Annotated in this window: 38 protein-coding genes (2 of these 38 running past the window's edge); 33 read left to right on the forward strand and 5 right to left on the reverse strand. The window is 44.2% G+C overall.

The genetic code is table 11. The features are described from left to right. The 8 genes from DWW52_RS10565 to DWW52_RS10600 form a co-directional block, all read left to right on the forward strand. A protein-coding gene (locus DWW52_RS10565; RefSeq protein ID WP_118715477.1) for a RagB/SusD family nutrient uptake outer membrane protein crosses the window boundary here: on the forward strand, window positions 1–577 show its end. The gene continues 1019 nt to the left of window position 1, outside the view; 577 of the gene's 1596 nt are visible here — the last part of the coding sequence; the start codon falls outside the window, past its left edge; it ends in the stop codon at window positions 575–577. 11 nt (window positions 578–588) lie between these two features. After that, entirely contained in the window at window positions 589–1527 is a 939-nt protein-coding gene (locus DWW52_RS10570) for a hypothetical protein (protein WP_118715478.1), read from the forward strand. Between the two features lie 260 nt (window positions 1528–1787). Further along, complete coding sequence (locus tag DWW52_RS10575) at window positions 1788–4292, forward strand: zinc-dependent metalloprotease (protein ID WP_118715479.1); 2505 nt, start codon at window positions 1788–1790, stop codon at window positions 4290–4292. A 26-nt stretch (window positions 4293–4318) separates the two neighbouring features. Next, window positions 4319–6712, forward strand: coding sequence for a zinc-dependent metalloprotease (locus DWW52_RS10580; protein ID WP_158582562.1), 2394 nt, complete (start codon window positions 4319–4321; stop codon window positions 6710–6712). Window positions 6713–6724: 12 nt separating this feature from the next. Beyond that, window positions 6725–8047, forward strand: coding sequence for a TlpA disulfide reductase family protein (locus DWW52_RS21265; protein WP_118715481.1), 1323 nt, complete (start codon window positions 6725–6727; stop codon window positions 8045–8047). A gap of 3 nt (window positions 8048–8050) precedes the next feature. After that, complete coding sequence (locus DWW52_RS10590; protein ID WP_118715482.1) at window positions 8051–9214, forward strand: thioredoxin fold domain-containing protein; 1164 nt, start codon at window positions 8051–8053, stop codon at window positions 9212–9214. 9 nt (window positions 9215–9223) lie between these two features. Next, window positions 9224–11551: a DPP IV N-terminal domain-containing protein gene (locus tag DWW52_RS10595; protein WP_118715483.1), complete on the forward strand. Its 2328-nt coding sequence runs from the start codon at window positions 9224–9226 to the stop codon at window positions 11549–11551. 7 nt (window positions 11552–11558) lie between these two features. After that, a complete protein-coding gene (locus tag DWW52_RS10600) occupies window positions 11559–12872 on the forward strand; it encodes a thioredoxin-like domain-containing protein (protein WP_118715484.1) in 1314 nt (437 codons plus the stop codon). Window positions 12873–13177: 305 nt separating this feature from the next. On the opposite strand, the gene DWW52_RS10605 is transcribed toward DWW52_RS10600, so the two are convergent. The 5 genes from DWW52_RS10605 to DWW52_RS10625 all read right to left on the reverse strand — a co-directional run bounded on the left by DWW52_RS10605 (window position 13178) and on the right by DWW52_RS10625 (window position 20729). Continuing rightward, window positions 13178–14482 carry a DEAD/DEAH box helicase gene (locus DWW52_RS10605; protein ID WP_118715485.1) on the reverse strand — a complete coding sequence of 435 codons (1305 nt, stop codon included), beginning with the start codon at window positions 14480–14482 and terminating at the stop codon, window positions 13178–13180. Window positions 14483–14623: 141 nt separating this feature from the next. Next, a complete protein-coding gene (locus tag DWW52_RS10610) occupies window positions 14624–15436 on the reverse strand; it encodes a patatin-like phospholipase family protein (RefSeq protein WP_118715486.1) in 813 nt (270 codons plus the stop codon). 331 nt (window positions 15437–15767) lie between these two features. After that, window positions 15768–16772, reverse strand: coding sequence for a type I glyceraldehyde-3-phosphate dehydrogenase (gene gap / locus DWW52_RS10615; protein WP_118715487.1), 1005 nt, complete (start codon window positions 16770–16772; stop codon window positions 15768–15770). Window positions 16773–17456: 684 nt separating this feature from the next. Then, entirely contained in the window at window positions 17457–18794 is a 1338-nt protein-coding gene (gene tilS / locus DWW52_RS10620) for a tRNA lysidine(34) synthetase TilS (RefSeq protein WP_118715488.1), read from the reverse strand. An 84-nt stretch (window positions 18795–18878) separates the two neighbouring features. Further along, the gene (locus DWW52_RS10625; protein WP_118715489.1) at window positions 18879–20729 is read right to left on the reverse strand and encodes a hypothetical protein; all 1851 of its coding nucleotides are present in this window, start codon (window positions 20727–20729) and stop codon (window positions 18879–18881) included. Window positions 20730–20963: 234 nt separating this feature from the next. On the opposite strand from DWW52_RS10625, the gene DWW52_RS10630 reads away from it, so the two are divergent. The 25 genes from DWW52_RS10630 to DWW52_RS10750 form a co-directional block, all read left to right on the forward strand. After that, window positions 20964–21524, forward strand: a complete 561-nt coding sequence (locus DWW52_RS10630; protein WP_148315356.1) for an RNA polymerase sigma-70 factor — start codon at window positions 20964–20966, stop codon at window positions 21522–21524. A gap of 69 nt (window positions 21525–21593) precedes the next feature. Further along, the gene (locus DWW52_RS10635) at window positions 21594–22754 is read left to right on the forward strand and encodes a FecR family protein (protein ID WP_118715491.1); all 1161 of its coding nucleotides are present in this window, start codon (window positions 21594–21596) and stop codon (window positions 22752–22754) included. A gap of 136 nt (window positions 22755–22890) precedes the next feature. Beyond that, the gene (locus DWW52_RS10640; RefSeq protein ID WP_118715665.1) at window positions 22891–26199 is read left to right on the forward strand and encodes a SusC/RagA family TonB-linked outer membrane protein; all 3309 of its coding nucleotides are present in this window, start codon (window positions 22891–22893) and stop codon (window positions 26197–26199) included. A gap of 20 nt (window positions 26200–26219) precedes the next feature. Further along, window positions 26220–27698 carry a RagB/SusD family nutrient uptake outer membrane protein gene (locus DWW52_RS10645; RefSeq protein ID WP_118715492.1) on the forward strand — a complete coding sequence of 493 codons (1479 nt, stop codon included), beginning with the start codon at window positions 26220–26222 and terminating at the stop codon, window positions 27696–27698. 34 nt (window positions 27699–27732) lie between these two features. Further along, entirely contained in the window at window positions 27733–28593 is an 861-nt protein-coding gene (locus tag DWW52_RS10650; RefSeq protein WP_118715493.1) for a DUF4843 domain-containing protein, read from the forward strand. Window positions 28594–28616: 23 nt separating this feature from the next. Next, a complete protein-coding gene (locus DWW52_RS10655; protein WP_118715494.1) occupies window positions 28617–30158 on the forward strand; it encodes a PKD-like family lipoprotein in 1542 nt (513 codons plus the stop codon). Between the two features lie 4 nt (window positions 30159–30162). After that, a complete protein-coding gene (locus DWW52_RS10660; protein WP_118715495.1) occupies window positions 30163–32352 on the forward strand; it encodes a TlpA family protein disulfide reductase in 2190 nt (729 codons plus the stop codon). Window positions 32353–32503: 151 nt separating this feature from the next. Then, a complete protein-coding gene (locus DWW52_RS10665; protein ID WP_118715496.1) occupies window positions 32504–33016 on the forward strand; it encodes a TlpA disulfide reductase family protein in 513 nt (170 codons plus the stop codon). Between the two features lie 638 nt (window positions 33017–33654). After that, window positions 33655–34179: an RNA polymerase sigma factor gene (locus DWW52_RS10670; protein ID WP_158582563.1), complete on the forward strand. Its 525-nt coding sequence runs from the start codon at window positions 33655–33657 to the stop codon at window positions 34177–34179. Window positions 34180–34352: 173 nt separating this feature from the next. Further along, window positions 34353–35519, forward strand: a complete 1167-nt coding sequence (locus DWW52_RS10675) for a FecR family protein (protein WP_148315357.1) — start codon at window positions 34353–34355, stop codon at window positions 35517–35519. Between the two features lie 154 nt (window positions 35520–35673). Next, window positions 35674–39201 carry a SusC/RagA family TonB-linked outer membrane protein gene (locus DWW52_RS10680; RefSeq protein ID WP_233556831.1) on the forward strand — a complete coding sequence of 1176 codons (3528 nt, stop codon included), beginning with the start codon at window positions 35674–35676 and terminating at the stop codon, window positions 39199–39201. 11 nt (window positions 39202–39212) lie between these two features. Next, on the forward strand, window positions 39213–40730 hold the full coding sequence (locus DWW52_RS10685; RefSeq protein WP_158582564.1) for a RagB/SusD family nutrient uptake outer membrane protein: 1518 nt from the start codon (window positions 39213–39215) through the stop codon (window positions 40728–40730). A 29-nt stretch (window positions 40731–40759) separates the two neighbouring features. Further along, window positions 40760–41665, forward strand: a complete 906-nt coding sequence (locus DWW52_RS10690) for a hypothetical protein (protein WP_118715501.1) — start codon at window positions 40760–40762, stop codon at window positions 41663–41665. Between the two features lie 237 nt (window positions 41666–41902). Next, entirely contained in the window at window positions 41903–43606 is a 1704-nt protein-coding gene (locus tag DWW52_RS10695; RefSeq protein WP_118715502.1) for a S8 family serine peptidase, read from the forward strand. Window positions 43607–43612: 6 nt separating this feature from the next. Then, window positions 43613–44743 (forward strand): aspartyl protease family protein, encoded by a 1131-nt coding sequence (locus tag DWW52_RS10700; RefSeq protein ID WP_118715503.1) that lies wholly within the window; start codon window positions 43613–43615, stop codon window positions 44741–44743. Between the two features lie 4 nt (window positions 44744–44747). After that, window positions 44748–45917, forward strand: a complete 1170-nt coding sequence (locus tag DWW52_RS10705; RefSeq protein ID WP_199691983.1) for an aspartyl protease family protein — start codon at window positions 44748–44750, stop codon at window positions 45915–45917. Between the two features lie 29 nt (window positions 45918–45946). Continuing rightward, window positions 45947–47221 (forward strand): co-chaperone YbbN, encoded by a 1275-nt coding sequence (locus tag DWW52_RS10710; protein ID WP_118715504.1) that lies wholly within the window; start codon window positions 45947–45949, stop codon window positions 47219–47221. A gap of 57 nt (window positions 47222–47278) precedes the next feature. Continuing rightward, a complete protein-coding gene (locus DWW52_RS10715) occupies window positions 47279–48370 on the forward strand; it encodes a redoxin domain-containing protein (RefSeq protein ID WP_118715505.1) in 1092 nt (363 codons plus the stop codon). A gap of 6 nt (window positions 48371–48376) precedes the next feature. After that, complete coding sequence (locus DWW52_RS10720; RefSeq protein ID WP_118715506.1) at window positions 48377–49474, forward strand: TlpA disulfide reductase family protein; 1098 nt, start codon at window positions 48377–48379, stop codon at window positions 49472–49474. A 110-nt stretch (window positions 49475–49584) separates the two neighbouring features. After that, window positions 49585–50160: an RNA polymerase sigma factor gene (locus DWW52_RS10725; RefSeq protein ID WP_118715507.1), complete on the forward strand. Its 576-nt coding sequence runs from the start codon at window positions 49585–49587 to the stop codon at window positions 50158–50160. An 89-nt stretch (window positions 50161–50249) separates the two neighbouring features. Further along, a complete protein-coding gene (locus tag DWW52_RS10730) occupies window positions 50250–51419 on the forward strand; it encodes a FecR family protein (protein ID WP_118715508.1) in 1170 nt (389 codons plus the stop codon). Between the two features lie 85 nt (window positions 51420–51504). Beyond that, on the forward strand, window positions 51505–54861 hold the full coding sequence (locus tag DWW52_RS10735) for a SusC/RagA family TonB-linked outer membrane protein (protein ID WP_118715509.1): 3357 nt from the start codon (window positions 51505–51507) through the stop codon (window positions 54859–54861). Between the two features lie 3 nt (window positions 54862–54864). Then, window positions 54865–56322: a RagB/SusD family nutrient uptake outer membrane protein gene (locus tag DWW52_RS10740; RefSeq protein WP_118715510.1), complete on the forward strand. Its 1458-nt coding sequence runs from the start codon at window positions 54865–54867 to the stop codon at window positions 56320–56322. 11 nt (window positions 56323–56333) lie between these two features. Further along, window positions 56334–57065: a DUF4843 domain-containing protein gene (locus tag DWW52_RS10745; RefSeq protein ID WP_118715511.1), complete on the forward strand. Its 732-nt coding sequence runs from the start codon at window positions 56334–56336 to the stop codon at window positions 57063–57065. 24 nt (window positions 57066–57089) lie between these two features. Then, on the forward strand, window positions 57090–57671 hold the 5' end (the start) of the coding sequence (locus tag DWW52_RS10750) for a PKD-like family lipoprotein (RefSeq protein ID WP_118715512.1). 945 nt of this gene lie beyond the right edge of the window; 582 of the gene's 1527 nt are visible here — the first part of the coding sequence; it begins with the start codon at window positions 57090–57092; the stop codon falls past the right edge of the window.

The raw sequence follows: 57671 nt of genomic DNA on the forward strand, positions 1-57671 counted from the left end.
TGATTTGATGGAGTGTTTTGATGCAACGGATTTGAGAAGGACAGCTTTCTTCATTCAACGCGCCTCTCCGGCCGAGGGATATCGTTGCGTGAAAACGCGTTTCGATATTGATGAAGTTTCGGACATCATGGCTATCCGTTTACCGGAGGTTTATTTGAACAAGGCCGAGGCTCAGGCTTTAGCCGGTATGGACGATCAGGCCCGTATCACGATACAGGAACTTAGAGCTAAACGTTTCCGTGCTGCCGATTTGAATCCGGTAACGGAAAGCGGTGAAGCTTTGGTCAATTTTATTCGTGACGAGCGTCGTCGGGAACTCTGCTACGAGGGGCATCGTTGGTTTGATCTGCGGCGTTATGCGGTTAACAGTGTTTATCCTTTCACGAAAAGTATCGAACACGTTTCACTTGAGGTTGTTAATAATACCCAAATAACGGTGCGTGGAAAATACGTGCTAAAGCCCTACCCGGAGGATATTGCTGCATACATGTTGCCCATTCCTTCCAGTGCGATCGACTTCAATAATGGAATGTTGGTCAACGAGGTCCGGAATAATAGAGAAATAATTAACGAGTAAAACGAAATATGATGAAAAATATACTGCTATATATAATGGCATTTTCTAGCCTCTTGGTAGCTTGTGACTCGGAAAGTGATTTGAAGCCTTCCGGGGCAGAGCGGAATTGGTTGGTGGTTGAGGATAGTGACGTTCCGGTTGATCATGAGCGTTATTTGATCTTTAAAGAGACGGGTATTCCTATTTATTATAATGACACGATTGGTAGTGAGGAGCGTTATTCCTTGTCTGCCAGAGAGTGGTATACTTATTACGAGAAATTGCAAGTGTTCTATAACCCCGGTGGAGCGACTCCTTCCTGGACGACTTCTAATTATCAAGTAGTGGCTAATCCGGAGGATGTTTTGCCCGTGCTTGAATTCCTGAAAGCAGAAGTGTTGAATGCTATTCCGAAGGATATGTATATTGCTAGTATCTTGTTGGTTGATACTTTGAACAGTACATCTGGGACACTTGCTCATAAAGGTTTTAATACGGTTGTACTTAGTGAGGTAAAAGACTTTGCGGCAATGACCGATGGCGAAAAAAAGGTTTATCGGGGAGCCGCATTAAGATGTTTGGTAGCCGGTTCGTTGGTTGCCACGGAAGGGGATTGGTTGGAGGAGAATTTTTACGAGTTATCGTATGCCACGAATCCAAACAATATTGATTATATCTACTCCACGGCCTCTAGGTCGACGATGGTTTATCGGGCTGCTCAAGGGTATCCGCTAGAAGAGCAGAGGCTTGCGACCTTAGGTTTTATCGGGACGAAGACGAAGCCTACCGGTACGGATGAAAGAATGTGGTATGTTCCGGAAAAACAGCAGGATGTGAGTCAGTTTTGCGAGGCTATTTTTGCCTATACCGAAGCGGAATTCATTGCCCTACATGGGAATGCTCCGGTGGTTATGGAAAAATTTTATGTCTTGAGAGATAAGATAAAAGAATACGGTTTCACGTTCGAGTAATATTCTGAATAAAAGGTTTGCGAGATAGGTAAGAAGGATGTCTAACAAACTATTTAAGAACTACCACCCCTAACCCCTCCTTACACGGGAGGGGAAGCTACTTGGTAATCAACTTTCCCCCTGTGTAAGGGGGAACCGGAGGGGGTAGTGATTTTGTAGGAAAGGGACTTGTTAAACACCTTCCTTACCCCTCTCATGCGCCTTGACGAAAAATATCTGTTGTCAATATTTGTTTGTAAATCAATGTAATATGTAAAAGTATGAAATCAAGTATGAAGTTTTGGGTATTGTTATTGTGTGGGCTGTTTGTCTTCCAGTTGGCAGATGGTACGGAGCGTAAAAAAAAGAGTAACAAGAAAAAAGAACAGGCGAAAGTCGTGGTTGATAGTTCTAAAATCGCTCCTAAGGGGATACCTTCGGTAGCTGATTTTATTAAACCTTCGGCAGGCAAGCACGTCGGGATGTTCAATATCTACGAACAGGATGATCGGTATTTCATGGAAGTGCCGGATAAGTTTCTGGGACGGGATATTCTGGTATTCATCTCTTTGGTGAAAGGTTCTGCACAAGAAGCCAGAAGTCGGAATGATATGTATGGATTCGGGGGAGATGCCCTAAGTAATAAAGTGATTCGTTTCGAGAAAGGACCTAAGAATAAATTGTTTCTGCAAGAACCGATTTTTACAACCGGGATGCCGGATGCCACTTCGGAAATGCGTGGGGCTGTGGAGGCAGCCAGTATGATGCCGTTGGCAGCAGGTTTTGACGTGAAAGCTAAGACCGATAGCTCGGTGTTAGTCGATATCACTGATATGTATAAATCTGATCATGCTTATTTTTCCTTGAAAGGGGCGGCTGAAATGTTAAATTTGGGTGCATACCAGGCTGACAAGTCTTACCCGACTGAAATAAGCACGTTCGAGAACAACGTGATTTTCCGTTCCGTGCGGAGTTATGCTCAGGGAAAAGCCCCGAAGAATAACCCGAAAGCGAAATTGAATCCCACGACGTGGGAGGTGGCAGCTTCTTGGTATTTATTGCCGGAGGAACCCATGCGTCCCCGTTACTATGACGATCGGGTGGGATACTTTGCTTACGGTTTGACAGATTACACGAAGAATCCCACGAAAGCGGAAAGAGTGTATATCGTGAGTCGTTGGCGTTTGGAGCCGAAACCGGAAGACATGGAGAAGTTCAAAAAAGGGGAACTGGTAGAACCGGCAAAACCGATCGTGTTCTACGTGGATCGGAATACCCCGGCGTATTTGCAACCTTACGTGATGGCTGCCGTGGAGAGTTGGCAACCCGCTTTCGAGCAGGTGGGATTTAAAAATGCAATCCAGGCTAAACTGGTGCCTACCCCGGAAGAAGATCCTGATTTTTCGATAGAGGACGCTCGTTATTCCGTGATTTCTTACAAGGCTTCACCGATGCCGAATGCTTACGGCCCTCATGTGGCAGACCCTCGTTCGGGAGAGATCATTTGTTCACACGTGGGATTGTTCCACAGCGTGTTGAGCTTGGTACAATCTTGGTACTTCACCCAGACGGCCGCTGTTAATCCGATTGCTCGTAAATTCCCGTATGATAATGAATTGACCGGAAAATTGATCAAATATATCGTGGCACACGAGGTTGGACATACCTTGGGGTTACGTCACAACTTCGCGAGTAGCTGGACTTGTTCGTTAGCTGATATTCGTAATCGCGACTTTGTAAAGAAATATGGACACACTCCTTCTATCATGGATTACGCGCGTTTCAATTATGCCGCTCAACCGGAAGACAACATTGACCCGGAGGATTTGATCCCGCGTATCGGGGAGTACGACGAATTCGCTATCGAGTGGGGGTATCGTTATTTTGGAGACACGAAGACTATTGATGAAGAACAAAAATATTTGAGAGAGTGGGTGACTGCTCAACGGAAAGCAAATCCGAGAGTGTTCTTCGGTACGGAAACCGACAAATGGGATCCTCGTTTCCAATCAGAAGATTTGAGTGATGATGCTATTGCTGCCAACGAGTTGGGGATGCGCAACTTGAAGATGATCATGGAGAACCTTGAATCGTGGACGGCAGAGGTGGATGATGAGAATTACGCCTTGATGAAAGAGTTGTACAACGCTGTACTCGGGCAATATTTACGTTACGTGATGCATGCGATGAAATATGTGGGTGGACGTTATTCCGATGCTGCCTTGCGTTCCGAGGGGATGAGCAAATTTACTCCCGTGGAAAAAGAGAAACAACAAGCTGCGATGGCGTTCTTGAAGAAATATTTCTTCCAGGAAGTGCCTTGGTTGTATAATTGTCGGGTATCTCAACTTGTAAGTGATAATATTGATGTTTACATTTCCAGAGTAACGAGTAAATTGATGCCGATGGTCATGACCGAGATTACGAATATGTTGAAAGACGAGGAGTATAATGGCAACAAGGCATATACGGTTCAGAATCTCATGGATGATTTGTATGACGGTATTTGGAAATGTATGAATACCAAGAATAAATTATCGGCTCACGAGCGGATGGTGCAGAATGCTTACTTGTTTGTCGCTTCGGTTATCGTGGAGGATGGACCTATAGATGTGGCTCCGGAAATGACAGATATGTACGCTGTTCAGTTGGAGAAAATTGGTACTCAAGCAAAGAAAAGGGCTGCCGTGACGACCGATTCGATAACCAAAACTCATTTATCGGGTATTGCTCGTAAGATCGAGGAGATTTTGAGTGGGGAGAACTACGCTAAAGTGGTGAAATAGTATCGTGAAAGTTAAGTATGAAAATCATGAATAGATATAATTATATTATAATACTTCTGGTGGTTTGTATGCCTTTCTTTTCCTTGGCGCAGGAGAAGGAAAAGCCGGGAGCGAGAAAAAAAGCCCCGATGACCTACGAGGCGTTTTTCAAGAAGGAGATGAAGAAGGTGGAAGGTACTTTTCCTGTGTATCAGGATGTGAAGAAATGCTACTTGGAGATACCTGCCGCCTCTATCGGGAAAGATTTGTTGGTGAGTGGTGTAATCACGAAAGGAGAGTATAAAGGCAATGTTTCTTCCGTGACCAGCGTGTTGGTGTTCAACGTGGGACAAAACAATCAATTGGAAGTGAAACAACAGATTTGTTCCGATCGGGCGAGTGGTGATATGGCGGGAGCCGTGGAGGCAGCGGCATTGAAGCCCGTGCTGTTCTCTTATCCGATCGTGGCTTACGGGAAGGACAAGCAGGGATACATTATTGATATTACGTCAGACGTGAATGCCACGGGTAAGTTATTCGCTTTCTCGAATCAAAATCAGATAAATGCTCCTGCGGCAGACCGTTCTTTTTTGGATAGCGTGCAGGTGATCAACAATGGAGTGAAATTCATGTCATTACATGCCCAGTCTGCTTTTATTCCGGGAATGTTAGGAAGACCTGGAATAGATAAACATAGCGTGGCTTGGATTGAATGGAGCGTGCAACAATTGCCGGAACGTACGATAGCAGAACGTCATGTGGATTCCCGGATCGGGTATGATGTGATTTCTTATAATGATTACGATGAAAATCCTAACGGGGTGAAAAAGCAAACTATCATTAAACGTTGGAATTTGCAAATCAAACCCGAGGATGTTGAAAAATACAAACGGGGCGAACTGGTAGAGCCGGTCAATCCGATCCGTGTGTATTTTGACGGAACGTTCAGTGCTACCTTGCGGGAATCTGCTTCCCGGGGTGTAGAGGAGTGGAATCGTTGCTTCGAGCAAGCCGGTTTCAAAAACGTGTTGCAGGTACAGGTCGGGGAACCGGAAGTGGGTATCGCCTATCATCAGATCGTGTATTCCTATATTCTAGGTGCTTCGCGACAAACGGTTATCTGTGACACGAGAACCGGGGAAATTTTAAGTGCAAGCGTTTGTTTGTCCAATCAGGAGTGGAATGACAATTCGGATGCCTATACTATGCAATTGGGTGGTTACGAACCGAAAGTATTTACCGATTCGTTGCCCACTCTGTATGCTGAATATTATCGTTATCGCACGTCCAATACGTTGGGACAGGTATTAGGATTGTTTTCTAACCTAACCGGAAGTATGGCTTTCACGACGAAACAATTGCGGGATGCCGCTTGGGTGCGGGAGAACGGGATTTCCTCCTCCGTGACGGATGGATGTATCTTTAACTTCGTGGCACAACCCGGTGACGGGATGAGTTTGCGTGATCTTACCTCAAAGGCTTCCGTGTATGACCGTTGGGCTATCGAGTGGGGGTATCGTCAGTTTCCCGGAATGGACGCTGCTGCCGAGAAAGCGGCATTGCGGGCTATCGCCGAAAGAGCAAAAGGTAATCCGGCATTGTATTACGCGCCGATGAAGAGTTTCGGTTATCGGGTGAATCCTAATGATCTAGGACAAGATAAATTGCAAGCCGCCTTGTTGGGACTTGAAAATCTGAAACGTATTTCATCCCAGATAGAAAAGATTGCCGATCAACAGGACCGGGAAGATAATTGGGTGCGTTATGCCGAATTGGTAAGTGCATTCAGAAGTCAGTATATTGATTACGTGAAGGTGGCATTGGATTACATTGAGAATAATTGGTATGAACCGGTTATCGCCGGATATAACGAAGAGCGCGTAAACTATTTGCCTAAAGCTCAAAAGAAAGAGATGGATCAATTCATTTCCAAGTATATATTCGGAGAGGCTCCGGCTTGGTTGGAGAATCCGGACGTGGAGCATGTACATGGGGCTACAGTTTCATTAGGAATGAATCAGTTGTACATGTATACGGCAAAGAACTTATTGGAGTTTACCCGTTTGATGCGTCTTATGGAGGCTCAGGAAAAAGTGGGTGATAAGGCTTATACCTTGGAAGACTTGTTTGCTTTGATTGATCGTGGTGTATTCTTGAATTACAGTACATCAAAGCCCGTGGGAATTTCTCGTGCCCGGTTACAACACAATATTGTCAAAGAGTTTTTGACGGCTTGTTTGAAATTGAACGTGACCGGAAGAATGGATCAACTTTGTTTCTATTTACAGGATCGTGCCGAGATGATGACGAAAAAGTTTGACGAGTTGGCACGCACGCATGCGGATGCGAAGACTCGTCAGTATTACAAGGGGTTGGCCGTGACGATGAAAGTGAAATGGAATATCGTGGAGAATGCAGCTAAGACGGCGATAAAAAAATAATGTATTGTCATTATGAGAATATTGAAATTCATATTATGGATATATTGCTTTTCTCTCGCACTGTACGGGTGCGAGAGAAAGCAAACCTCCACGCTTTCTTTCAATATCCAAGATTACGATGGGACGACTCCCAAGGTGATTTTGGGCTATTTGAATCAAGCCGTGACGATTGATTCCCTGACGGGAAAAGGGAAGATCGAGTTCAGTCTTTCACAGCCCTCTTTTGCAACTATTCAGATTCGGAAATACGATAAGAGGTTGATATACCTCGAACCGGGCAATGATTTATCCGTGAGCTATAGTTTGAAAGAGGGAGAGAAAAAGGTATCTTTTACGGGAGACCTTGCCACGCAGAACGAGTTCTTGCAGCGGAATGACGTGTATGTCTTTCCCCGGTTCAATCCGGCAGAAAAAGATTTAGGTCGGATTGTAGGGAATATGGATTCTTTGATGCAAATCAATCGGCAGAAGTTGGAGGAATTTTCTTTTCCGAAGGCATTCAGTACGCTGGAAAATAAGCGTTTAACGGCAAATGCCTTGTTGCAATTGACCCGGATGCCTACTATTGATCAGGCTTTGTACTTGCAGACAATGAAGGAGCGATTCGTGCAGGATTCTACTTACATGACGATTCCCGTTTACTTGGAGTTTTTGGATCAGTACGTTATTCGGCGTTTGCCGCAACTGACGGGTGATTCGTCTCTTGATGAACCGGATCGGAAAGTTGCCGTGATCCTTGATAATGTGACAGATGCCAGCGTTCGGTCTTACCTGATAGATTTGGTCTTGTTCTCGACATCGGAGCTGGGAGACCCTAAGTACAAGGAACTCTATCTGCAGCATGTCAAAACCCCGGAACGTTTGGCCGCGTTTGCCGAGGCTTGTAAGAAAAGCGAGCGAATTATGCCGGGGAATCCCTGTCCGGATTTTACCTTTCGGGATATTAACGACCGGGCTGTGTCACTGGCTGATTTGAAGGGGAAATACGTGTATATGGATATTTGGGCGACTTGGTGCGGTCCTTGCAAGTGGGAAATGAAGTTTTTGCCGGAATTGGAAGAACGGTTGGCGGGTAAAGATATCACTTTTGTTAGTCTATCAATAGACCAGAATAAGGATATCAAAAAATGGAAACAGATGGTTGCAGATATGCAATTAAAAGGCGTGCAGTTGCATTTGGGTGAAAACTGGACGTGGTTGAAGAACTTCATGCCCGCATCCTTGTCCGTGCCTCGGTTTATCCTGTTGGATCGGGAAGGAAAGATCGTGACGGCGAATATGACTCGTCCGTCCGATAAAGAAACTTTGAAGAAACTTGAATCTTTATTACAATAAAAAATGATGAATAGAATTATACTGGGGTTGGTATTTTTACTTTCTTGCTCGGGAGCCGTGAAGGCTCAGGAACAAAATTCAGAGGGGATGCGTTTCTTCGAGGGGACCTTTGAAGAAGCCCTCCAACTGGCAAAGAAAGAGAATAAGCTAATCTTTATGGATTGTTACGGTCCGTGGTGCGGTCCGTGTGCCCAGATGGTACGGTTGATCTTTCCCTTGAAAGAGGTGGGAGATTTCTACAATGAGCATTTCATTAACATGAAACGAGACATGGAAAAGGGGGAGGGAAAAACTTTGTGTAAACGTTACAATGTGGTTTCTTATCCCACGTGGTTATTTATAAACGACAAGGGATATGTCGTGCTGTCAAGCAGTGGGTTCAAGAAAGTCGAAGAGTTTCTCGCCATGGGAAAAGAGGCCCTGAACAGTTCACGGGTAGGGGATGAAGAACGTTTCCTGGGTGGGGAACGGGAAGAGACTTTTGTGAAAAAATACCTGAATGATCTATTGAAAATGCGTCAGGCAGATAAAATGGAACAGGGCTTGGAAAAACTTGCGGAAGAACAAGGGGGAAAAATCCTGGATGATGCTGACTACTGGAAAGTATACGTCGTATCCGGAAGTAACTTAGATTCCCCGTTAGCCATGTATTTGGTGGAAGAACGGGAACGTCTGTACAAATTGTACGGGGAAGAAGATGTGAACCAGAAAATCCGGAACCTGTACGCCAGCATACCGCGTGTATTTTCCTTGTGTGACGCTGGAGCAAAAGACTCGAAAGTGTTGAATAAAGAGAAATTCGAGGCTCACGTGCAGTTGATGAAATCGAGGAAAGTACCGGATTACAAGGGGCTGAAGAATGAAATTCTTTTCATCGTGGAACTTTGGAATAAAGAGTACGATAAGGCTTACGCCTTAGGCGAGAAAAACTTGAAAAAAGCCGGAGCCCGCCAATTGTGTAACTGGGCGGCTCTTGGTGAACGCCTGATGCGGGATGAAGTTGCGCGGAAGCAACTTATCCCTTGGATCGACCGGGCGTTGAAGTTGAATGATGAGGCGGAATTCAAGAAAGAGTGTCAGGAAATCCGCCACGATTTGGAAACATCTAGTCATCCTTCATTCAAGAGTAAAAGAAAGAGCATCCCGGTGAGGGGGTATCAATATTAAAAAACTTCTATGAAAAAGGTATTGTTGGGGATCATACTATTCATGTTTGTCGTGTCGCTTTTCGGACAACAGAAAGCGAACTACAGGTTGGCGGATAAATTTTTTATTACCAAGATGGGGAACATCGTGCCCTCTCGTGACGTGAAACCCGGTTTCTTGAAGGATAGCGATAAATTCTGGTATACCTACAAGACGTGCGAGGGGAAAAATTACTATTTCGTGGACCCGAAAAGTGGTAAACGGCAAATGTTGTTTGATCCGGTAAGGTTGGCCGAACAGCTTGGTGAAATCACAAACAAGGCTTACAATAGTAAAGATATAAATATCGTTCCCTCGTTTACAGAAGAGGGAAAAAACTTCCGTTTTCAACTGGAAGGAAAGACAATAGAGTACAGCCTGGCAAGCGGTAAATGCCGTGTTGTTCCGAAAGAAGAGTTAGAAAAAAATGCTTTGCCAAAAAAGACAGGTAACGGGATTTCTTCTGTCTATTCGTTGTCTCCAGACAAGTCTTTGATCGTGTACACCAAGGATCATAATCTTTGGTTGAAGAAAAGTGAAGAGCCGGATTCATTGTCCGTGCAGTTAACCTCTGACGGCTGCCGGGACTTCTCGTACTCCGATGATGACGAGGGGGAAAATGCGAGGGTATTCACGACCAAGGCTCGCTGGATCAAAGGGCAAAATCGTTTGTACGTGTTGCGTGTGGATAAACGGGAGGTCGGAACACTTCCGGTGGTGGAAACACTTTCTGGTCGTCCGCGGTTGTTGAAAAGCTCGTTCGGTTCATCCAAATACATGATGCCGGGGGATAAAGCCGTGTTACATTTCGAATTGTCATTCATTGACGCGGAGAGTCGTGTTGTCACGAAAGTGAATTTGGACAAATGGCGCGATCAGAAGGTGCAACTACTTCACGTGTCGGCCGACAACCATTATCTCTACATTCAACGTACCAAACGTACCTGTGACGAGCTGGACCTCTGTAAGGTGGATACTTATACCGGAGAGGTAACCGTGATTCTGCATGAGACGTGTAAGCCTTATATCAACGACCGGATGCAAGCCATCATGTTCCTGAATGACGATCAGGAATTCCTGTGGTGGTCGGAACGCACGGGATGGGGGCATTATTATCTCTATTCCTCGGATGGGACCTTCCGGCGTGCCGTGACTTCCGGGGCTTGGACAGCGGGAGAGATCATGCGGATCGACTCTGTTAAACGGGAACTCTACGTGCTGGGATACGGCCGGGAAGAGAATCGTCATCCTTACTATGCTCACCTGTACAAGGCGAGTCTCGACAAGGTAGGAACGGTAAAACTTCTGACTCCCGAGGATGCTAACCACAAGGTAACAATGTCTCCTTCCGGGAAATATTTCATTGACACCTACTCCCGTGTCGACTTGGCTCCTCATTCTATACTCCGCGATAAAAACGGGAAACTGGTTTGCGAGTTGGCCGAGGCCGATTTGACCGCTCTTTACGCCACGGGATGGAAAATGCCAGAACGTTTCATGGTGAAGGCGGCCGATGGGGTGACCGATTTGTACGGGGTGATGTGGAAACCTTTTGATTTCGATTCTACTCGTCATTATCCGATCATATCCTACGTGTACCCGGGGCCTCAGCAAGATGCTTTGCCTGTTGATTTCACCATCACGGGGAATGATAATTGTGCCCTTGCGCAAGTAGGTTTCATCGTGGTCACCATCGGTCACCGGGGAGGAACACCTATCCGGGGACATTATTACAGCACCTTCGGTTTTGGAAACCTGCGCGATTACCCACTTGCCGATAACAAGTTTGCCTTGGAACAACTGGCCGATCGTCACCCCTTCGTGGATATCAGCCGGGTAGGCATCTTCGGGCATTCCGGGGGAGCCTTTATGTCAGTAGCGGCATTATGTACCTATCCTGACTTTTACAAGGCGGCCGTGGCCACTTCCGGTAATCACGACAATAATATTTACAATCAGGCTTGGGGAGAGACTTTTCACGGCGTTCGTGAGGAGGTTAAAGGCAAGGACACCGTGTTCACGGTGAAGATACCCACGAACATGGAGTTGGCCAAAAACCTGAAAGGACACCTGTTGATTGTTACCGGGGAAGTGGACAACAATGTTCATCCGGCCCATACCTATCGCATGGTGGATGCCCTGCTGAAAGCTGGTAAGCATTTCGAAATGTATGTCCTGCCGGGGCAACAACACATGTACAAGGGAGCCGCCGACGTGTTTATGCGTCGCAAATTGTGGTTTCATTTTGCCAAACACCTTTTGGGGGATTACTCGGCCGAGAGTTTTTCCGATATGGAAGAGTTTAATCAATTGAAATAGAAATAATATGATCAATAAATTAGTTTTTCTGTTTGTGTTTTCGATGATACTGGCGGGATGTCAATCCCGCCGGACCATCGTGTCGTTAACTTCCCCGGACATGCAAATCTCCGGGGCCGGGTTAAGAATAGGAGATCGGTTCATTGAGATACCGGGTGACAGTACGAATACAGTACGTTTTGAACTGGACGATGTCCCGACGGGGTACGCTGTGCTTCAGTTCGGGAATAGCCAGAAAATGATTTTCGTGGAGCGTGGGAAGGATTTGACGGTTTGTTTCAAGCGGACCGTGCAGCCTAATGCTTCTCGTTATAATTTTGAAGGGGAAGGAGCCCCGGAAAACCGTTACATGGATCGACAATCGCGATTGTCGATGATATTCATGAAAGCCAATTCGGGCGAGAACGAGATTATTCAACAATTGAATGATTCGGTTTGCCAGCGAGTGACGGCCTTGAACTCTCTTGATTTATCACCCGAGTTCAAACGTTTGGAAAGTGAGCGGCAACGTTACAACGTTTTGCGTTCCTTCTCCCGTTACAAGGGATGGGGTGACGGGCTTTATCCTTTTCTCAAAGAGCAATTGAAGGAGAATCCCGAACTTCTCATAACGGAGGATTATCAAGCGTTCTTGCTGGATGCCCTTTATGCGATCGGGGGTGAGACGGGCGATTGTACTCCTGGGGGGTATGCCGGGAGACAGTTGGATTACCTTGTGCAACATTTACGGGATACAGCCGTGGTTGATTTCGTCCTTCATTCCGTGTTATCGAAATACATGGAGAAAAGGGGGACAGAATCAATAGACGGGTTCATGGAAATATTTCGTTCGAGAGTCCATTCCTCACGGGTAAGGCAAGCTATCGAGGATTTGTATGCCCAATGGAACCGTGTGGCCAAGGGGCAACCGTTACCGGAATTTACGTTTCTTGACGTGAATGATAAGGAAGTAGCTCTTTCCTCGTTCAAGGGGAAGTATGTTTATATTGATTGTTGGGCTACTTGGTGCGGTCCTTGCAAACAGCAAATACCCGCCTTGCAACAGTTGGAACACAAGTACAAGGGGAAAGATATCGTTTTTGTCAGCGTGTCAAGAGATAGCAACCGGGACAAGTGGAAAGATATGGTTCGGGGGCAAAAACTCGGTGGGGTGCAGTTGATTGAAAAACTTCCCACTTGTTCCGAATTCTCCGATTGGTTTATGATCAATGCCATTCCCCGTTTTATTATTTTAGATAAAGCCGGAAACGTGTATGACATGAACGCCCCTCGTCCCTCTGATCCCGCCACGGTGGAGGTGTTGGATGGATTGTTGATGTAAATTATAGATGGAGTAACAGAGAGCATTAGTATACCTGTAAAGAACACTTTATCTTGTAATTACTTTTGTGAAAAGCGCAATCCGGAAGTCATGTAAAAGTGTACTTCCGGTGAGCTGCTTTATACTCTCACTGGTGATTCGCCTATGTCACGATTGGAAATTAAGTTAAAATCAAGGGTGAATTGACTATGCGGACAATGGATGCATAATTGATGCATAATCGAAGCCTAATTAACTTATAGGTGAAACACCAGAGAGATGTCATGGAAACTCTACTGTATTTCTAGTGGAGGTGAAGGGCTGGATTATCGGGCCAGCTCGATCTTCGTCCGCATGTTTTTGATCTTTTCGTGGCGGATGAGGGATAGCAATTTTCTCAAATTGCCTCTTTGCACGGCCACGAAGGCATGGTAATCCTTGACCTCGATCCGGCCGATCTCTTCTTTTTTCAGGTTGCCTTTCTGGCAGAGGAAACCGACGATGTCCATTTTGTTGACTTTGTCTTTTTTCCCTTTTCCGATGTATAAGGTGGTCCAGTAAGGTTCGGCCGGAAAATCGTGCTTTCCGGTGAGCGGGAAGGTTTCGGGGGCTTCCGGCAAGAATGCGGGGAGGGGTTCTTCTTCACCGAGTAGGAGAAAGGCGGTTCCGGAGGCGTTCATCCGGGCGGTTCGGCCGTTGCGATGGATAAAAGATTCTTCCGTGTCGGGGATGTGGTAGTGGATGATATATTTTATTTCCGGGATATCCAGCCCGCGGGAAGCGAGGTCGGTGGATATAAAGATATAAGTACTCCCGTTGCGGAATTTGCAGAGAGCCCGTTCCCGCTCGTCTTGTTCCATGCCACCGTGGAAATACTCGTTGCTCACGCCTTTATCCCACAGGTAGTTGCTGACTTCCTCGGATCGTTCCCGGTACTTACAGAAGATAAGTGTGGGTCCCTCGTCCAGTTCACAGAGTAACTTGTACAACGTGTCGAGCTTGTTGTTTCCCCGTGCGTACACGCTTTTGACCGTCAATTTGATCGGGGTCGCGTTTTCAAGGAAATCCAGCACTCGGGGGGATTGAAGTCCCGTGAATTCGGGTATTTCCACTGCCGACGTGGCGGATATTAACGTGCGTTTCCGCAGGTGGGGCAGGTGAGTGAAGATGTCTTCCATGTCCTCCTGAAATCCGAATTCAAGTGATTTGTCGAATTCATCCAGTATGATGGTCGAGATCGAGTTGGTGGCGATCGTATCATGCACGATGTGATCCAGAATACGCCCCGGTGTCCCGACAACGAGCGTGGGCGTGTGAGCCAAACTTCTGTTTTCCACGTTGATGTCGTGACCTCCGTAGCAGCACACGATTTTAAAACCGCTTTTTAGGGAACGGAAAACCTGTTCTATCTGCATGGCTAGTTCCCGTGAAGGGGTCAGGATCAAGGCCTGCACGTTCGATTCGTTTGTATCTAGGCTTTCCAGCAACGGCAGGAGAAAAGCGAGCGTTTTACCCGATCCCGTGGGGGAAAGTAAAACAATGTTATTTGTTGTGCGGTGTGCTTCAAGCGATGCCTGTTGCATTTCATTTAGCGAGGTGATTCCGAGTGCTGATAGATTGAATGGTTCCATGAACAGGTAAACTTATTAATTTTAGATTTTAGATTTTAAATTTTAGATTCCGACCACACCATGAATCGCCTGCGGCGAGTTACAAGTTACAGGTTACATTTGCCTTCGACAAGTTACAAGTTAAAATCGCCCCCCGCGAGTCTATCCCTTTTCATTTTCAACTTTCAATTGATTGAGCTTCTTTAGTATTTTTGGTCGGGAGAACACGACCATGGCTTGTCGGTAGCCCTCGTCCACGATTTTGTCGATGTTGTTCAGGTCGAACATACTGTATCGACTGATATGTTTCGGGACGATGACGATGTCACACAAGCGGGTGTCGATGTTCATGTTTGACAAGATACCCATGTGGAACGAGCGTTCGGCCAGGTGTACCATGCTCCGGATGTGGTTACTGGGTTCCAGCGGGTCGATATGCACGCCGATGACAACGTCGCAGAGGTCTCGGATCGGGCGTACCGGGAGGTTCATGAATACCCCGCCGTCCGAGTACTGGTGGTGGTTGATGGTCACGGGTACGAACACGATCGGTATGGCGCAAGAGGCCAGCACGCGGGGAACGACTTCTCCCGTGTTGAAATGCGTGGGTATCCCCAGGTTCATGTTGGTGGCGGTGACAACCAGCGGGATCTGCAAGTCCTCGAATGTTTTGACCCGGATGAAATCGGATAGTTTTTTCTCCAGTCCGGTCATGTGCATGATCCCGGTTTTGGATACTAACGGACGGGCGAAATCGAGGACCTTTTTACCTTTAAAGAAGTCTATACCTTCTTCAGCCGAGTGACCCGATGCGAAGATAACCCCCGCTATGGCCCCGGCACTGGTTCCCGATATGATGTCCGGTTTGATTCCCAGTTCCTGCATTGCTTTGTACACGCCAAGATGAGCGAATCCCCTGGCTCCCCCTCCACTTAATGCCAAACCTAGTTTGAATGGCCGTTGATTATCTTCCATGCGTAAAAAGAGTTTATAAAGTTTATAAGGTTTATAAAGTTCATAAGGTTCATGGACCCTACGGGTGTTTTGTTGACAGTCGCAGGGCGACTGGTTTGAATTTGCGGGATTTGGTGACGGTTAATGTCTTGTTGTCCCGAAGTGTTGTTACGTTTATAAAGTTCATAAAGTTTATAAAGTCACGGATATCCTTCGAGTGATGTTAATCGGCAGCCCAAGCAGCCGTGAACAAAGCGCCCCGCAGGGGTCAATAAACCTTATAAACTTTATAAACCTTATGGACTTTATGAACTATATAAACAAAAGGGGACCTTTTCAGTCCCCCTTTCGTTTATTTCACGGTTGCCATGTGGGCGATCAATTCGAGAACTTTGTTGGAATAACCCCACTCGTTATCATACCATGATACAAGTTTAACAAAGTTAGAGTTTAACGCGATACCGGCTTTAGCGTCGAAGATTGAAGTACGAGCGTCTCCCAAGAAGTCGGAAGATACTACTTCTTCTTCGGTATAACCGAGGATTCCTTTCAATTCGTTTTCTGAAGCCTCTTTCATGGCAGCTTTGATTTCATCATAGGTAGCTGCTTTTTCCAGACGGCAAGTCAAGTCAACCACGGAAACATCCAACGTCGGAACGCGGAATGACATACCGGTTAATTTACCGTTTAATTCCGGGATTACTTTACCAACGGCTTTTGCTGCTCCGGTAGATGACGGGATGATGTTACCTGCTGCAGCACGTCCACCTCTCCAGTCTTTCATGGAAGGACCGTCAACTGTTTTTTGGGTAGCAGTCGTGGCGTGTACGGTGGTCATCAAACCTTCAACAATCCCGAATTTATCGTGAAGTACTTTAGCCAGCGGGGCCAAGCAGTTCGTGGTACAAGATGCGTTAGACACAATTGCTTGCCCGGCGTAACTCTTGTTGTTCACACCCATAACAAACATCGGGGTATCGTCTTTTGACGGGGCGGACATAACCACTCTTTTTGCCCCGGCTTTCAAGTGAGCTTCTGCTTTTTCTTTGGTTAAGAAAAGTCCCGTAGATTCTACCACGTATTCTGCCCCAACTTCATTCCATTTCAAGTCTTCCGGGTTTCTTTCTGCTGTAACACGGATAGCATGTCCGTTTACAACGAGTTTTCCATCTTTAGCCTCAACGGTTCCGTTGAAACGACCATGCATGGTGTCATATTTCAACATGTATACCATGTAATCGACATCGATAAGGTCATTAATTCCAACGATCTCGATATCGTTTCTTGTCATTGCTGCACGAAAAACTAAACGGCCGATACGTCCGAATCCGTTGATACCAACTTTAATCTTTGACATTTTTTTTCTTATTATTTGGTTAATAATGATGTTAACTCTCTCGTTTAATGTCGTAAACTCTCACAAAAGTATGGATAAAAAAATGAAAAACAAAGAAGTTTTAGATTAGTTATACGCGAACGTTTTTTTTCTTAAAAAAGCTTGCGCAAACGTTTTAAATTTCATACCTTTACCCCCGCAATTAAAGGAAATGTTTTTTGCTTTTATAAGTGTAGTAAATTTATTGTTAGTGTGTTAAAAAGAGGCCATTCGCCTCTTTTTTAGTTTTTGACTTCTTTCGAAGAATCATGGGGTAATCCGGAAAGTGGATGCCTGACCTGATTCCCTCTTGGAACTCTTGGAGTGTTTATTATTGTAGGTAATTGTAAAAAATGATGAATTGTATAATTTTGTTATAATTGTCTCGTGATTTTTTATTAAGCTATAGTGTTGATACTTAGTATTTCTTTGGCGTTTCGACGTGTTCTTGTCGGTGTCTCGTCTGTAAGTTAACGATAAGTTGCCGATAAGTTACCGATAAGTTGCCGATAGGTACCGTATATTTATCCCTGATGTCGTGTTGGGGTGTTGTGAAGATATAGGAGAGATACCCTTGAGGCTACTCTTCGACCTTATTCCCTTCCCCTCCTTTCGGGTGGAAAGGAAATAAAGTCGATTTGCCCTTTCATTTTCAATTTTCAATTTTCAACTTTCAATTGTTTTTGATTGTTTCACCACCAGAATCCTTTTCGTGGTCGGGGATATCTTGTAACGGTCGTCGATGCGATGGCCGACAACCCAGATGATGTCTTTGCCTGATTGCAGGAGAAGGCAGTCTTTTTTCTGTTTGGCACTGAATTTTAAATCGGTGAAGAAGTCACTCAACTTTTTCTTGCTGCGTTTCATGCCTAGCGGGCAGAACCAGTCGCCCGTGGACCAGTGGCGCAACACGAGGGGATAGGTGAGTTTGGCAACGTCGAAACAGCCCGTGGAGGGATCTTGCGGTACCTCGAACGAGTCGTCGATGTCGTGTTCTTCCAGTGTGAAGGTATATTCATCCATGCGGTACTCGCCATTGTCGGCCAGCAGCGTGCGCTCGTCTTCTTTTTCGAGGATGTTGAACAGTCGCCAGTAGACCCGTCCTTTCGTGAGCAAGTATTCACCGGCCTCGAATTGCTTGCCCGGTATGGCATCACAACTGTTCAGGATGTCGTCGATCTGGGTAGAATTGAACCCGTACGGCCGTAATATCTCGAACAGGAGCGTGTAGGGTGCGGGGGTGTTGACCGTTTTCTGTATGTCGATGAGTATTTCCCCGTTTTCCTCGCTTATAACGGAGGCTTTCAGTTGTTCGATGCCGTAGCGGTAGATTTGTTCCACCTCTTTCATCGTGTCGCAGTTTTCCTGCACGGTGTTGAGGAACGAGGGATTGATCTCCTTGCAGACGGGGATGATCGTGTGGCGTATTTTGTTGCGCACGTAGTCGAGCGAGTTGTTGGTCGAGTCGGTGCGGTAGCCGAGTTGGTTTTTCTCGATGTAAGCGATGATCTCGTCCCGGGAGCGGGAGAGAAGCGGGCGCAGGATTTTATCTTTGACGGGACGGATTCCGGTGAGTCCCTTGATTCCCGTGCCGCGGCATATATTAATAAAGATGGTTTCCGCGAGGTCGTCAGCATGATGTCCCACGACGATATAGTCCATTTTCTTTTTCAGGCGCATCTCCTCGAACCAGTTGTAACGCAGTTCGCGGGCGGCCATCTCGATGCTGATACCTTTTTTACGGGCGTATTCCTGGGTGTCGAAACGTTTAACGCTCATGGGAATCCCGTAGGTCTCGCAGAAGCGTTTGACGAATTGTTCGTCCATGTTCGATTCCTTGCCCCGGAGATTAAAGTTGCAGTGCAGGGCATATATTTTCAGGTTTAGATACTTGAACGCGTGGAGCAGGGTGATTGAATCGGCTCCCCCGCTGACGGCAATGATAAATCCCGCGTTCGCGTCTATCTCGTGTTCCTTCAGGAACTGTTTTATCGTGTCCAACATAACCTCTTACTTTAATGAATAGCCTAAAGTAGCGATTTTTCTTGAAAAAAGGGCGAGAACGAGGATAAAAATGATGATTTATTTTTACCAGAAGCGTTGCTTGCCATCGCTTATTGTGAAAATACGTTCCTCGTTACCCGTGGTGTGATTGCGTAACCAGTAGATGGCGTTCGAGGGAACGTTTTCAAATTCAATCTCGTAGCTGTCGGCAATCTTGCAGCCCAAGGATTGCCAGCCGTCGAGGTTGAAGTAGAATAGTTCGTATTCGTTGCCGGGGTAGATGCCGTTCGCGTCGTTACGGGGTAGATACATGATGCTCGACACGCTGACGGGATGCCCGAAGTCGACGATCAGTCGACGGTCAATTCGCCCGTAACTGAGCGGGTTGTTGTCAAAGAGAGCGTCAAGGCGGGCTCCCCTGCCCGTGGGGTCGATAATTTTTCCGGTGATGTTACGTCCCCGGCAATCCCTGATTTGCCATTCCGCCAGTTCCACCGCTTTCGTGTGTTCGAAAAGCCAGTAGCGGTAAGTGCGGGTTGTGTCAACGGGGATAACCGTGGGATACATGTTAGGATTGTGCTCCACTCGGTGAAGGCGTACGGTGTCTCGAAAGGTCGGATCGTTAGCCGCGCGGAATGATGCTCCGACGAGAGCATTGCCATGATATACCTTATTATGGTGTAAGGGATATTTACGGGTAATTTTCAAGGTTTGCAAGCGGGTCGTGTCAGGAAGTAGCGGGAGAATATTCCCGTTTGCTTGCAGGATGAACGGGTAGGAGTAATACCGGGGATTCTCCCCTTTAAAGTAGAGGGGAAAATAGACGATGCCGGGGCCCATTTTGCGGAAATGGGCTTTTCCCCGTTTCACCCGGCTCCAGTCCACGGGCCGTAAATTTTTCCCGTTGAACACGGCGAGGTAGACGTGGCGCGTGTTTTCGGAGTGGGACGGGGAGGCAGGGGTAACGGTGACATCCCGTGTCCGCAGGTATTTGTCAGTGACATCCCGGTTGTACGGGGAGGTGAAGAAAGGCGGGATGTATTCATTCGTTTCCGGCATGGGAATTTCGTTTGCCGAGTAGGTGCGCCGGAAGACTTTCGGGGCGTTTTTCATTTCCAGTTGCCCGCCGAGGATGTCGTTGTTTTTCGGGTCGATGACGAGCGCCCACTCGTGGAACCCGTTCATGTCGGCCCAGGCGGGCACGTGGTCGATGACGGCTGGGATGCCTGCCGAGCGGTAGGCCAATAGTTGTAGTTGGCTGGAGAACACGCATTCGGAGGCGTTATAGGGTATTTCGGCTACCTGACGGCTGTCGTCGTCCATACCGAGAGCGTAACCGTGGATCATTTGCCCCATGTTGTACACGGAATGTTTCCGATCGTCGAAGTACGCGATGGCTTCCTGCAGGTGTTCTTTTTGTCGTGGAGGAAGCGAGTCTCTCCAGTAATCGAGCGGCTCGTTCCCGATGCGGTAGGGAAGAAGGTATTCGAGGAAGTCGTCGAACGTGAGTTCTTCGAGCCAGGGATAGGTGGTCCATTGCCGGAATGCCTCGTCGATATTGTGTATCAGGTACTCGGCCGTGATGTGTTCCACGTCCGGTTCCGGGCGCAGTTGCCTGAGGATACGGGGATCGCGGAGGGGCTGCATGAGAATGACTTTTCCGAGCAGGAAGGAATTGGTCGCGCTGTCGACCTTGTGCCGGAGGCCCCGTAGGTAGGGGCCGTTGAGGGTGTGGTGTCCCGGCATGTTTTCGATGAGGAACATGGCGGCCTCGCGTTTGAGGCTGTCCCGCGGGTCGAGGGAGTAATGATCCACTACTTTCCGGAGTTCCGCCCGGTTATCTCCCGCGGCTTGAAAAGCGTGTTCGAGGCGTTCGGAAGATTGCCGACAGGAACAACAAACGATGAGGATGAATGAATATATTATTATGCGCACGATCTACGGGTGTTTACGGGTTACGTTTTTTTAGTTAAGTAAAAAATGTAATGCAAAGGTAGTTAATTTATTTAAAAACTTCAACCGGTGATTTTTAGAAAAATAAGTTGAAAAGCAAGGGAAAAAGGGCGTAAAAAGAGCCGGAAATGAATAGATGGGTTTTGTTTATTAAAAATAAAATGTTATTTTTGAGATTCCGTAAATGGATGTTCCGTGAGTTTAATTTTTTAGCACTTGACAATATCTGAAGATACTTTGATAAAGAAATTTCGTGCGGGAAACAGCATGATTTTTAAGGAGATTTTCGATCGTTATTATCTCCCCGTGAAGTCGTATGCTTTCCGGTACGTGGAAGATGACGAGGTTATCGAGGATTTCGTGCAAGATGCGTTTCTCCAAGTTTGGGAGAGACGGGAACATTTCTTTTTTGTCGCTGCTATCAAGAGTTTCCTGTACACGAGCGTGCGAAACGCTTGTCTGGATCATTTGAGGCACCAGAAGGTGCGACGGCAGCATGAACCGGAACTGGTATTGTGGCTCTCGGAAGAAGGTGACGAGGAGTTCTTGCTGGAAGATGAGGTTCACGCGATGGTGTACGAGGCTATCAAAGATTTGTCGGAACAATCGAGGCGGGTGGTCATCATGACGATGGACGGGGCCTCGAATCCCGAGATTGCCGAACAACTGGGAGTTTCTGTCAACACGGTAAAGACGATAAAATTGCGGGCTTACCGGGTGTTGAGGGAACGGTTGAAAGGTCTGCAGTGGTTGTTATTACTTCTTTTCGGCGTTTAAGAAAATTTTTTTAGTAAGGGATGTCACCCTGTGAGGGGGTGTCTACGTTTTAGGGAAAATTTTATAGGAATGAAGAAGATTGATCCTAAGGTAGAGCTATTGATTTATCGCTTTTTGCGGGGAGAACTCTCTGGCGAAGAGCGGGAGGAACTGGACTGTTGGTTACAGGATGGGGAGCATCGGGTGTGGTTCGAGAATATCTGTAACAAGGAGAATATTCTGCAGAAATCTTTTCACTTTGATCGATTGAATAAAGGACGGGAGGAGAGTTGGAGACGATTGGAGAAGAGCACCGGGTTATGGCGGCGCAGGGTGATGCGGCGTTGGATGGTGGCGGCAGCTTCTTTGATGATTCCCTTGCTGGTGGGCGTGTTGTATCACGACATGTTGTGGAATAATGACCCGTTGATGCTGGTGAAAAAGACGGAGATTGTTCCGGGTGTGTCTACCGCAACATTATATCTTCCGGACGGGAAGGTGGTGGACCTGGGTAAAGATAGTGTCTGTTCGTTGAAGTTGGCGAGCGGGGGAACGTTTCAGAACGAGCGGGGTACCCTGACTTACCGGGAGGATAGCACGAAAAAGAGCGCGTTACGATACAGTGAACTTCGGATTCCCCGGGGGGGAGAGTATAAAGTGATCTTGCCGGACGGGACAATCGTGTGGCTGAATGCCGAATCGTCGCTTCGTTTCCCGAACGAGTTCTCTGGTAAAACGAGAAAGGTGTATGCGAGGGGGGAGTTGTATTTCGACGTGACGCGCAACGAGGCTCAGCCTTTCGAGGTGGAGGTCGAGGATGATTACACGATCGAGGTGTTGGGAACGGAGTTTAATGTACGGGCTTATCAGGATTCTCCTTGTGCCACGACTTTGGTGAAAGGAAGCGTGCGGGTGAAAGGGAAGGATCAGGAGGTTTTGCTGAAACCCGGGCAACAAGCCGTGGAAACGGGCGACGGGAAGAGAATCGAGGTGAAGGATGTTGACGTGGGGCCGTGTATAGCGTGGCATAACGGGTTGTTCTATTTCGACCAAACCCCTTTGGAGGATATCATGGAGGAGTTGGCACGCTGGTATGACGTGCAGGTGTTTTTCGAGAACGAGAGCGTGAAGAACGAGTGTTTTTCTTTAGAGATGAAACGCTTTGATGATTTTAACCGGGTGTTGAGTTTGATCGAACACACGGGAATGGTAAAAATAACAGTAAATGAGCATGTAGTAACCGTGAGATAAAAAAAACGGGAGATCTGGAACATCTCCCGTTAAATAAGGTGCCCGTGAGCACATTGTGAAATTTTAATGATACAAAGTTATGAAAAAATTCAGAACGAATGGGTTTTTTAGGCGAACCCATGAGAAATTTTTATTGATGACTAAGTTGACAATGCTGTTTTTGTTAACGACATTTGCCTCGGTTTCGGCCACAGCGCTGGGACAACAGACGACGATTAAACTGGATAATGTCGATCTGAAAGTTGCTTTTAACGAAATTAAACAGAAAATGGGCTACACTTTCGTGTTTAATGATCAGGTGGTGAAACAGGCGGGTAAGATTTCGGTAAACGTTACGTCGGCCGACGTGCGACAAATACTGACTAAATGTCTGGAAGGTACGGCTCTCGGTTTTTATATCGAGGATAAGATCGTGGTGATCGTGGCGAAAGCGGAACAAGCGGCCAGGGATTCGATCAAAAAGCCCGTGACGGTGAAAGGGAAAGTGGTGGATGAGAATAAACAGCCTTTACCGGGTGTGACGGTTTTATTGAAGGGAACCCGGATGGGAGTAACAACAGGTCTTGAGGGTGATTTTTCGCTGGTGGTAGCCGATACGGCACAGGCCGAGTTCGTGTTTTCATTTATCGGCATGGAGTCCCGGACCGTGGCTTACAAGAATATCCCGAAGGGGGAATGGGTGGTCGTGATGAAAGAGGAGGTGATGAAGGTGGATGAGGTGGTCGTGACCGGTATTTATTCCCGTAAGAAGGAGAGTTTCACGGGATCATCGACAACTTACACGGCCAAGGAGTTAAAAACGATCGGTAACGCGAACGTGTTACAGAGTTTAAAGACCATGGACCCTTCTTTTTCTATCCAGGAGAATAATCAGTTCGGATCGGACCCGAACCGTTTGCCGGATATTAACGTGCGGGGAAAGACGAGCGTGATCGGTTTGACGCAGGAATACGAGACGGATCCGAATCAACCTTTGTTTATTCTTGACGGTTTCGAGACGACACTGGCAACGATCAGTGATTTGAGTATGGACCGGGTGGAGAGTATCACGGTGTTGAAAGATGCTGCCGCGACAGCAATTTACGGTTCTAAGGCGGCTAATGGTGTAGTTGTGGTTGAAACGAAAGCCCCGGCCGCGGGAACTTTACGGTTGAATTATAGCGGGAATCTGAATTTTTCGTTCGCCGATTTGTCGGATTATAACCTGATGAATTCGTCCGAGAAGCTGGAATTCGAGCGGTTGGCAGGGTATTACGGTACGCTGGATGCAAACGGGGAGATCGTGGAAGAGGGAAAGCAACAATTGTATTACCAACGTCTGGCAGAAGTGAAGAGAGGCGTGGATACTTACTGGATGAGCGAGCCGTTGCGTTTCTCCACGTCACACAGTCATAATATTTTTGCCGAGGGTGGTGATGACCGGATGCGTTACGGCTTGGGTTTTAGTTATAATAAAACGCAGGGAGTGATGAAGGGGTCGGATCGTGACGTGCTGAATGGTAACGTGCGTTTGATTTATCGTTATAAATCGTTGGCTTTCACGAATTACTTGAATTTGGATTACACGATGTCTTCTCGTGAGAAGGTCGCTTTTTCGGAGTTTTCGAGGGCGAATCCTTACCACCGGAAATTGAATGAATACGGGACTCCCGACCAGGTGATGGAAACGTACACGGATATGGATGTGAATTCGTCTTCTTACACGAAAACGGTGAACGTGTACAATCCCTTGTACGATATGATGTTGAATAGTTCTGATGATAGCCGTTCTTTCGGTTTTAGGAATAATTTCGAGATCGACTGGCGGGTATTGAACGAGTTGAGAGTGAAGGGACGTTTCAGTATCACGAAGACATCGACTCGGAGCGAGGTGTTTAAATCCCCGAAGGCTTCGGAGTTTGTCGGGGCCGAGTCCACGGTGAAGGGTACGTACACGGAAACAAACGGGGAGGGATTGGATTATGATGCCGACTTTAACGTGACTTACGGAAAGTTGTTCAACGAGAAGCACATGGTGAACGCGGTTGGTGGGGTTCGTTTGGCAACGAATCAGTCAAAGTCTAGTGCTTTCGTGTCAAGAGGTTTTATTGATGACCGCTATTCGAATCCTTCCTTTTCCACGGGTTACCCGGAAGGGGGTAAACCGAGTTATTCCAACACGGAAAAACGTTCGGCCAGTTATTATTTGAATGCCGGTTACGCGTATGATAACCGCTATTTGTTGGACGCTAATTTTCGTTCGGACGGTTCTTCCGTATTCGGATTGTCGCAAAAGTTCTCGACTACCTGGGCTATCGGTTTAGGGTGGAACGTGCATAACGAGGCTTTTTTCGAGAGCGTGGATTGGCTGGATTTCTTGAAATTGCGTTTTTCTATAGGTAACCCGGGAAACCAGAATTTCGATGCTTATATCTCGATGAACGTGTACGGGTACACGACGAGTTATCCGAACCCGTTTGGGTTGAGCGCGGTGATTTCCAGTTGGGGAAATAATAATCTGGAATGGCAGAAGACGATCGACAAGAATTTCGGTATTGATATGGAGTTTCTGAATCGACGTTTGAAATTGACGGTGGATTATTTTATCAAGAATACCGACCCGTTGCTTGTGTTCGTGCAATTGCCGACATCCACGGGAACGAGTACGGCTCCGATGAACTTGGGTAAACAGATGTCCAAGGGTGTCACGGCAGTGTTGAATTTCACGGTGTTGCAAAGAGAAGGGGTGAATTGGAGTTTTAACGCGAATGCGCGTCATATTACTTACGAGTACAAGAATATCGGTACGGCGTTGGACAAATATAATCAGGATAACCGGAGTTCTAATCTGGTGCGTTATTACGATGGTGGCAGTCCGTCCGATTTATGGGCTGTTCGCTCTGCCGGAATTGATCCGGGAACGGGACGGGAGATTTTTATCAAGAAAGACGGAACGCAGACTTTCGTGCATGACTACGCGGATGAGGTGGTTGTCGGGAACTCGGACCCGAAGGTAGAAGGGGTGATCGGAACGTCGTTTTATTATAAAGGTTTTTCGGCTTCCGTGAATTTGCGCTATCGTTTGGGAGGACAGATTTTCTTGTCAACGCTTTATGACAAGGTAGAGAATATCTCGGAAAATGCCTTGAAGTACAATCAGGATAAGCGTGCCTTGTACGACCGGTGGCAGAAACCGGGAGACGTGAGCAAGTTTAAGGCCATTTCGCTGAACGAGTCCACGCCGATGTCGTCCCGTTTCGTGGCGGACGAGAACACGTTGAGCGGGGAATCTATTTCCCTCGGGTACGAGACGCAGGCAAGGTGGTTGCAGTATATAGGAGCTTCGTCCATGACGATACGGGGGTACATGAACGATATATTCCGGATTTCCACGGTGAAGAACGAACGGGGATTGGATTATCCTTTTGCCCGCTCGGTGGCTTTTTCTCTTAGCGTGAGATTTTAATGACTTAAAGTAGATAGATTATGAATACAATAAATAAGATAAAATCGGTGTTCGTTACCGGACTGGTGATGTTGCTGGTGTCGTGTAACTCGTGGTTGGACGTGGACCCGGAGGACAGAATCATGGAGAACTCTCTGTTCAAGGATAAAGAAGGGTTTATGACCGCGCTGAACGGGGTGTACTCGGATATGAACAAGAGTTCTTTATACGGGCGTAATTTGACGGTGGGGATGATCGACGTGATGGCCCAGTATTATAATTGTAATATTTCCGAGCATTCTTTCCTGACGTACATGGAGTATTCTTATGACGGAAGTGTTTATAAGGGACAATTTGACGCGATCTGGTCGGGGATGTACACGTTGATAGCCAATTGTAATGCTATTATCGAGCATTGCGGGGAGCAGAATCCGGTATTGCCGGACGTGTATTTCAAGATGGTCAAGGGGGAAGCAATCGGGTTGCGGGCGATGATGCATCTGGATTTGTTGCGTATGTTCGGGCCGATCTGGTCGGAAACGGGGAAAGAGACGGTTTGTATTCCTTATATGACGCGTTCGGATCGGACGGTACAACCCCTGCTGAAGGCCGATAGCGTGATGATTTATATTATCCGGGATTTGGAAACGGCTTCCAGCTTGTTGTCAACGGTTGATCCGGTGATCACGGAAGGGGCGAAGAATTATGATGCCGAGATGGGGTCCAATGATATGAATTATCGTCAATACCGGATGAATTATTTTGCGGTGAATGCTTTGCTGGCGAGAGCTTATTTGTGGAGCGGTAACAAGCAGAAAGCCGGGGAGTATGCCCGGACGGTGATTGAGAAAGTGAATAACGAGGCGAATCCCCTGTTCCCGCTGGTGAATGCCGACTACATGGCTGCGAATGCCGACCGGGTATTTTCGCCGGAAGTGTTATTCTCGCTTTATAATACCTCTCGTTCGGATGCCGTTTACAAGGCTTTGTTTATCCCGACGTTGGCGACCACGAGATTGCTGACCATGGCGGGTGATCTGTCAACGGGACGCGTGGCTAACACGTATGATGATAAAAACGATTATCGCTACCGGATGTGGGAACAAACCGTGCAAAATAACCAGACGGTGACGTATTTTACCAAGTTTATCGACGAAACGGTGACCGGGGCGGAGGCTTATCGCTACATGATGCCTTTGATTCGTGTGAGCGAATTGTACCTGATCGCCGCGGAGTGCGAGACCGAGGTACAGGGTGCGTTGGAGAAGTATTTCAACCCGCTTCGTTTCAGCCGGAATTGCGTGAACCAGAACGCAACCTCGGAGGAAGAGTTAAAGACGTTGATCCGGGCGGAGTACGTGCGGGAGTTTATCGGGGAGGGACAGTTGTTCTTCTATTACAAGCGTAACGGGTTGCAGCATATCCCGGATGGCGGAACCGAGAATAGCGTGAAGAATATCAGTTTGGATAGCTATGTATTTCCTTTGCCCGATAGCGAGACGAGTCAACGGGCGGAGTAACGGATGATAGGTCTTACTTTAATAAAATATAGATATGAAAAGAATATTATATATGTTGGCTTTCGTATGGATGGGTATCGGTATGATAAGCTGCGAGAAGGATCTGATGGATTATGAGGGGGAAGAAGGCGTGTATTTTTACGTGCAATGGGGTGCCGCTTGGGGAGATACTACCGTGTGGGCGAACCAGTCGTATACGCCGGTTGAATTCGTGAATGTTGCCGGGAACACGCATGAGGTGAAAGTGCGGATCATGGCAACCGGAAGGGTGAAGGATTACGATCGTACTTTCCGCCTGACAGTTGACAAGGACACGACTACTGCTGTCGAAGGGCTTAATTACGAGACTTTCCCGGAAGAACAGGTGTTGAAGGCCGGAACGACTTACACGGACGTGACGATTGAAGTGAAAAGGAATGAAAATATACAGGAAGAGGAGCGAGTGTTGGGATTGAGGTTGTTGCCCACGAGTGATTTGTCTATTGCTATCCCGGAATGGAAGAAGATTTCGGGCATGTGGTCGAGCGAGGGGCAACAGGTGTTTGATGCTTCCGTGCATAAAATCATCATGAGTGATTTTATCGTGAAACCGAAACAGTGGATCGGGGGTGTCTATGACCAGCCGGGAGATACGGAAAGCGGCCGTTGGGGCGTGTTCACGGTGAAAAAGTACCGGTTGATCTGTGACCAGTTTAATCTGACGTACGAGGATTTCCAATCGGAAGCAACCATGCCGGGTGCTAAACAGGCCGTGATTCAGGAACACATGGCGAAGTACTTGCAGGAGCTGTATGATAACAAAACCCCGGTGTTGGAGGATGACGGGCGGTTGATGTGGTTTATGGGAGTTTCTTGGACTTCCGTGGTGGGTGTGCCTTGGGTACCGGAACAATAGTTGAACGTATAAATCTGTATATTATGAAACGAAATATAATATTGTTTGTAGTTATCGCGTTGACTTGTGGGATCGTGGCCTGTTATGATGACAAGGGATCATACGATTACCACGAGGTGAACGAGGTCGAAGTGGATGAACTGGGAGACGGTTACAGCATGATCTTCAAGAAAGATACCTTGAAGATAACCCCCAAGTTGAATTTTTCAATGGATAGTTTGAATCCGGATCGTTACGAGTACGAGTGGAAAGCGGTTCCCGGATTGTCAAACGAGAATCCGGGGGGGATTATCGGTACCTCTCGGAACTTGAATTATTTTATAGAGCTTTATCCCGGATCGTATTCGATTTATTTGAAGGTGCGGGATAAACAGACCGGATTGCTGTGGATGAACTACACTTCCCTCACCGTGCGGACGGAAGTGTCGAGAGGATTCCTGTTGGTGGGCGAGGATGAAGAGGGATACGTGGATGTTGATATGATTTCTATGCCCGGGGATACGATCGTGTTGAAGAGCTTGTTGGCCAACAACGGGTTGCCGCCGATGAAGGGGGCGAGGGGAATATTGTACACGGGAGCTTATACTGCTAGCATGGACCCGTACGTGAAGTTGTGGGTGATGAGTGAGGAACGTTCTTATTACGTGAACACGACCACTTTTGAAGGTGATCCGTTGAACACGTTCGAGCGGATGGTGTACAGTTCATTCGATATGCCGGAAGAGATGAATCCGGTGCATTTTGTAGCGAAATCAAGAGCCGGGGCGATGTCTACTAACCGGATGGTGGTTTGTGATAACGGTTACGTGTTCATGGCCTCTCTTTATAGCGGGGATTTTTACGCGAACCCGATGAACCGGGCTTCCAAAACGCAGGATGTTTTGTTCAAAGCCTACCCCTATATCTTCTCGGCTCCGGGATACGTGTACGGGGCGGTGCTTTACGATACGGATGATAACCGTTTCTTGCGGTTCGGGACGTTTGATACCTATTCTCGTGAATTGTCGGATGCCGCGGGTGATGTGTTCCCGTGGATACAGCCCGAAGGACGCATGTTGTGGTATGCCGAGAACACGATGGACACGGAAGGCGGTAGTTCTAACGGAAACTCGTTTGCCTTGATGAAAGACACGGAGACGGGACAGTTCCACATTTATAAGTTCTATGCTTATAGTAGTGCATTGAAAAGAGGGTATTACGAGATCAAATCATCATTGGCTACCGATTTAGCCCGTGCGGAATTGTTCGCATTCTCTTCGAAACGTACGTTGTTCATGTATGCCGTGGGTAGTAAACTGTATGCTTACGACTATAACAAGGGATACGAGAAATTGTATTCAATGGATATGGGGGACGAGATTACCATGTTGAAGTTTGATCTTCAGGCGGATGGAACGTATAATGATTTATACGTGGCCACCTACAACAGTGCCACGGGTGGAACTTTGCAGAAATACACGCTGGGAACCGACCAGAATACGTTCGAGTTGAAGCCGGACGAGAGATGTTGCTGGACGGGGTTGGTGAAAGTGAAGGATATGGATTGGAGAAATAGCACGAAGTAATTTTATGAAGAAACAGATAATTGTATTATGGATGATAGCGGTTATATTGCCGCTATCATCTTTTGCCCAAGGGGTTGATTTTAGGGATTTGACGATGCAGGAAGCGTTGGATGCAGCCGCGAAAGAGAAGAAACTGGTATTCGTTGATTTCTACACGACGTGGTGCGGGCCTTGCAAGAAGATGTCGGCGGAGGTTTTCACGCGGGCACAGGTCGGGGAGTTTTTTAACAAGGCGTTCGTGAACCTGAAACTGGATGCGGAGAAGGGCGAGGGGAAAATTGCGGCTCGGAAATATAACGTCAGCGCTTACCCGACTTTCGTGGTGCTGAACCCGGAAGGGACGGAAGTGTATCGTACCGTGGGAGCGATGGAGGCAGATGCGTTTGTCGAGAAAGTGCGTAAAGGTATTGATCCGAAGTGGTCTCCCGATGGATTAACCCGCCGATACGGGAAGGGAGAACGGACTCCCGAGCTGGTGAACGATTATGCCATGTTGATGATGGAGCAGAAGAAATACGAGGAGGGTGAACGGGTGATAACCGAGTATTTCGGGAAGTTGTCGGACAAGAGAAGAGTGAAGCCGGAGAATTTCTTCTTGTATTCTCGCTACGCCTTGAACGCCGCGGATCCGAAGGCGGATTATATGTTCGCTAATAAAGAGCGTTTCGTGAAATTGAATGGGCGGGAGAATGTAGAGAAGTTGTTGTATAACTGGTTGAGACAGCAAGTGATGCCTTTTATCTCGGTTCGGATGATTTCGGACACGTTGGTTAACGAAAAGAAGTGGCAACAATTGAAAGAGAAGATACAACGTGCGGACTTGGCAAACGGGGAAAATTTGATGAATCTGGAAGAGATTGCCGAGGTGCGGTTGAAAGGGAATCTGAAAGAGTACTTGGAAGTTTGTCGGGAGAAGTTCCCGCGACTGGAATCCCGGGATCGGTTTTCTATACTTATTGACTTCGGGGCTTTGAAGGATCAAGATGGGGAGGTGCGACAAATCGCGGTGGATTTGTTGAAGGCGAACTTGGATGTGGTAGACGGGTTGAGCCAGCGGGTGTTGTACATGACGATGCTGGATCTGGAAGGGAAGAAGGAATTCCGTTTGCGTGCCGCAATTGACGGGGTGGAAAAAGGGAAAGTGATGATGTCTTATTATTTTAAAGGAAAATTCGTGCAAGAGGAGTACGAGTTTGACAATCATATGCTGGATATCAGTATTGCCGGGAAAGATACTTTATCCGCGGGAATAAGATTCCTGTGCGATGAATTGGCTACCCCAACGGCCCGGGGGAATAATCAATATCCTCATTTCAGTATTATGATCGTGCCGGGAGAATTTGCCGTGTTGAAATTAAATCTGGAAAAAGGAAAGGTTCCCGTGGTAAAATGGGATAGAGGAGGCCCTGTTTCTCACGATTTTATTCGCTTGAATTATGATTTATTGACCCCGGAAGAGAAGGCTTATAACCAGTTGATGGTTGATAACGTGATTCAAGGGGGAGATATCCGGGATTATCCTGCTGAATTCCAGGCATCGTGGGAAGCGAACAAGCGTAAGATTATGGAATTCGTGCGGAATAACACGAATAGTTATGTTTCTGCCGTGGAGTTGGCCGAGCATTATATCTGGTTTGACGAGAATGAAACGGAGAACATTTATAACCGTTTCCCGTCAAGTGTTCAGAATACCCCGTACGGGCAATTGCTGAAACGACGTTTGGATAATGGTCGGGAGTTCAGAACGGGAAAACCGGCAAAACACTTTGTCAAGAAGGATATGAACGGGAAGACGGTGTCCCTCGACGGGTTGAAAGGGAAATACGTGTTGCTGGATTTTTGGGGGAGCTGGTGCGGCCCTTGTCGGGAATCACATCCTCACTTGAAAGAATTGTACAAGAAATATAAGAACCGGGTGGCTTTTATTAACGTGGCCCAGGAGAACGTGCGAGATATCGCGGAAGCCCGGAAATTGTGGAAGACTGCCGTGAAGGAGGACGGGATGACTTGGACCCAGATTCTTAATAACGAGGGACGGGAGGAGTGTGATATGATTCGTTTGTTTGGAATCTCTTCTTTCCCGACCAAGGTGTTGATTGATCCGGATGGCGTTGTGGTTGCCCGGATGATCGGGGCGATGGTGGATGCCGGGGAGGTGTTGGAAAAAGCGTTATCATCCCAGTCTGTTAATTGACGGGAGACGCGGGTTTATTGGGACTCTCACGGGTTGAAAATTGACCGATAGTAGGCTGTTTGGTATCATGCCAAACAGCCTTTTTGGTTGGTAAGTGCATGATTATTAAAAAAATCATTATCTTTGTCTTAAACCAATTAAAGAAAAGGGTATGAAAAGGGTATTATTACTTGCAGTTTATTTGTTGGCTTTGGGGTGTTTGACAGAGGGGAAGGCACAGGCAAAAGAGACGTTGGTGAAGGTCGGGGATGATGTTCCCGAATTCGTGGTAGAGATGTTCGACGGGAAGAAAATCGATATTAAAGATTTGAAGGGAAAAGTTGTTTTAATTAATTTCTGGGCGACGTGGTGTCCCCCGTGTCAGGAGGAATTGAAACGGGTTCAGAAGGAAATTATCGACCATTTCAAGGGGAAAGATTTTGTATTTCTAGCTGTATCCCGGGAGGAAACACGGGAACAGGTGGCGAAGTTCCGGGAACGAAACGGTTACACATTCCCGATGGGACTAGATCCGGATCGTAAGATTTATTCGAAGTTTGCCACGGCAACTATCCCAAGAAACTTTGTCATTGACAAGAAAGGAAAGATTGTCGCTATCGAGATCGGCTACACGAAGGAGTCCTTTGCCGAACTGATCCAGAAGATCGAGAAATTGCTGAAATAAGGTTTCCATAGACTGATTTCAAGTTATAAAGATTGCCCCGACATAATGACATCACTACAAAGTGTTGTTGTTGTGTCGAGGCCGTGTTTTTACTTGAGGGAAACGAGTGAGCGGGGATCGGGGTGTTGGGGTTTTACAGGCTGGATCGGTATTATATTTGGATAGTCGTGTTGTTGTGTAAGTGTTTTCTAAATAAAGTGTAAAGCTTGCTCCTCTTCGATATCTTTTCGTTATACTATCGTTAAACTGTTGTTATATAGAACGAAGATATATCGAAAGTATATCCTAGAGATAAGGGAGAGATGTAAGCCCAAAAGAAACGATGGAATGAAGCAGGTACGAGGGTGTTTTTCGGGGAGTAGATGATTATCCGAGAGTCTGCTATAAAATAATTAGAATTCTTTTGGGTACGGTTTCATCTTTTGTTCGTGAAATGTAATATCTTTGCCTTTAGTATTAATAAAGGATCGTTTATTGATATTGTTATTGATAGAAGATGCAATTAATGTATGTTTTTGGTGTGTAGTTAATTAGTTTTTTTACAAAAATAGAGATTCGTGTAATTATTGTTATTTTGTAGAGGTTAATAAACGATCATTTTTTTGTTATCGAGGATGATACAGGTGAAGAAGATAAATATGCGACGAAGAGAGGTGTTTGATAGCCATTTCCGGCTTTATTATCAGGCACTTTGTTATTTTGCATATCATTATCTGAAGGAGCAGGAAGAAGCGGAGGATATCGTGCAGGAGATTTTCATGAAATTGTTGGATGGAGCCGAATGTTTTGATAACGAGGAGCATCTGAAACACTATCTTTATAAGGCTGTACGTAATAGTTGTTTGAATCATATAAAATTAACGGGAATTCATTCCGATATATTAGAAGGTATCCAAAAGAATACTTCTGAAGATGAAAATAATTTCTTCGAGAACGTGGTACGTGCGGAAATATATCAGGAGATCATGCAGGCTATTCAGGAATTACCAACCGAGTGCGGACGCGTTTTTAAGTTAGCTTACGTGGACGGTTTTAGTAATGACGAGATTGCTACCCAGTTATCTATTAGCGTGAACACGGTAAAAGCCCAGAAAAATAAGGCAAAGATTCAATTGCGGGAGAAATTGAAGGGATTGTATCCGATTCTATTTTTATTTCTTTAGCTTTTTCAAAGTTCCAGTTTTAAATTCTTTTTTCTTTTTCTAATGTTTATATCGGTCAGAAAGATTGGTATAATGGATGTTAGGTGAGGTCTGAGAATAAGAATAAAAAAAGTCGAGTTTCGCGTAATCCTTTTTTCGGAGTTATTTGTTTTAAGGGAAATTTGACGAAAGAGATGAAGAATCCATTTAAGTTTGCAAGAGAATTATTACGGTATACCCGAGGAGAACTTTCCAAGGAGGAGGAAGTGGGGATTGAGGGTGTGTTGTCTGAAATGAAGGGAATGAGGGAGTTGTCCGAGGAGTTAAAGGATCGAGAGCGTATCGAGAAGGAGATACGTTTGATTGAAAAATTTGATACCGAAGAGGCGTTAAGCAAAATAAGAGAAAAGCGAAAAGGGAGAAAGTTATCTTTTATTCCTTGGGTTGCGGCAGCATCCGTTATTTTGATTGGCGGGGTTTCCGTGTTCCTGTTACAGGAACAAAAGAAAGAGGCGGGGAATTTACCTGTTGCAGAAAGAGTAGAGCCGGGTAAGGCGACGGTCACTTTGGAGATGGCTTCCGGACTTAAGTATCGTTTGGATACCTTGTCAGCGGTTGTTCGTAATAATCGTGCGAATGTAGATTTCAATAACGGGGATGGTGTGTTGAAAATTCAAGAGCAGGATGCTGATGCGAAAAAGCAGGTGACGGAGCAGGATTACAATACGATTACGGTTCCGTACGGGGGAACTTACTCTATCGAATTGTGTGATGGCACAAAGGTATATTTGAATTCGGGTACGGTTTTAGAATTTCCTTCCCGTTTTAGTGGGTCTCAACGTGAGGTTAAATTGAAGGGAGAGGCTTATTTCGAAGTCGCAAGAGATGAACGTAAACCCTTTATAGTAAATGTCAACGAGATGTCGGTGAAGGTGTTGGGCACATCTTTCAACGTGAAGTCTTATGTTGACGAACCCGGCGTGTACACGACTCTGGTAAATGGTAGTGTGGCAATTGTTCGTGATGGGCAACCGGAGAAAGTGATCAAACCGGGCGAACAGGCATACTATAACAAGGGGGTCGGAACGTTGAGCGTGACAGAGGTGGATGTTGCTGAATTCACGGCTTGGAAGGACGGGATGTTTTATTTCAAGGACATCACGTTGGAAGAGATATTGCGGATTGTGTCCCGTTGGTATGATCTGGACGTGTTCTACATGAATCAGGGAGCCAGGAGCGTGGTATATAGCGGGAAATTACCCATGTATTCTTCGGTAGAGGATGTTTTACGCAAGTTTGAGCTTTCGGGGGAAGTCCGGTTCGAGCTAAAGGGAAGAACGTTGACTGTTTTAGATAAATAAAAAAACGGGATTGGGCAATCCCGTTTTACTTACACGCTCGTTGGGCAACGAGCAAAATAAATGTTTAATTTAATTGTGTTACAAATCTATGAAAAAAAATTGGGATTTGTTGCTAATCTTTTGGCGACATAGGAAAACTAAATTCTTTTTGCGCATGAAAATCTTGATGGTTTTATTGTTAGTGGGAGGAATGCATCTTTCTGCTACGACATTTTCTCAGACGAGAGTATCTTTGAAAATGACAGACGTGACAGTTCAGGAGGTTTTTTCGAGTTTGGAGAAAATGACGAATTATACTTTTCTCTACAAGTTGGATTTAGTGGGAAAATGTGGGAAGGTGAACGTGGATGTTACGAACGAGGATTTCAGCCAATTGTTGAAGGCGTTGTTGAATCCGTTAGGTTTGTCTTTTACGATAGATGATCAAGTAGTGATTGTCACGAGGGCGAAGATCGGGGACGAGAAGAAGGAGATCACGATCAAGGGACGTGTTTTCATGAAAGACAGTACAGGGGTTCCCGGGGCAACGGTCATATTAAAAGGGACTTCTACCGGGGTGATCACGAATATGGCAGGAGAATTTGTTATCACGGTTCCGTATGTAGAGTCTCCCGTGTTAGTATTTTCTTTCTTGGGTATGAAAACCCGGGAGGTTAAATATGTTGGACAGAAACAGATGTTGGTGTTGATGGAGGAGGATACGAAGACGATGGACGAGGTTGTCGTGACTGGGTATCAGCGCATCCGGAAGTCGGATATGGTGGGTTCAACGAATACCGTCAAGCGAGAAGATTTGTTTTTTGACGGAACTAATTCCATTGAACAGATGTTGCAGGGAAAATTACCGGGTATGTTGGTGATGAATACTAGTGGCTTGGTCGGAAAACGGCAGAAAGTGCGTGTTCGGGGTACGTCAACTTTGTTGGGTAATCAAGAGCCAGTTTGGGTGATTGACGGAATTATTCAAGAGGACCCGCTTCCTTTTAAAAGTCGGGAATTGGATAGTTTTGGAAATATATCGTCGGATAATTTTGATACGGTGAAGGATTTCGTCGGGAATGCGATTGCTTGGTTGAATCCGAATGATATCGAGGATATTACCGTGTTGAAAGATGCTTCAGCCACGGTAATGTATGGTGTGAAAGCCGCTAACGGGGTGATTATTATTAAGACGAAACAGGGGGAAGCCGGAAGAATGTCGGTTAGTTATAGTGGCAATATGTCTATAACTCCTCGTTTGACCTACGAGAAAATGAATTTGATGAATTCAAAAGAGCGCGTAGATGTTTCTCGCGAGATTTATGAACGAGGGTTGACATCGAATCAGCGTCCGTTGGAAAAGATCGGTTATGAAGGTGTTTTGGGGCGTTATCTGGCGAAAGAGATTTCATACGATATGTTTAACGAGGAGGTGAAAAAGTTGGAAACCCAGAATACGGATTGGTTCAAGTTGTTGTTCCGTAATAGCGTAAGTATGAATCATAGTTTGAGTTTATCGGGCGGAACGGATAAAATCAGTTATTATGGTTCGGTAAATGCTACTATCAACAAAGGAACTTCGATTGGTAACGAGAGTACAACATACAGTGCTTCGGTTGGGTTGAATGCGAAGGCCGGGAAAAAAGTTGACCTGAGTTTAAGGCTCAGCGGTTCCACTTCTGAAACAAAGGGGTATTATCAGGTTGATCCTTATGGTTACGCGTCAACAGTGAGTCGCGTGATCCCTTGTTTCTCGGAGGATGGAGAAAAGTTTTTCTATAAGGATACGGACGGGTATATGTACAATATTTTGAACGAAATTTCCACGACCGGTAATAAAAATACAAGTCGTACGATGGGTGTTTCAGCCAGTTTGCGTTGGGATATTTTGGAAGGTTTGCAATTCGAGAGTACGTTTGGGGCAAACACCTCCAATGTCGTGGGTGAGTCGTTTGCGGATGAACAGAGTCGATATATCACGGGAATTAGAGGGTATGAATTCGGCACGCAACGTCCGACGGACGAATTGTATCAACGTTCTAAATTACCCCATGGTGGAGAATTGAACACGACGGAGGATCGTAATTTTAATTACACGTGGAGAAATTCTTTATCCTATAATTATGTTCTTGCCGAAAAGCATCGTTTTAGCTTGATGATCGGTCAAGAGTGTCGTAGTAATAAATATGACGGGACGTCTTCTACGATCTACGGTTATTTCCCGGAACGGGGAAAATCCGTGTCCTTGCCCCCGACCATAATAAAGGATCAGATGGGAAAAAGCGATCGTAACGATTTGTTTGACCGATATTCTACTAACGTGATTGACCGGAAAGCTAATTACGTGGGTTTTTATGGTAGTTTTACTTACGGGTTTAACGAGAGGTACGTGTTGACGGCTAGTGTGCGTTCAGATGCATCGAACCGGTTTGGACAGGATACTCGTAATCGATTCTTGCCGGTATGGTCTTTTGGTGCTCGTTGGAATGTACATTATGAACCGTGGATGCAAAATCAACAAGTGATCAGCGATTTGAATTTCAGGGTTAGTTATGGTTGGCAGGGGAATGTAGCAGAGAATTACGGGCCCGATCTTATTGCCCGGATCGGTAAGGGAGAAGAGACAATAGATCAATCGCGGACGGGAGAGTACATGATGTTTATAAGGTCGCTGCCTTATGGAAATTTGCGGTGGGAAAAGACGAAGACGATTAATCTGGGGACGGATTTCGGGTTGTTTCAGAACAAAATCACTTGGACTATCGAGTATTATAACAAGAGAACTGAGGATATGATTATCGAGAAAAGTGTTCCTTATGCTTTTGGGGTTACTTCCATGCCCGTGAACGGGGGAAATATGACAAATCACGGGATCGAGATCTCGGTGGGTTTTACTCCTGTGCGCACGAATAATTTTACGTGGAATGTATCTATGAATACGTCTAAGAATTTCAATAAGATCGAGTCGACCCTGAATGAAAATGAAAACTGGCGGGCTGCTGCCGGTGGGAATTTGAATAAAAAAGGGTATGCCGTATCGTCTTTCTGGGCATTTGATTTCGTGGGTTTGAACCCGGAAACCGGTTCCGCCGAATTTAATATACCTTCCTTGGAAGAGAATCCGGATGGTTTGATGGATGCCACGACTTTTATGAAATACATGGGAAAGTTGGAACCGGATTTTTCAGGTGGTGTATCAATGTCATTCCGTTACAAGAGTTTGTCTTTGTCAACTTCGTTTAACTTACAGGTAGGAGGGAAAAAGTTTTTGTACGAGATGTTTGACGAATCAATCGTGACATCAACCCCGAGTGCTTATGTCAATTTGCCCCAGGAGTTAAACAAGAGATGGAGAAAGCCGGGAGATGAGAAGTTTACGAATATTCCGTCGTTGCCATCAACCAGCTCGACATATTATATACTTCCCAACAAAGCTCCGGAGTACGCACCTCGTTTGTATAATTACTCGGATGCGAGAGTGGTGAACGCTTCATTTTTGCGTTGCAATTCTTTGTCGTTGAGTTACACGCTTCCGGAGAAATGGGTGAGAAGGATGTATTTGAAAAACTTGTCGCTAAGTGCTTCTTTGAGCAATCCGTTCATGATTGTCAGCAAAGATTTGAATGGGATGGATCCGGAAGTCGCTACTGGAGCTCAACCGATTTCTCACACGTATTCATTTGGTATTAATATTAGTTTATAATGATAGGCGATATGAAAAGATTTTTCAGTTATTTAGTTATTAGTGCTTTGGTCATCGGGATGATGGGATGTGGCGATTTTTTGGAGGAATCCAGTCTGGATGAAGTGCGTCCGAGTACGGTGACCGAGTTGGAGCAATTGTTGTTAGGTGAGGGGTATTTGAGGAGGGAGCAAGTATTCTTTTATATAGAGTTATTGACAGATAACGTGCAGAATTCTTTTAGTCCTAATGTAAATCACGTGACGTTGTTACAGCAAGGAGCTCCTGCATTCACGTGGGATCCTAATATGTTTGATAGGATGGATGAGTTGCATGTTACTGGGATAGATACTTGGGAAAAATTGTATTCCAAGATAAAAGGGTGTAACGTGGTGCTTGATATGCTGGATAAAGTTTCCGGTTCCGAAGGGAGTAAGTTGAACCAGAAGGGACAAGCTTTGGCGTTGAGGGCTTTTTATTATTTCGTGTTGGTGAATACTTTCGCGGAACCGTATAATAAGGAGGGATTGGATTTGAATACCGCTTTGGGGGTTCCTTTGATTTTGGAATCTGCGGTGAAGGATGAATTTCCTCCACGTGCGAGTATCGCAAAGGTGTACGGGCAGATTGAATCTGATTTGTTAGAGGCTGCAGAGTTGTTGGATAAATACGGGAAAGATAATGTATTGTACAAGGTAACTCCTTTGTTCGTGTCTACCTTGTTGTCGCGGATGTATCTTTACATGGAGAACTGGGAGAAAGCAGCCGAGTATGCTTCGAAAGTGATTGAAAGGAATCCGCAGTTGCGTAAATTGTCCGATTATGTAAAAATAGAGATAGACGAATGGTTCGGGGATGAAATAATTACGTATGATAAAGAGAATGGAGGCGTGTATAATTTTGATAGTCCGGAACTTATTTTCGGGTATGGAATTTACAAGAATGACGAGATTTTTTTCCAATTTCCTGATATAAGTACTTATCCCGGTTCCGTGCCTGTTTTTGCCGTGTCAGAGAAGTTTATATCACAACATGATAACAATGATTTGAGATCGCATTTTTATTATCAAGAGTATTGGAAGATGATGTTTCCACCGGTGAGGGGTATTTTGCGAGGAAATAAATCATTTTCGGATAATTCATCCAATCCGTCTCAAGGGATGCGGGTGGCGGAGGCTTATTTGAATCGTGCGGAGGCAAATATCCATTTATTTATGAAGAATGGGAAGGATGAAAATCGCGTAAGTGCTTTGAAAGATTTGAATTATTTACGGGCACATCGTTTTAAACAACCTTACCATGATGTCAGTATAGCAGACGGGCAAGAGTTATTGGACTTTTGTTTGGAGGAGCGTCGTAAGGAATTGGCTTTTGAGGAACATCGGTGGTTTGATTTGCGTCGCTGCGGAATGCCGGAGTTAGTACATGAAATCACATTCACGCAAGGACAGGTGCAAGAAGTCCGGTTGGAGAAAGGGAGTAATCGTTATGTATTGCCGATTCCTAAAAAAGTGTTGGATAAAAATCCAGCGTTGATACAAAATCCGTGAAGTGTTAATGAATTAAATGAAAAAGAATTATGAAAGAGATATTGTGGTTATTTTTTGGGTGCGTGTTATTGGTCAGCTGTTATGATGAGGGGGAATTGAAGCCGTCGGAAGCACCCGAGTTGATTTATGGAAAGTATACTTTACCCCAGGGGACTCATGATTATGATGATGATATTGTAGCGTTTTATAAACAATATAGTTCGTTGATTTTGTATAAGTTTACGTCTAAAGATTTTGGCTGGTTTCCCACGGGCAATTTTGCATGGGATGCAGCAGTGGATACTATTGAACGTACGGGTGGTGTTCCGAAATATGATGCGCAGGTAGCAGATGAGTTATACGTGGGGGAACAGTTGCAATTATTGCGAGATAAATTATTTGATTATTTACCGGATACGTTAATGCATTTGTTGCCACAAAAATTGCTATTATGCAGTGTCTTGGATGCAGTCCCTGTTGGTTTGGGATATAATCCAAAGCCGGAGCAGCGTCAAGCTTTGAATGTGTATTCTGGTTTTTATCACCTAGCGATAAATTGGGGAAACGCTAAGATTCTGACAATGACACCTGAAGAACGTAACCGTTTTAAGATAGATGTGTGCGTGGCTTATATGAAGGCCGTGGTTGGTTCTTTGGAACAACCCGAAGAATTTTTTATGGTGTCTCGTTATACAGAAGAAATTGATAAGGATCAGATTTATGCAAACGGGTTATTGGATTACGAACATAGATTGAAACTGGATGAGGATTGGCTTGATTATTTGAAATTGGCAATAGAAAATTCGAAAGAAAGCTTGGAAGCGGAAGGTGGAATGTTACATGCTTCGGTGGATGTGAATGGTAAAATCCGAGAAAAATACACGATCATGGTGGATTTTTTGAAATCAAAGTATGGGTTTGATATTCAAGCAATAGGAGATGACATTGAATCGTGATGTGAAATGAGGGTGTCTGACAAGTCAATTTACATGGAACTACCACCCTTTCCCCTCCTTACACGGGAGGGGGAGCCGGAGGGGGTAGTTGTTTTGTAGGAAAATGACTTGTTAGACACATCCATAAATTAAGATTACGTGAGAACCACATGCTGTTGAGTGTGGGGTGTTATGGATGAAATGTATCGAAAAAGACATTTTAAGAGTATCGTATGTATTAAAATAAAACTGTAAAGGATGAAAAAGTATTTTTTGTTATTAATGGCAAGTGCGTGTATTCGTGTTGCAGATGCACAAGCAGTAAAACAGAACGAGCAGGAACAAAAAAAACAGTCGGATTTGGATTGGTATAATTGTTCTTTTGATAAAGATGGGGTGTATGGTGCTGAAGTCAATAAGGCGTATGATTTTTTGAAAGGGAAAAAGATAAAAAAAAGACCGGTTGTCGCATTGATCGGGTCGGGAATGGACGTGGAGCATGAAGATCTTAAGCATGCAATCTGGGTTAATTCGAAAGAGAAAGTAGACGGAAAGGATAATGATAAGAACGGGTTGGTTGATGATATAAACGGTTGGAATTTTTTAGGAGGCAAGGATGGGCAGGTGATGGAATCTATAACACGAGAAGGAGACCGGGAGTTTTTGCGCTTAAAAGATAAATACGCTGACTATATATTTGACGGGAAGAATTATTGTAAAATTATAGACGGTAAATTGACCAAGGTGGCCGATCCTGAAAATATAGAGGAGTATAATTATTTTCGTAACAAGATTGTGTCCGAGTCTCCTATGGCCGGAGCTTACGGGGGATGGATGCTTTCCTGTGTGGTCAAGGAGTATGCTCGAAAGTTCGATCAGATGATGAAAGAACGTTTTCCCGGTAAAGAATTGACGGCAGAAGAGTATGGCATTTGTTATGACCCGAAGGCTCCTCGTGATTCTTTGGCTGAGGTTACGTATATGTTGTGCGCTTATGGCTTTACTGTTTATCAAACATCTAGTTGGGATGTAGTTTATAAGAATATCGAAAATGGAGCCCAGATCGCACAGGCCAAAGCAGAGTATGAAGCTAAGGAGAAGCGATTTGGTTTCGATGGCCGGAAAGATATAATCGGGGATGATTATTTGGATATTAATGATAATAAATACGGGAATAACGTGTTATTGACTCCTGATGCAGCTAACGGGACCATGGCAGCGGGTATTATTGCAGCCAAACGGGAGAATGGTTTAGGGGGAAATGGTATTATGGATCAGGCGGAAATCATGACGTTACGCGTTAGTGCTAGCGATGGAGAGCCGTATTTGAAAGATATCGCATTAGCAATTCGTTATGCGGTGGACCATAATGCGGATATTATCGTGTTACCCGTGCAGAATTCTCTTTATCCGGAAGATCAGAAGAAGTGGGTTAGTGAGGCTTTGGAATATGCGGAAAGTAAAGGGGTGCTTGCTATCGCTTCTGCTTGGGAAGGATCTCAGGATTTAGCGGTAGAAACTTATTTCCCGAATCGTTGGATGACGGGGAAAAAGGAGTTGACGAATCTGATGATCGTGTCTTCTTCCGATAAAGAGGGAAATCCTTCAATGGAGTCAAATTACGGGGCAAAAGAAGTTGATCTGTATGCACCGGGAATAAATATTTACTCCACGTACACGGGGGATGCTTACCAGACGGGTACGGGGTTAGTTTTGGCCGCATCGACAACAGCGGGGGTGGCTGCTCTGGTAAAAGCGTATTATCCTCATTTGACGGGAACGCAGATCCGGAATATTCTGTTGGAAACGGTTACATCAAGAAAAGACGCTGAGGTCGAAAAAGGGATTATCGTGGATGATAAACCCACTCAGGATTTATTCTTGTTCGGTGATTTATGTCTTTCCGGTGGTATCATTAACGCCTATCAAGCTGTTGTTGCGGCGGATAAAATCGCAAAATAATTGCTTATGAGGGTGATTTTTTGGATATTATTGAGTTTGCTTGTTGTGCCGGTTTCGGCACAACAAGCTATGAGCGTGATCCCTTATCGTTTGGTAGGGGGTAAGATGATCGTGACCATGAGCGTGAACGGTCAGGAACGTTCGTTTATTTTTGACACGGGCGGTCAGGTAGCGTTGACGGAGGAACTTTGTGATGAATTGGGAATTCCGGTAACGGATTCCGTGAAAACCACGGATGCGAATGGTAAAGAGGTGAATTTGCCCCGGGTAACCATATCTAGTTTGTTGACCCCGGACGGGATGATTAATTTTGCGGGTGTTACGGCGATGAAACTGGCTTCTTCTACTTCTTTTGAGTGTTTTGGTGCGGACGGATTCATCGGAAGCAATTTGTTTAAAAACATGATTGTTGAGATTGACGGTAAAACAAAAACAATATTAATTTCAACGGCAGAAAAGGCTCCCACGATTTCTCTACGTAAAATGATCCCGTTTTCCCAGAAAGGATATATGCCTATCATCACGTTGCAAGCGGGAACGGGTAATAATTTGGATGTGTTGTTTGATACGGGAAGTCCCCGTTTCCTGTCTTTAAAAAGTTCTGATTATGAGAATTTGCAAGAGAGAGGAGCTTGTCGAACCATAAGTGAAGGATTCGGGGGAGGTTCTATTAGTGTTGGGGGAATGGTTGAGTCTGATTTATCTCGTCGGGTTAATTTCCCCGTAATTTCTCTCGGGGCTACAAAATTTAGAAATGTGACCACTGAAACTTCTACTCCTCCTTACACGTTATTGGGGGTGAAGTTGTTAGAATATGGAAAGGTGACGATTGATTATTCTCGTAGGCATCTGTATTTTGAACCTTACGAGCAAGAGTTCGATTTAGCAAGTAAACATTATAACGTGAATTTGCGGGTTAAGGATGGTGATTTAGTCGTGAGTACCGTGTGGTCGAGCATGAAGGGGATGGTTGAAGTGGGGGATAAAGTTGTGCAAATTAATGGAAAGTCCGTGAAAAAGTATGATTTTTGCGAGAGTATTATCATGGGGATTCCGGAGTTGAAAGCCAAGAAGAAGACAAAATTGACAATTCTTACGAAACAGGGGAAGAAAGTGATTATTTATCAAAAAGAATAGTGATATGTCCAGAGTGAAATACGGGGTGTTTTTTCGTGTCTTTTTCGTTTTTTCGTTAATGTCTAGTTCTGTTCAAGGTCAGTCGGTAAAGCGAGTATGTGACACGATTCATTACGAGTTTATCCAAAATAAGATTATTATTCCAGTGACAGTGAATGGAGTGACGGTGAAGTATATCGTGGATACGGGAGGACAGACGGGTACGGATTGGGAGAATGCGCAAAAGATGGGAGCTGTGGGGACGGGGGCTTCTACTTCGATATCTGATTTGAACGATAAGAGGCAAAGGTACCAGATTGCCGAGGTGAGAGATGTGTGGTTGAGTCCGAATTACCAGTTAAACAAGATGAAGACAATGGTCCTTCCGGTTATAGAAAGTTTTCGAAGTTTGGGGGTGGTCGGAATTCTAGGAGGTGAAGTATTTGCCCAGTCTGTTGTTACTTTTGATGCGAGAGAGAAAATCATGGTGATTAATTATCCTTATCGCCCGGACCGTTTGAAGGTAACGGATGGAATGGAGATGTTCGGGAATGATTCACATCACCCAGTTGTGAATATGGATTTTGGTGGAGTTGAAAAAAAAGTGGTGTTTGATACGGGAGCGGATGGATTTCTTTTAATGAATTCGTCTAGTTTTGAAGATATAGAAACTAGTGGGAAAGGGAAGAAAGTGGCACGGGCTTTTGGTATTAATGGGATTGGGTTGGAAGGGGTGAGCCATCCGGTGGAGATTGATAAGGTTAATGTGGAAGAGATGATTATTGCAGGGAAGAAGTTCTCGAATGTTGAAAGTTTGATTTCTGACCGGGGGGCGTTGATTGTGGGGATTGATTTGTTGAAGTATGGTAAGGTCGTTATTGATTATATGCGGAATAGATTTTACTTTTTCCCTTTTGATGTGGGTGTCACGGATATGAGAGGAATGTCTAAGATTTGGAACGTGGGTATATTACCGATTAATGAACGTTTTGAAATCACCACGGTATGGGATAGTATGAAAGATGTAGTATCTTTTGGTGATCAAGTTATTGATATTAACGGTACCGATATAACGGGATTCCCTATGAGTCAACCGGAGATTGATCGTGTGATGAATGCGATCGAAGGTGATGTGGCATATATTGTAATATTGAAAGACGGGAAAAAGAAGAAGGTGGAGATCAGGAGAGAATGAGATAATTTTAGATTTTAAATTTTAGATTTATGGTTAAGAAACTGATAGTGATTTTGAGTTTGTGTCTGTTGGGAATGATAACATGGGCTCAATCGAAGAATACTTCTACCGAGGTGAAGGATTACCGGGAGGTAGATGGGAAGATTATTGTTGAAATGGTTGTGAATGGTGTTTTTGCCGATTTCGTACTGGATTTGGCGGGAGATCATGCGATTTTGCCGGAGTACGTGGAGAAACTTAAAGTAGACCCGAACGTGAAAGGAAGTTTTCGTCATAATTCTCCTCTATATAAAAGGGTTTCCGTGACGGGATCCGTGAAAATCGGAAATATATCTTTCGGAAATAGCGTGTTCGGTAATGATGTCTCTGCATTTGTATTGAAAGATGAGCCCTATTTGAGAAAGTTGGGTGTTGCCGGAGTGGTCGGAGGGGCTTTGTTTAAGAATGTGGTATTAACGATTGATTCGAAACGAAAGAAAATAACTATGACGACTCCGTATCGTCCTTCTTATATGAAATTGGATTATCGGGTTAACGTTTCTTTAATTCCAGCAACGGGTGTGACATGTCCGGTAGAGTTGAATGGGGAGGTTTATTCTTTATTGTTCGATACGTGGAGTGACGGGCTTGTTATTATGAATGAGACTGATTTCGCAAAATTGAGCGGGAACACCGGAGGTGACGTGAAAACGAGTACGGGATACGCGGCAACGACAACCGCAACAAAAAGTAAAATCGTGGAGAAAGGTCATTTTGTAAAGAGCGATTTAGGGAATGTCGTGGTTGCCAAGAGTGAGTCGTTGCCTCACTCCGTGCTGGGGAATGGGATTTTGAAACAGGGGTTGGTTTCAATTGACTATGGGAAACAAAAATTGTATTTCCAACCTTTTGATTTAACAGAAGTGAAAGATGAGGTTGAGGGAACAGAAAATATTAAAATTGAGCCGGGTAAATTGAACCCGATTACCCGAGAATATTTTTTGGAACACGTGTATGACTATCGGAAGAGTAAGGAGTTCGTGTTTAAAGGGGATAAGCCCGTGGTGATTGATTTTTGGGCTAGTTGGTGCGGACCTTGTATGCGATTGATTCCCGAATTGGAGGCTATGGCAGAAAGGTATAAGGATGACGTGATATTTTTGAAGGTAAATGCCGATAAGGAGAAAGAGTTGTGTAGTATGTTTAATATCGTTGGTTTGCCCACGTTGTTTTTTATTCCAGTCGGAGGCCAGCCGATTATAGAAATGGGAGCAACTCCGGAAAAATATTTGGAAATTATAGAGACACAATTGCTAAAGAAATAATATTCTTGGAAGAAAACTAAATGGAGAAGAATAAAAAGTAATTAAAATGTTTATAGAATGAGGGGATTAATTGTTTTTTTCATAATCTGTTGCGTGGGATGTACACGACAAAATTCACGTTATCAGTTTAGTATAAAAGGAAATATCGAGGGCGTGAAATATGGAAAGGTTTGCTTGATGACTCCGGGTGATTCTTCGGAAGTGTTGTTCTCGACGGATTTGGATGGTGGTAAATTTGAATTGAAAGGAGAATTGGATGAGCCGAGACATTTTATTTTGAGCGTGAATCGGAAGAAAATATATTTCTTGATGGATGGTCGAAATATGGAAATTTCTTGTCCATATTCATCTTTAAGCGATCAGTATGTGAAAGGTTCTCCCGCGAATGATTTGGCGTTGGAATATGATAAGCTTGTACAAGAGGGATATTACAAAGGATTGAATATTCTGGTCAATGAATACAAGGCTTTGTTGGATGCGGGAGAACAGAAAATGGCAGACGAAAAGATGACGCAAGCGTTGAAGATGGAGGATAAATATTTCGAATTGACTCGTGATTTCGTCAGACTGCATCCGGATAATATCTTTTCTGCTTATATTTCAAATATTGTAAAAGGAGAAAGTTACGAGAAAGGAAAAGAATTATATAGTATGCTTACGCCCAAAATGCAAACTTCTTATTATGGACGTTCGTTGAAGCAGAATACCGATGCTTTGGCAATCTCTGCTTTGGGGGGACCGTGTCCTGATTTCACGGCGACGGATGAGTCGGGTAATAAAATTTCGTTGAATTCTCAAAAAGGGGGTATAATGGTACTTGACTTTTGGGCTTCTTGGTGTGGACCTTGTCGGCAGGAGATGAAGAATCTGAGAGGACAATACGCAGAGTTTAAAGATCAAGGGGTTCGATTTATGAGTATTTCGTTGGATGATTCCGTGGATAAATGGAAAAAAGCTTGTGAAGAAGAGCAGATTCCTTGGATTAGCGTGCGGGATGATAATGGATGGTCGAAGTCTGAAATTCGAAAGTTGTTTGGTATTCAGGCGATTCCTTTTATCGTGTTGTTGGATAAAGACGGGAATATCGTGGCAAAGAATATTCGTCGGAATAGTTTGCATGAGAAGATTTTAGAACTGTTACAAAAATAGGAAGTTATGAAGGTGATAAATATTATTTGGGTTTGTGTCGTGATTTGTTCCGGTTGGATAACTCCTTGTCTCGCACAGCAACCGAATGAAAAGGATAAGGTTATATTTGGACGGGTTGCATCTGTGTATGAGGCAATTCCTCTAGATTTGAATGTGGATGAGTTGCTTCAAAAAGTGAATGAGGCTGACAGGCAAGTGAATCTGGCGATCGATTCTCTCTCTACAAGGGAAGCAAAGGAGAAGGCTAGATTGCTGCGTTTCAGTGGATTATTGAGGAGTTTGGGAAGGTATGTAACAGAGACAGGAGATCAAATGTTAAAAAGTGAATTGGCAGAACGAATCAACGGGTTGGATTTGGATTCTCCAAATCTGGATTTGTTGAGTGACGTGGAGATCATGAATTTGTTGAATGGTTATTTCCGGGTATTTATGTCAGAAGTTTCAGAATTAGAGAGGGGAACTTATGTCTTATACAATATCAAGAGCGAGAAGGTGCGTAATCTTTACGTGCTTCCCATGTTAATTTGGGAATTAAAACAAAAAGGATACACTACGGATATTCAAAACTTATTGGATGATATTGAACTTTGTTCCAAAACGGAGGCCACGATACAGAAAGCAAAAGAGTTGAAAGCGGAATATTACCCGGTTCGAGTGGGGGAAATGGCCCCGGATTTTGAGATGGAAAACGAGTACGGGAATATGGTGAAATTGTCGGATTTTCGAGGTAAAGTCGTGTTTATTGACGTGTGGGCAACCTGGTGTGGTGGATGTGTTGAAGGATTACCTGATTTTATGGCTTTGAGGGATCAGTATAAGGATCGGAAAGATGTTGTGTTTTTAACGATTTCAGATGACGGAATTGAGGGGAAGGCCCATTGGCAGAATTTCCTGAAAGAGAAAAAGTATACAGGAAAAATACCTCATTTGCTTATAAACAATAATAAAGATCGGTTTGAAGAAGATTATTGTATAACCGGGATACCTCGTTATATCTTGATTGATAAGGAGGGAAAAATCGTGAACGCTTGGCACGTGAGTACGAGGCACGAGATGTTCCCTTGGTTTTTTGGCGTGGAACTGGATAATTTGAATAAAAATTAATTTCGTAATATTCGTGTGTTGATCCCGGTTCGGTTTTAGCTGGACTGGGATTTTTATTTACGAATTAATTCGTTATTTTTGTTCTCGTTATATGACTATCGTGTGTCGTTATGAAAAGAGAAAACGGTGATTTAGAGGCGTTTGTAGGTGATCTGCAAAAGGGCGACGAGAAAGCTTTTCGAATATTATTTGATGAGTTCTATGTTGCTCTATGTCTTTTTGCAGTGCGGTTTATGGAGGATCGAGAGGCAGCTGCTGACATCGTGCAGGAGGCTTTTTTAAAATACTGGGATCGGCATGCTGATTTTGATAATTACTACAAGATAAAATCTTTTCTTTACGTGGTGGTGCGTCATGCTTGTTTGAATCTGCTTCGTACGAAACAGGTAAAGCTGGAAATAACCGAAGATATAGCTATGGATTCGGATGAGTTTTTTCAGGATCAGGTGATGGAAGAGGAGGCGTATCGTGTGTTTTACAGGGCGATAGAGCATTTGCCGCCTCAAATGCGTAGTGTGATTAAGTATGTTTTGGAGGGATTGAAAAATGCGGAAGTGGCGCAGAAAATGGGGGTGTCGGAAAATGCAGTGCACGCATACAAGAAAGAAGCGTATAAACGATTGAAGGATACGATGAAAGAACATTATTATTTGTTTGAAATTATTCTCTTTTTGTTGTTTGATTAGTTAATATATGTTAAATATCAAAAGACGACATACCATAAATTGGATGTCTTGTGTTGTAATGGTAACGTGGATAAAAACATTCAACACAAATGGATAAAACTTATTTTGATATCGCTGTTTTAGTTGGAAAATACTTGGCGGATAACCTGACAGAAGAGGAACGTTCCCTCTTGGAAGAATGGATAGCTTTGTCGGAGAGAAACAGGAGGTGGTTTCAGCGGGTGACAGATGAAAAATACAGAACCTGGAAAGGGAGTAATGTCCGGTTGGTGGATGTTGAAAGAGGATGGCAGGATTTGCAATCGAAACGTTCGAAAAAGGCGGGTAAACGTTTATGGGTTCGTTGGTGTCGGTATGCTGCTATACTCGTGTTACCTTTACTTGTAGGGATTATCATTTACCGGTATACGGAGGAACCTCAGGTCGAGGAAACAACAACGATTACGTCTGGAACGAGTAAAGCTAGGTTGATTCTGGCTAACGGGACCTCGATATCTTTGGAACAGCAGCAGAAACGGGTAGTAGAAGAAGAGAACGGGACAAGGATAGATCTTCAACAACAACAGGTTGTTTATGAAAATGCTATTAGTGATGAATACGAGGAATTGGTTTACAATGAGTTGGTGATCCCTCGTGGCGGAGAATATTCTTTAACGTTGTCAGATGGAACCGTGGTATATATGAATGCGGATTCCAAACTTCGATTTCCAGTCAAATTTGATAGGAATTTGCGGATGGTGGAATTAGAAGGAGAGGCTTATTTTAAAGTACAACGTAACGAGAAGGTCCCGTTTATCGTGAAAACTTCCCAGATCTCCGTGCAGGTGTTGGGAACGGAGTTTAATGTTTCTGCTTACGCGGAGGATTTGGTTATTCAAACGACGTTGGTAAGTGGAGCTGTAAAAGTTTTTTCGGAAGATGAAAAAGAAAGTGTGATATTACGACCGGGAGAGCAAGCCGAATTTAGTAGAATCACGCACGAGATACAGCTTGAGACTGTTGATGTATCCTATGTCACGGCATGGAAAGATGGACGACTCCGTTTTCAGGAAAAGCCATTATTCGAGATCATGAAAAATGTGGCCCGTTGGTATGACGTGGAAATTATATATGAAGACGAGGAGGTGAAATATTATCCGTTTGGGTGTAATTTCAATCGTATGGCGACGATCGAGTCTTTATTACAAATATTTGAGGCAACCGGGACTATCGAAACTCGTGTTCAAGGGAGAAAAATATGGATAAAGGAACGGAAATAAAAACGGAAGATGCTGGAAACATCCTCCGTTTGTAAAGTACTTTGCAAGGAGTACATTAATTTTTATAATTAAACATTTCAAAGTTATGAAAAAAAATCGTTGGTTCCCTCATCTATGGGGAATAAAAATGAAGAACGTGTTGCTGTTTTGTCAGGCGACCCTCTTGTTGTGCTTTTTTAGTCCTGGATCGATGATGGCACAAAATCAGAAAAGTGTCATTCATTTGTCCATGAAGAATGCGACCTTAAAAGAGGTCATTTGGGAAATTGAGAAGCAATCTGGATTTGTGTTCGCATATAATGCGGATGATTTGCTTAAAGCGGGGAAGGTTAACGTGGAAATCGATGGAAAAACCGTGCGGGAAGCGTTGGATATCTGTTTGAAGAATATCGGTTTATCTTATGTTGTGCAAGACAACATTATTGTGATAAAACAGAAAGAAAAAGAGTTTCCCGAAATGAAAAAGATTACGGTACGGGGGAAAGTGGTAGATAAGGAAGGAATACCTTTACCGGGAGTGACCATTCTTTTGAAAGGAACAACTTTAGGAGTTGTCACTGATATTGATGGAAAATATTCGCTTACCCTTCCAGAAGTTGATATGCCCGTGCTTGTTTTCTCTTTTGTCGGGATGAAGGGGCAGGAGGTTAAATATACGGGTAAGAATGAGATAAACGTGGTTATGGAAGAGGATGTGAAGGCTATGGAAGAGGTTGTGGTTACAGGTATCTTTCGTAAAGCCAAGGAAAGTTTTACAGGGGCGGCGACAATGGTTACGGATAAAGAATTAGCTATGGCTGGAAACCGAAGTATCGTATCCACGCTTCGGAATTTGGATCCTAGTTTTAATTTGAGTGAGAGTCTTAATTTTGGTTCTGATCCTAATCATTTACCAACGATCACGGTTCGGGGCATGAGTAGTTTATCTTCAGAGATTCGAAGTGTGACCGAGGAGAGTACGAATTTGCGTGAGGCGAATCAACCTTTATTTATTTTGGACGGTTTTGAGATTTCGTTGGAACGTTTTGTGGATATAGATGAGAGTACGGTTGCTTCTATAACTATATTGAAGGATGCGAGTGCCACGGCGATATACGGTAGTCGTGGATCTAACGGGGTAGTCGTGATTACTTCTAAAGTTCCGGAATTGGGAAAGTTACGTCTTTCGTACACGTTGAATTTGAACATGGAAACACCGGATTTATCTTCTTATAATTTGATGAATGCTTATGAGAAGTTGGAGTTTGAGAAAGCTTCTGGTTTGTATACGGCTGCTAATGTTGCGGATCAACCGGCATTTAATGAGATTTATAATCGCAGAAAGATGTATGCCGAGCGGGGTGTGAACACATATTGGCTAAAATACCCGGTTCGTACGGGAATTACGGCTAATCACAGTGTCGGGCTTTCTGGGGGAGATCAAAGTTTCCGTTATTCAGCCCGTGTTTCTTATCGTTTGAATAAGGGCGTTATGAAAGGGTCCGAGCGTGGGGCGTTTAATGCTAGCTTATTGTTTTCTTATAATTTCAAGAAATTTTCTTTTAAGAATGATATGCTAATATCGACAACGAAAGGGACAAATTCTCCTTACGGAGGGTATTCTCAGTACGGGAACCTAAATCCTTATTTAAGACCGTATGATGATGATGGGAATATCGTGAAAATATTGGAAACGAGCAATTTTTTAAATGGAGGTTCCATTCCCAATCCTCTTTATGATGCATTATTGGCACAGAAAGACGAGAGTAAGAATTTTTCGATAATAGATAATTTATCAATCGAGTATTCTCCGATTCCAGGTTTGAGAATTGCGGGGCGTTTTAACGTAACTTCTATCCATAGACGTGGGGATAAATATTTGCCTGCCGATCATACTTCTTTTGATAATTATACAGAAGATCGGTATGGTGAAAAGGGATCGTATTCGTATTCTCCCGGAGAATCAATTAAATATGAAGGCGATATAACTCTTCATTATAATAAAGAATTTGGTAGACATATGTTGAGTGCGGGACTGTCTTATAGTATCTCGTCATCCAAAGAGGAAAGTTATGCCATAAAAGCGGTTGGTTTGACAGCTCCGAATGCTGATTATTTGGGAATGGCTAACCAATATGCCTCGGGAAGGCCTTCCAGTAGTGATTCAAAAAATCGTCGTGTAGGAGGGATCGGAATGATAAATTATACTTATGATCATAGATTTTTTGTTGATGGTTCAATTAAGATAGAAGGATCTTCACAGTTTGGAGCTGATCGGCGAATGGCTCCCTTCTGGTCCGTGGGGGCGGGATGGAACGTGAATAACGAAAAATTTTTGAAAGATCAGCAGATTTTGTCCACATTCCGGTTAAGATTGTCATACGGAAGTACTGGTAGTCAGGGTTTTAATTCTTATCAAGCTGTTACAACCTACAAGAGTGTTGATGGTAAAGGATATAATGGTTCGTATGGAGTTTTGTTAATGGGACTGGGAAATCCTGATTTAGGTTGGCAGAAGACAAACCAGTTGAATGGAGGATTTGAACTAGGATTTTTGGAAAATCGTTTCCGTCTGAATTTTGATGCTTATAGTAAAATCACAAATGATTTATTGACAGATATTTATTTACCGACGGCAAGTGGTTTTGAAAGTTATAAGGCAAACGTTGGAAAGGTGAGTAATATGGGGTATGAGGTAACCTTGAATTGTGCTATTTTTAAGAGTATCGATCCCAAAGGTTTTTTCCTGTCAATCGGAACTTCTGCTTTTCACAATGTGAATAAGGTGAAAAAAATTTCTAATTCAATCGCTTTCTTAAATGATAAGATTTTGTCAGAAGCAGGTGTAAACCCTAGTTTCCTGTATAAAGAAGGGGAGTCGATGAATACAATTTATGCCGTGAAGTCTCTGGGAATCGATCCCGGTAACGGGAAAGAAATTTTTGTAACTCGTGATGGTTCGCTGAGTTACGTGTGGGATGCTAATGATCAGGTTCCTTGTGGGAACACGGATCCGATGATCTCTGGTAATTTGAATGTGAACGTGACGTACAAGAATATCACGTTGAATGCAATTTTTGGGTATACTTACGGGGGACAGAATTATAACTATACGTTGGTTGGAAAAGTCGAAAATATAGATCCGGCTAAAAATGCAGATCGACGAGTATTGTATGATCGTTGGCGAAATCCCGGTGATATTGTTAGCTATAAAGGAGTGGACAATAAAACGACAACTAAGGCTTCCAGTCGTTTTGTCATGGATGATAATATTTTCGAACTTAGGAACGTGTCCCTTAGTTACGTGCTTCCTACTGAATGGACGGATAAATTCGGGATTGGAAGAGTTTTTATATCGGCTAATACCGAGGATTTATTTCGTATTTCTTCTATTAAACAGGAAAGAGGGTTAGCTTATCCGTTTTCCAGAAAATTTTCTTTTTCATTAACAGCAACTTTCTAACTTATGAAATCAATCATTAACTTTTGGATTGTAATATTCATTCTGCTTTTCTGTTCATGCGCAGATTGGTTGAATGTTAATCCTCAGACAGAAATTAAAGAATCTGAACTTTTTAAAGATGAAGCTGGTTTTAAATCAGCTTTGACAGGCGTTTACATTATGATGGCCGATGAAAATTTGTATGGAATGAATATGTCTTTTTATCTGCCGGAACTTTTGGCCCAACATTGGTATTATACTTCTAGTACGGGGGATATTTTATACCGTTTATCTACATATGATTTTAAAACAGAGGAGTCTGACGAGAGTTTAATTGCTGATATATGGATTTGTTATTATAAGGCTATAGCCCAATTGAATAATATATTGGATTTCCTTGATCGTTCGGATGCTGTTTTTGAATACGGGAATGATAAGATTATTAAAGGTGAAGCTTTAGGACTTCGGGCATTCTTGCATTTTGAATTGTTCCGGTTATTTGCTCCGCATCCGAGCGGTAATAATCTGCAAGAAAAAACGATACCTTACATGACGAGTATGACTCGGAATATAAATGAATTAACTTCTATCGAGGCTAGTAAAGTTATTGAATATGTCGAACAAGACTTGAATTCGGCTGAAGTGTTATTGGCAGAGGCAGATCCGATATTGAAATATACGAATAATCAATTGAATTCTTTTACGGGGAGTACTCGGCCGAAAGATGATTGGCAAATGTGTAGACAGAGTCGATTTAATTATTATGCCATATTGGCAACTAAGGCTCGTTTTTATCATTGGATTGGGAATAAGGAAAAGGCGATGGATTATGCTCAAAAAGTGATCGATTCGGGAAAATTTAGTTTAACAGATAATACTTCATATTCAACAGGGGGAAGTTTGGTCTTTTTGGAAGAGAATATTTTTAACGTGGTAAACCCGGATCACCAAGATATTGTTAAAGGATTATTTATTGAAACACACCATCGTTTGAAGCAAACTTCAGATAATGTGAATGTGGCATTTGAGACGTCTATGAATCCGGATGACATTCGTGCTCGAATAGATCGGTACTGGACGGATAGCCCGGATGATGGCTATTTGTCTTTTTTGAAATATTGCGAGAGTTCTAAAGAAACGATTAAAGCAGCAAACAAAATTCCTTTAATTCGTTTGTCTGAAATGTATCTGATTTTAATGGAGTTAAAGCCGTTGGATGAGGCTGTTAGCTATTTCTATTATTATCGGGTATCGAGATTGATGAATTCTGTGTTAGATAATAATTTTGAAGACGAGGATACACGAATGCTTCGGATCGAGAAAGAGTATCGAAAAGAGTTTTTCGGGGAAGGACAAATGTTTTATTTCTACAAGCGTTTGAATTATCCTGCTTTTTCGTGGCCCTCTGATTTTGTTTTATCTTCCACGGAACTTTACACTATTCCGAAACCAGATGCTCAGTTGAATTATGAATTTGATTAAACTTTTGATTTATGAAACTAATACAATATTTCTGTTTATTACTTTTGTTAGTTATTGGTGTAGGGTGCGAGGAAAACATGCCATTAACTTATGAAGGAAAAGATGCGGTATATATTTATTCGACGAATCATACACGCACCACAGAACAAACTTTTTTCTTGATACCTGAATCTCAGGAACGAGATACGATCTGGATTCAAGTACAATTGATGGGAAAAGTGGCATCAAAGAAACGTCCTTTTGTGTTAAAACAGATAAATGTGGCGGAAGATAATGCCGCAATCAGTGGAATACATTATGTTTCTTTCGATGACTCCGAAATGAGTTCTCATTTGTTTATAGAGAAAGATTGTGCTGAAGTACAAGTTCCCATTATATTATTGAGGACCCCGGATATGGAATTAAACAAGTACAAACTTGTGTTGGCTATTGAGGAAAACGAGTATTTTGCGGCAATCGATTTACCGTATTATGCTGATTATACAATTATGACAACGGCAATTGCGGTAAAACCGAGCAGGTGGGATACTACTTGGTATAGCTTGTTTGGTGAGTGGGGAAGTGAGAAAATGAAATTTATTATCGAGGCAACAGGTTATACGAGTTGGGATGAGTCCATAAATGACTCGCAATACAAGGCTTATCTTCAAACGAAGTGTAAGACGGCATTATATGAATACAATCAGTCTCATCCTGATGAACCTTTGACAGAAGCAGACGGTACGTTGGTTGAGTTTCCATAATTTTGAAATGTAAATAATCTAGTTATGAATAATGTATATAAAATGGTGGTATTGCTTTGTTGTTTTGCACAAAGCTTATTTGTAGGGTGTATAGATGATCCTGGAAATTATGAATATGTCTCGGAAGATGAATTATTTCCGGTAACTATTGCCCCGTTGAAAGATATGTATCAGGTGTATCAAGGTGATTCTCTGGTTATTATACCTGTCTTTGAGAGCATGGATAATGAAGGCCGTTACCAGTATAAATGGTTTGTTTCAAATTCAGACAGGGAAATTTCGCTACTTGGAGAGAATAAAGATTTTAAAGATGTTGTACGTCTGTCTCAAAAAGAATACACGTTATATTTTGAAGTGAAGGACCCGAAACTGGATGTCTATCGACAAGTTTCTTCAAAATTGTCTGTAACGGCTAACGTGCAGAATGGTTGGTATGTATTGAAAGAACAAGATGGAATGACTGATTTCGATTATGAAGGAGTGGATAATAGTCGGGTTGATAATGTGATGAAAAATGTCATGGGGGGACAGCAGTTGCAAGGGAAACCGTTGAAGATCGTGTATCATCCTAAAAGTTATTACACGGAATCCGTGAATGCGGAAGGG

This window comes from Odoribacter sp. AF15-53 (assembly GCF_003479425.1).
In the GTDB taxonomy this organism is placed as follows: Bacteria; Bacteroidota; Bacteroidia; order Bacteroidales; family Marinifilaceae; genus Butyricimonas.

Bases quoted from the DNA above. Each gene is read 5' to 3' on its own strand.
- DWW52_RS10725 (WP_118715507.1), top strand. From the start codon at position 49,585: ATGAAAAGAGAAAACGGTGATTTAGAGGCGTTTGTAGGTGATCTGCAA.
- DWW52_RS10590 (WP_118715482.1), top strand. From the start codon at position 8,051: ATGATGAATAGAATTATACTGGGGTTGGTATTTTTACTTTCTTGCTCG.
- DWW52_RS10600 (WP_118715484.1), top strand. From the start codon at position 11,559: ATGATCAATAAATTAGTTTTTCTGTTTGTGTTTTCGATGATACTGGCG.
- DWW52_RS10655 (WP_118715494.1), top strand. From the start codon at position 28,617: ATGAAACGAAATATAATATTGTTTGTAGTTATCGCGTTGACTTGTGGG.
- DWW52_RS10660 (WP_118715495.1), top strand. From the start codon at position 30,163: ATGAAGAAACAGATAATTGTATTATGGATGATAGCGGTTATATTGCCG.
- DWW52_RS10670 (WP_158582563.1), top strand. From the start codon at position 33,655: ATGCGACGAAGAGAGGTGTTTGATAGCCATTTCCGGCTTTATTATCAG.
- DWW52_RS10695 (WP_118715502.1), top strand. From the start codon at position 41,903: ATGAAAAAGTATTTTTTGTTATTAATGGCAAGTGCGTGTATTCGTGTT.
- DWW52_RS10635 (WP_118715491.1), top strand. From the start codon at position 21,594: ATGAAGAAGATTGATCCTAAGGTAGAGCTATTGATTTATCGCTTTTTG.
- DWW52_RS10580 (WP_158582562.1), top strand. From the start codon at position 4,319: ATGAATAGATATAATTATATTATAATACTTCTGGTGGTTTGTATGCCT.
- DWW52_RS10710 (WP_118715504.1), top strand. From the start codon at position 45,947: ATGGTTAAGAAACTGATAGTGATTTTGAGTTTGTGTCTGTTGGGAATG.
- DWW52_RS21265 (WP_118715481.1), top strand. From the start codon at position 6,725: ATGAGAATATTGAAATTCATATTATGGATATATTGCTTTTCTCTCGCA.
- DWW52_RS10570 (WP_118715478.1), top strand. From the start codon at position 589: ATGAAAAATATACTGCTATATATAATGGCATTTTCTAGCCTCTTGGTA.
- DWW52_RS10740 (WP_118715510.1), top strand. From the start codon at position 54,865: ATGAAATCAATCATTAACTTTTGGATTGTAATATTCATTCTGCTTTTC.
- DWW52_RS10595 (WP_118715483.1), top strand. From the start codon at position 9,224: ATGAAAAAGGTATTGTTGGGGATCATACTATTCATGTTTGTCGTGTCG.
- DWW52_RS10690 (WP_118715501.1), top strand. From the start codon at position 40,760: ATGAAAGAGATATTGTGGTTATTTTTTGGGTGCGTGTTATTGGTCAGC.
- DWW52_RS10735 (WP_118715509.1), top strand. From the start codon at position 51,505: ATGAAAAAAAATCGTTGGTTCCCTCATCTATGGGGAATAAAAATGAAG.
- DWW52_RS10665 (WP_118715496.1), top strand. From the start codon at position 32,504: ATGAAAAGGGTATTATTACTTGCAGTTTATTTGTTGGCTTTGGGGTGT.
- DWW52_RS10705 (WP_199691983.1), top strand. From the start codon at position 44,748: ATGTCCAGAGTGAAATACGGGGTGTTTTTTCGTGTCTTTTTCGTTTTT.
- DWW52_RS10605 (WP_118715485.1), bottom strand. From the start codon at position 14,482: ATGGAACCATTCAATCTATCAGCACTCGGAATCACCTCGCTAAATGAA.
- DWW52_RS10730 (WP_118715508.1), top strand. From the start codon at position 50,250: ATGGATAAAACTTATTTTGATATCGCTGTTTTAGTTGGAAAATACTTG.
- DWW52_RS10575 (WP_118715479.1), top strand. From the start codon at position 1,788: ATGAAATCAAGTATGAAGTTTTGGGTATTGTTATTGTGTGGGCTGTTT.
- DWW52_RS10645 (WP_118715492.1), top strand. From the start codon at position 26,220: ATGAATACAATAAATAAGATAAAATCGGTGTTCGTTACCGGACTGGTG.
- DWW52_RS10700 (WP_118715503.1), top strand. From the start codon at position 43,613: ATGAGGGTGATTTTTTGGATATTATTGAGTTTGCTTGTTGTGCCGGTT.
- DWW52_RS10650 (WP_118715493.1), top strand. From the start codon at position 27,733: ATGAAAAGAATATTATATATGTTGGCTTTCGTATGGATGGGTATCGGT.
- DWW52_RS10680 (WP_233556831.1), top strand. From the start codon at position 35,674: ATGAAAATCTTGATGGTTTTATTGTTAGTGGGAGGAATGCATCTTTCT.
- DWW52_RS10610 (WP_118715486.1), bottom strand. From the start codon at position 15,436: ATGGAAGATAATCAACGGCCATTCAAACTAGGTTTGGCATTAAGTGGA.
- DWW52_RS10640 (WP_118715665.1), top strand. From the start codon at position 22,891: ATGACTAAGTTGACAATGCTGTTTTTGTTAACGACATTTGCCTCGGTT.
- DWW52_RS10685 (WP_158582564.1), top strand. From the start codon at position 39,213: ATGAAAAGATTTTTCAGTTATTTAGTTATTAGTGCTTTGGTCATCGGG.
- DWW52_RS10715 (WP_118715505.1), top strand. From the start codon at position 47,279: ATGAGGGGATTAATTGTTTTTTTCATAATCTGTTGCGTGGGATGTACA.
- gap (WP_118715487.1), bottom strand. From the start codon at position 16,772: ATGTCAAAGATTAAAGTTGGTATCAACGGATTCGGACGTATCGGCCGT.
- DWW52_RS10745 (WP_118715511.1), top strand. From the start codon at position 56,334: ATGAAACTAATACAATATTTCTGTTTATTACTTTTGTTAGTTATTGGT.
- DWW52_RS10720 (WP_118715506.1), top strand. From the start codon at position 48,377: ATGAAGGTGATAAATATTATTTGGGTTTGTGTCGTGATTTGTTCCGGT.
- DWW52_RS10675 (WP_148315357.1), top strand. From the start codon at position 34,353: ATGAAGAATCCATTTAAGTTTGCAAGAGAATTATTACGGTATACCCGA.
- tilS (WP_118715488.1), bottom strand. From the start codon at position 18,794: ATGTTGGACACGATAAAACAGTTCCTGAAGGAACACGAGATAGACGCG.